General features: G+C 67.1%; 55 protein-coding genes (2 of these 55 only partly in view). 32 read left to right on the top strand and 23 right to left on the bottom strand.

The window, feature by feature from the left end; translation table 11 throughout:
• The 4 genes from yihA to AC1VV3_RS07705 all read left to right on the top strand — a co-directional run.
• Positions 1-144: the 3' portion of a ribosome biogenesis GTP-binding protein YihA/YsxC gene (yihA, locus tag AC1VV3_RS07720; protein WP_132264866.1), read on the top strand. The gene continues 498 nt to the left of window position 1, outside the view; 144 of the gene's 642 nt are visible here — the last part of the coding sequence; the start codon falls outside the window, past its left edge; it ends in the stop codon at positions 142-144.
• Between the two features lie 334 nt (positions 145-478).
• Complete coding sequence (locus AC1VV3_RS07715) at positions 479-1,630, top strand: DUF47 family protein (protein ID WP_132264867.1); 1,152 nt, start codon at positions 479-481, stop codon at positions 1,628-1,630.
• A 16-nt stretch (positions 1,631-1,646) separates the two neighbouring features.
• Entirely contained in the window at positions 1,647-2,648 is a 1,002-nt protein-coding gene (locus AC1VV3_RS07710; protein WP_132264869.1) for an inorganic phosphate transporter, read from the top strand.
• Positions 2,649-2,909: 261 nt separating this feature from the next.
• Positions 2,910-3,572 carry a glutathione S-transferase family protein gene (locus tag AC1VV3_RS07705; protein ID WP_132264871.1) on the top strand — a complete coding sequence of 221 codons (663 nt, stop codon included), beginning with the start codon at positions 2,910-2,912 and terminating at the stop codon, positions 3,570-3,572.
• A gap of 15 nt (positions 3,573-3,587) precedes the next feature.
• On the opposite strand, the gene AC1VV3_RS07700 is transcribed toward AC1VV3_RS07705, so the two are convergent.
• The gene (locus AC1VV3_RS07700; protein ID WP_482961473.1) at positions 3,588-4,052 is read right to left on the bottom strand and encodes a cupin domain-containing protein; all 465 of its coding nucleotides are present in this window, start codon (positions 4,050-4,052) and stop codon (positions 3,588-3,590) included.
• A gap of 68 nt (positions 4,053-4,120) precedes the next feature.
• On the opposite strand from AC1VV3_RS07700, the gene dapE reads away from it, so the two are divergent.
• Entirely contained in the window at positions 4,121-5,269 is a 1,149-nt protein-coding gene (dapE, locus tag AC1VV3_RS07695) for a succinyl-diaminopimelate desuccinylase (RefSeq protein WP_132264874.1), read from the top strand.
• A gap of 116 nt (positions 5,270-5,385) precedes the next feature.
• The gene (locus tag AC1VV3_RS07690; protein WP_482961472.1) at positions 5,386-6,705 is read left to right on the top strand and encodes a dicarboxylate/amino acid:cation symporter; all 1,320 of its coding nucleotides are present in this window, start codon (positions 5,386-5,388) and stop codon (positions 6,703-6,705) included.
• Between the two features lie 45 nt (positions 6,706-6,750).
• On the opposite strand, the gene AC1VV3_RS07685 is transcribed toward AC1VV3_RS07690, so the two are convergent.
• From AC1VV3_RS07685 to dapB, 3 genes are read right to left on the bottom strand one after another with little or no spacing between them, the layout of a single operon-like run.
• On the bottom strand, positions 6,751-7,161 hold the full coding sequence (locus tag AC1VV3_RS07685; protein ID WP_482961471.1) for a hypothetical protein: 411 nt from the start codon (positions 7,159-7,161) through the stop codon (positions 6,751-6,753).
• Between the two features lie 14 nt (positions 7,162-7,175).
• Positions 7,176-7,835, bottom strand: coding sequence for an endonuclease III (gene nth / locus AC1VV3_RS07680; RefSeq protein WP_132264879.1), 660 nt, complete (start codon positions 7,833-7,835; stop codon positions 7,176-7,178).
• Positions 7,832-8,560 (bottom strand): 4-hydroxy-tetrahydrodipicolinate reductase, encoded by a 729-nt coding sequence (gene dapB, locus AC1VV3_RS07675; RefSeq protein WP_482961470.1) that lies wholly within the window; start codon positions 8,558-8,560, stop codon positions 7,832-7,834. The genes nth and dapB overlap by 4 nt, the downstream gene beginning before the upstream one ends.
• Positions 8,561-8,596: 36 nt before the next feature.
• Between dapB and AC1VV3_RS07670 the strand changes: the two genes are divergently transcribed.
• Both AC1VV3_RS07670 and AC1VV3_RS07665 read left to right on the top strand, forming a co-directional pair.
• Entirely contained in the window at positions 8,597-9,298 is a 702-nt protein-coding gene (locus AC1VV3_RS07670) for an NAD-dependent deacylase (RefSeq protein WP_482961469.1), read from the top strand.
• Positions 9,295-9,633 carry a GFA family protein gene (locus tag AC1VV3_RS07665; protein WP_482961468.1) on the top strand — a complete coding sequence of 113 codons (339 nt, stop codon included), beginning with the start codon at positions 9,295-9,297 and terminating at the stop codon, positions 9,631-9,633. The genes AC1VV3_RS07670 and AC1VV3_RS07665 overlap by 4 nt, the downstream gene beginning before the upstream one ends.
• Here the strand turns inward: AC1VV3_RS07665 and AC1VV3_RS07660 are convergent.
• The 6 genes from AC1VV3_RS07660 to mutM all read right to left on the bottom strand — a co-directional run bounded on the left by AC1VV3_RS07660 (position 9,612) and on the right by mutM (position 15,790).
• Positions 9,612-10,409 (bottom strand): HesA/MoeB/ThiF family protein, encoded by a 798-nt coding sequence (locus tag AC1VV3_RS07660; protein ID WP_482961467.1) that lies wholly within the window; start codon positions 10,407-10,409, stop codon positions 9,612-9,614. The genes AC1VV3_RS07665 and AC1VV3_RS07660 overlap by 22 nt on opposite strands.
• Positions 10,406-10,858, bottom strand: a complete 453-nt coding sequence (locus AC1VV3_RS07655; RefSeq protein ID WP_132264885.1) for a DUF983 domain-containing protein — start codon at positions 10,856-10,858, stop codon at positions 10,406-10,408. The genes AC1VV3_RS07660 and AC1VV3_RS07655 overlap by 4 nt, the downstream gene beginning before the upstream one ends.
• A gap of 98 nt (positions 10,859-10,956) precedes the next feature.
• The gene (locus AC1VV3_RS07650; protein WP_431567324.1) at positions 10,957-11,811 is read right to left on the bottom strand and encodes a GGDEF domain-containing protein; all 855 of its coding nucleotides are present in this window, start codon (positions 11,809-11,811) and stop codon (positions 10,957-10,959) included.
• 347 nt (positions 11,812-12,158) lie between these two features.
• Entirely contained in the window at positions 12,159-13,592 is a 1,434-nt protein-coding gene (gene dnaA, locus AC1VV3_RS07645; RefSeq protein ID WP_132265344.1) for a chromosomal replication initiator protein DnaA, read from the bottom strand.
• 921 nt (positions 13,593-14,513) lie between these two features.
• On the bottom strand, positions 14,514-14,777 hold the full coding sequence (gene rpsT / locus AC1VV3_RS07640) for a 30S ribosomal protein S20 (protein WP_132264889.1): 264 nt from the start codon (positions 14,775-14,777) through the stop codon (positions 14,514-14,516).
• Positions 14,778-14,977: 200 nt separating this feature from the next.
• Positions 14,978-15,790 carry a bifunctional DNA-formamidopyrimidine glycosylase/DNA-(apurinic or apyrimidinic site) lyase gene (gene mutM / locus AC1VV3_RS07635; protein WP_431567323.1) on the bottom strand — a complete coding sequence of 271 codons (813 nt, stop codon included), beginning with the start codon at positions 15,788-15,790 and terminating at the stop codon, positions 14,978-14,980.
• Between the two features lie 112 nt (positions 15,791-15,902).
• Here mutM and AC1VV3_RS07630 point away from each other — a divergent pair, with 112 nt between their 5' ends.
• From AC1VV3_RS07630 to dut, 5 genes are all read left to right on the top strand, one after another.
• Entirely contained in the window at positions 15,903-16,847 is a 945-nt protein-coding gene (locus AC1VV3_RS07630; RefSeq protein WP_431567322.1) for a DMT family transporter, read from the top strand.
• Positions 16,848-16,957: 110 nt separating this feature from the next.
• A complete protein-coding gene (locus AC1VV3_RS07625) occupies positions 16,958-17,689 on the top strand; it encodes a class I SAM-dependent methyltransferase (RefSeq protein ID WP_134094607.1) in 732 nt (243 codons plus the stop codon).
• 8 nt (positions 17,690-17,697) lie between these two features.
• Positions 17,698-19,263: a 2-polyprenylphenol 6-hydroxylase gene (gene ubiB / locus AC1VV3_RS07620; protein WP_431567321.1), complete on the top strand. Its 1,566-nt coding sequence runs from the start codon at positions 17,698-17,700 to the stop codon at positions 19,261-19,263.
• A 71-nt stretch (positions 19,264-19,334) separates the two neighbouring features.
• The gene (locus AC1VV3_RS07615) at positions 19,335-20,849 is read left to right on the top strand and encodes a bifunctional phosphopantothenoylcysteine decarboxylase/phosphopantothenate synthase (RefSeq protein ID WP_431567320.1); all 1,515 of its coding nucleotides are present in this window, start codon (positions 19,335-19,337) and stop codon (positions 20,847-20,849) included.
• Positions 20,833-21,303, top strand: a complete 471-nt coding sequence (gene dut / locus AC1VV3_RS07610; protein WP_132264900.1) for a dUTP diphosphatase — start codon at positions 20,833-20,835, stop codon at positions 21,301-21,303. The genes AC1VV3_RS07615 and dut overlap by 17 nt, the downstream gene beginning before the upstream one ends.
• Positions 21,304-21,459: 156 nt before the next feature.
• Here dut and AC1VV3_RS07605 read toward each other — a convergent pair whose 3' ends face one another.
• Both AC1VV3_RS07605 and AC1VV3_RS07600 read right to left on the bottom strand, forming a co-directional pair.
• Positions 21,460-21,639, bottom strand: a complete 180-nt coding sequence (locus AC1VV3_RS07605; protein ID WP_132264902.1) for a hypothetical protein — start codon at positions 21,637-21,639, stop codon at positions 21,460-21,462.
• A 162-nt stretch (positions 21,640-21,801) separates the two neighbouring features.
• The gene (locus tag AC1VV3_RS07600) at positions 21,802-22,488 is read right to left on the bottom strand and encodes a DUF4136 domain-containing protein (protein ID WP_134094604.1); all 687 of its coding nucleotides are present in this window, start codon (positions 22,486-22,488) and stop codon (positions 21,802-21,804) included.
• A 203-nt stretch (positions 22,489-22,691) separates the two neighbouring features.
• Here AC1VV3_RS07600 and AC1VV3_RS07595 point away from each other — a divergent pair, with 203 nt between their 5' ends.
• Positions 22,692-23,372 carry an MOSC domain-containing protein gene (locus AC1VV3_RS07595; RefSeq protein ID WP_431567319.1) on the top strand — a complete coding sequence of 227 codons (681 nt, stop codon included), beginning with the start codon at positions 22,692-22,694 and terminating at the stop codon, positions 23,370-23,372.
• A gap of 46 nt (positions 23,373-23,418) precedes the next feature.
• Here AC1VV3_RS07595 and trpS read toward each other — a convergent pair whose 3' ends face one another.
• The 3 genes from trpS to secB all read right to left on the bottom strand — a co-directional run bounded on the left by trpS (position 23,419) and on the right by secB (position 26,981).
• The gene (gene trpS / locus AC1VV3_RS07590) at positions 23,419-24,450 is read right to left on the bottom strand and encodes a tryptophan--tRNA ligase (protein ID WP_132264907.1); all 1,032 of its coding nucleotides are present in this window, start codon (positions 24,448-24,450) and stop codon (positions 23,419-23,421) included.
• Positions 24,451-24,760: 310 nt separating this feature from the next.
• Positions 24,761-26,329 (bottom strand): murein biosynthesis integral membrane protein MurJ, encoded by a 1,569-nt coding sequence (murJ, locus tag AC1VV3_RS07585; protein ID WP_431567318.1) that lies wholly within the window; start codon positions 26,327-26,329, stop codon positions 24,761-24,763.
• A 139-nt stretch (positions 26,330-26,468) separates the two neighbouring features.
• A complete protein-coding gene (gene secB / locus AC1VV3_RS07580) occupies positions 26,469-26,981 on the bottom strand; it encodes a protein-export chaperone SecB (RefSeq protein WP_132264910.1) in 513 nt (170 codons plus the stop codon).
• 411 nt (positions 26,982-27,392) lie between these two features.
• Between secB and AC1VV3_RS07575 the strand changes: the two genes are divergently transcribed.
• The 3 genes from AC1VV3_RS07575 (at position 27,393) to AC1VV3_RS07565 (ending at position 30,063) form a co-directional block, all read left to right on the top strand.
• Complete coding sequence (locus AC1VV3_RS07575) at positions 27,393-28,103, top strand: Tim44/TimA family putative adaptor protein (protein ID WP_431567317.1); 711 nt, start codon at positions 27,393-27,395, stop codon at positions 28,101-28,103.
• Positions 28,104-28,256: 153 nt separating this feature from the next.
• Complete coding sequence (gene mltA, locus AC1VV3_RS07570) at positions 28,257-29,474, top strand: murein transglycosylase A (protein ID WP_431567358.1); 1,218 nt, start codon at positions 28,257-28,259, stop codon at positions 29,472-29,474.
• A 7-nt stretch (positions 29,475-29,481) separates the two neighbouring features.
• On the top strand, positions 29,482-30,063 hold the full coding sequence (locus tag AC1VV3_RS07565; RefSeq protein ID WP_431567316.1) for a Smr/MutS family protein: 582 nt from the start codon (positions 29,482-29,484) through the stop codon (positions 30,061-30,063).
• Between the two features lie 60 nt (positions 30,064-30,123).
• On the opposite strand, the gene aroC is transcribed toward AC1VV3_RS07565, so the two are convergent.
• The gene (gene aroC, locus AC1VV3_RS07560; protein WP_431567315.1) at positions 30,124-31,206 is read right to left on the bottom strand and encodes a chorismate synthase; all 1,083 of its coding nucleotides are present in this window, start codon (positions 31,204-31,206) and stop codon (positions 30,124-30,126) included.
• Between the two features lie 222 nt (positions 31,207-31,428).
• Here aroC and AC1VV3_RS07555 point away from each other — a divergent pair, with 222 nt between their 5' ends.
• The 4 genes from AC1VV3_RS07555 to AC1VV3_RS07540 are packed head-to-tail and all read left to right on the top strand — an operon-like array spanning position 31,429 to position 33,199.
• Complete coding sequence (locus AC1VV3_RS07555) at positions 31,429-31,734, top strand: antibiotic biosynthesis monooxygenase family protein (RefSeq protein WP_132264919.1); 306 nt, start codon at positions 31,429-31,431, stop codon at positions 31,732-31,734.
• Positions 31,735-31,738: 4 nt separating this feature from the next.
• Positions 31,739-32,086, top strand: coding sequence for an arsenate reductase (locus AC1VV3_RS07550; protein WP_134094597.1), 348 nt, complete (start codon positions 31,739-31,741; stop codon positions 32,084-32,086).
• Between the two features lie 46 nt (positions 32,087-32,132).
• Positions 32,133-32,699: a nicotinamide riboside transporter PnuC gene (gene pnuC, locus AC1VV3_RS07545; protein WP_132264923.1), complete on the top strand. Its 567-nt coding sequence runs from the start codon at positions 32,133-32,135 to the stop codon at positions 32,697-32,699.
• A complete protein-coding gene (locus AC1VV3_RS07540; RefSeq protein WP_132264925.1) occupies positions 32,696-33,199 on the top strand; it encodes an AAA family ATPase in 504 nt (167 codons plus the stop codon). Before pnuC ends, AC1VV3_RS07540 begins: the two co-directional genes overlap by 4 nt.
• Positions 33,200-33,229: 30 nt before the next feature.
• Here the strand turns inward: AC1VV3_RS07540 and ubiG are convergent, their stop codons facing one another.
• The gene (ubiG, locus tag AC1VV3_RS07535; RefSeq protein WP_134094595.1) at positions 33,230-33,979 is read right to left on the bottom strand and encodes a bifunctional 2-polyprenyl-6-hydroxyphenol methylase/3-demethylubiquinol 3-O-methyltransferase UbiG; all 750 of its coding nucleotides are present in this window, start codon (positions 33,977-33,979) and stop codon (positions 33,230-33,232) included.
• Positions 33,980-34,059: 80 nt separating this feature from the next.
• Here ubiG and AC1VV3_RS07530 point away from each other — a divergent pair, with 80 nt between their 5' ends.
• Positions 34,060-35,334, top strand: a complete 1,275-nt coding sequence (locus AC1VV3_RS07530; RefSeq protein ID WP_132264929.1) for an aspartate kinase — start codon at positions 34,060-34,062, stop codon at positions 35,332-35,334.
• Positions 35,335-35,416: 82 nt separating this feature from the next.
• On the opposite strand, the gene AC1VV3_RS07525 is transcribed toward AC1VV3_RS07530, so the two are convergent.
• The gene (locus tag AC1VV3_RS07525) at positions 35,417-35,941 is read right to left on the bottom strand and encodes a DUF2239 family protein (RefSeq protein ID WP_431567314.1); all 525 of its coding nucleotides are present in this window, start codon (positions 35,939-35,941) and stop codon (positions 35,417-35,419) included.
• 95 nt (positions 35,942-36,036) lie between these two features.
• Between AC1VV3_RS07525 and AC1VV3_RS07520 the strand changes: the two genes are divergently transcribed.
• Complete coding sequence (locus AC1VV3_RS07520) at positions 36,037-36,363, top strand: GIY-YIG nuclease family protein (protein WP_431567313.1); 327 nt, start codon at positions 36,037-36,039, stop codon at positions 36,361-36,363.
• Between the two features lie 113 nt (positions 36,364-36,476).
• Here AC1VV3_RS07520 and AC1VV3_RS07515 read toward each other — a convergent pair whose 3' ends face one another.
• Positions 36,477-37,772, bottom strand: a complete 1,296-nt coding sequence (locus AC1VV3_RS07515; RefSeq protein WP_431567312.1) for an acetyl-CoA hydrolase/transferase family protein — start codon at positions 37,770-37,772, stop codon at positions 36,477-36,479.
• A gap of 217 nt (positions 37,773-37,989) precedes the next feature.
• Positions 37,990-39,534: a catalase gene (locus AC1VV3_RS07510; protein WP_431567311.1), complete on the bottom strand. Its 1,545-nt coding sequence runs from the start codon at positions 39,532-39,534 to the stop codon at positions 37,990-37,992.
• A gap of 219 nt (positions 39,535-39,753) precedes the next feature.
• Here AC1VV3_RS07510 and AC1VV3_RS07505 point away from each other — a divergent pair, with 219 nt between their 5' ends.
• From AC1VV3_RS07505 to AC1VV3_RS07485, 5 genes are all read left to right on the top strand, one after another.
• Positions 39,754-40,767: an NAD(P)H-dependent flavin oxidoreductase gene (locus AC1VV3_RS07505; protein WP_132264938.1), complete on the top strand. Its 1,014-nt coding sequence runs from the start codon at positions 39,754-39,756 to the stop codon at positions 40,765-40,767.
• An 11-nt stretch (positions 40,768-40,778) separates the two neighbouring features.
• Positions 40,779-41,633 carry a formyltetrahydrofolate deformylase gene (purU, locus tag AC1VV3_RS07500; RefSeq protein WP_132264940.1) on the top strand — a complete coding sequence of 285 codons (855 nt, stop codon included), beginning with the start codon at positions 40,779-40,781 and terminating at the stop codon, positions 41,631-41,633.
• 135 nt (positions 41,634-41,768) lie between these two features.
• On the top strand, positions 41,769-42,170 hold the full coding sequence (locus AC1VV3_RS07495) for a VOC family protein (protein WP_132264942.1): 402 nt from the start codon (positions 41,769-41,771) through the stop codon (positions 42,168-42,170).
• Between the two features lie 97 nt (positions 42,171-42,267).
• On the top strand, positions 42,268-43,143 hold the full coding sequence (locus tag AC1VV3_RS07490; protein WP_314464832.1) for a dienelactone hydrolase family protein: 876 nt from the start codon (positions 42,268-42,270) through the stop codon (positions 43,141-43,143).
• Positions 43,144-43,270: 127 nt separating this feature from the next.
• Complete coding sequence (locus tag AC1VV3_RS07485) at positions 43,271-45,517, top strand: transglycosylase domain-containing protein (RefSeq protein ID WP_134094588.1); 2,247 nt, start codon at positions 43,271-43,273, stop codon at positions 45,515-45,517.
• Positions 45,518-45,788: 271 nt separating this feature from the next.
• Here the strand turns inward: AC1VV3_RS07485 and AC1VV3_RS07480 are convergent, their stop codons facing one another.
• From AC1VV3_RS07480 to hflK, 3 genes are all read right to left on the bottom strand, one after another.
• Positions 45,789-47,321 carry a Do family serine endopeptidase gene (locus tag AC1VV3_RS07480; RefSeq protein ID WP_207912900.1) on the bottom strand — a complete coding sequence of 511 codons (1,533 nt, stop codon included), beginning with the start codon at positions 47,319-47,321 and terminating at the stop codon, positions 45,789-45,791.
• 125 nt (positions 47,322-47,446) lie between these two features.
• Entirely contained in the window at positions 47,447-48,286 is an 840-nt protein-coding gene (hflC, locus tag AC1VV3_RS07475) for a protease modulator HflC (RefSeq protein WP_431567310.1), read from the bottom strand.
• The gene (hflK, locus tag AC1VV3_RS07470; protein ID WP_431567309.1) at positions 48,286-49,563 is read right to left on the bottom strand and encodes a protease modulator HflK; all 1,278 of its coding nucleotides are present in this window, start codon (positions 49,561-49,563) and stop codon (positions 48,286-48,288) included. Before hflK ends, hflC begins: the two co-directional genes overlap by 1 nt.
• Positions 49,564-49,715: 152 nt before the next feature.
• Between hflK and AC1VV3_RS07465 the strand changes: the two genes are divergently transcribed.
• The 4 genes from AC1VV3_RS07465 to AC1VV3_RS07450 form a co-directional block, all read left to right on the top strand.
• On the top strand, positions 49,716-50,684 hold the full coding sequence (locus tag AC1VV3_RS07465) for an Mrp/NBP35 family ATP-binding protein (RefSeq protein ID WP_132264952.1): 969 nt from the start codon (positions 49,716-49,718) through the stop codon (positions 50,682-50,684).
• Positions 50,684-52,999 carry a molybdopterin cofactor-binding domain-containing protein gene (locus tag AC1VV3_RS07460; RefSeq protein WP_431567308.1) on the top strand — a complete coding sequence of 772 codons (2,316 nt, stop codon included), beginning with the start codon at positions 50,684-50,686 and terminating at the stop codon, positions 52,997-52,999. Before AC1VV3_RS07465 ends, AC1VV3_RS07460 begins: the two co-directional genes overlap by 1 nt.
• Positions 52,999-54,027 (top strand): ferrochelatase, encoded by a 1,029-nt coding sequence (hemH, locus tag AC1VV3_RS07455; protein WP_431567307.1) that lies wholly within the window; start codon positions 52,999-53,001, stop codon positions 54,025-54,027. The genes AC1VV3_RS07460 and hemH overlap by 1 nt, the downstream gene beginning before the upstream one ends.
• A gap of 85 nt (positions 54,028-54,112) precedes the next feature.
• A protein-coding gene (locus tag AC1VV3_RS07450) for a MarR family transcriptional regulator (RefSeq protein ID WP_431567306.1) crosses the window boundary here: on the top strand, positions 54,113-55,042 show its 5' portion. The gene runs 87 nt beyond the window's last position; 930 of the gene's 1,017 nt are visible here — the first part of the coding sequence; its start codon is at positions 54,113-54,115; its stop codon lies off the right edge, out of view.

The raw sequence follows: 55,042 nt of genomic DNA, 5'->3' as shown, positions 1-55,042 counted from the left end.
GAACTGGAAAAGGTTCATGCCGAGACGATTGCCGAGGCGCGCAAGCACCCGGCGGCCTATCCTGAAGTGCATGTCACTTCTTCGGAGAAGGGGCTGGGCATCGCCGAGCTTCGGGCCGCAGTGCTCTCCGATTCGCAGACCTGAACCGAATGGGCGGGATCGGGGCCTTCACGGCGCCGATCCCGTCTGCTCGTATCGATACCCCTCTGCCGCCCGGTTTGTTTCGCGGCATAGACAGGCGTGATCCGCGGGGCGCTATAGGCGCCTGCCGATGCCCCGGTCCCGCTTCGGGACATGCGGCGATAGCTCCGCAATGACCCTTTTCTCCTTTGATATTCATGACTTGCCGGGCGGTGATCGCTGCGGACCGGACGGACTTGCACGAAGCATCCGGAAAAGTGCGAATGTGACGATTGCGTGACGGTGATGGTTCGCCTAGAGGCGCTCGGTCGCGTCAATGAGAAGAAGGAGTCTCGCCATGCGCCAGATTGCCGTTCTTCCCTATCGCGCCACCGGGCCTTCGGTTGATGCGCCGATTCAGATTCTTCTGATTACCTCGCGCCAGACGCGCCGCTGGGTCATTCCCAAGGGTGGGCTGATGAAAGGCCTTCCTCCGCACGCGGCGGCTGCCGTGGAAGCAGAGGAAGAAGCCGGCGTTCGCGGCGCGGCCTGCCCCATTCCGCTCGGCTCCTATCGCTATCGCAAACGGCGCGCCTCGGGCGCATCGGTGTGGGCGGATGTGGATGTATTTCCCTTTGCAGTCACCGAGGAACTTGACTCCTGGGACGAACAGCATCAGCGCGAACGCCGCTGGTTCTCGATGGCGGAGGCCGCTAAGGCGGTCGACGAAGAGGACCTGCGCGCGCTGATCCGTTCGTTCGGCGCGCGCGAGTTTCGCGCCGCGGCCAGTCCCGCCCGCCTCATCGGCGCGGTGGCTGACCGGATGGCGGACAAGACAGGGATCAATACCATGTTTGCCTGGTTCCAGAAGTTGCTGCCGCAGCAGGGCGACTTCTTTGAGTTGTTCGAGCGGCAGGCCGCCACGCTTGTGGCCGGTGCCGACGCTCTCGCCCGCCTGGCGCAGGGCGGGGCCGGCCGCGCCCAGCACATCCGCGAAGTGGGTGAGCGCGAGCACGATGCCGACGAAATCACCCGCGAGGTGCTCCAGACGGTGCGCCGCACGTTCCTCACCCCGTTCGACCGCTCGTCGATCACCAGCCTCATCACCACGATGGACGATGCCATCGACGAGATGCAGCAGGTGGCGAACGCCGTGAACCTCTATGAGGTCGCGGAGTTCGAACCGGAGATGATCGACATGGCGGCGATCATCGTCGACGCCGCGCGTCTGACGGCAGAGATCATGCCGCTCCTGCGCAAGATCGCGGACAACGGCAATCGCCTGCACGAGCTGACCGAGCGCCTGGTGCGCATGGAAGGCCATGCCGACGAAATCCACGCGGCCGGCCTGAAGCGCGTTTTCAAGGCCGATACCGGCCCCAATGGCGAAAAGGGCGATGCCCTGCACTTCATCGTGCGCCAGGAAATGTTCCGGCGCCTCGAACGCGTGGTCGACCGCTTCGAGGACATCGCGAACGAGATCGACGGTCTCGTGATCGACCACGCCTGACCGGCGGCCTTTCACCATGGATCATACGCTCGCACTGCCGCTGTTGATCGGCCTCGTCGCGCTCGCGCTGGCGTTCGACTTCCTCAACGGCCTTCACGATGCCGCCAACGCCATCGCCACCGTCGTGGCGACGCGCCTGCTTTCGCCGGTCGTCGCCGTGCTGTTCGCCGCATTCGGCAACTTCGCGGCTTACTGGATCATGGGCCTTCATGTCGCCGAGACGGTGGGCAAGGGCATCATCGACAAGGACGCCGTGACGCCCGCCGTGGTGTTCGGAGCGCTGGTAGGCGCGATGTTCTGGAACGTGCTGACCTGGATCAAGGGCATCCCTTCCTCGTCCAGCCACGCGCTGATCGGCGGCCTGCTGGGCGCCGGTGTGGCGGCGGCGGGGCCGGGGGTCATCGAATCCGAAGGTACGGTGAAGACGGTGATCGCCATCGTCGCCTCGCCCGTGCTTGGCTTCCTCATTGCCATGGCGATGATGCTGCTGACCTCCTGGCTGTTCAAGGGCACCACGCCGCGCGCGTCCAACGGGATCTTCAAGACCCTGCACTTGTTCTCCTCGGCCGCCTATTCGATCAGCCACGGCGGTAACGACGCCCAGAAGACGATGGGCATCATCGCCGTCCTGCTCTATTCGACGGGGCATCTGGAGGGCGGTTTCCACGTTCCCGATTGGGTTGTGATCAGCTGCTACGCGGCCATTTCCATCGGCACGCTCTCGGGCGGCTGGAAGATCATCAAGACGATGGGGTCCAAGCTGACCAAGCTCAACCACCACTCGGGCTTCTGCGCCTCGACCGCGGGCTCGATCGTGGTCTTCGGGGCGAGCGCGATGGGCATTCCGGTCTCGACCACCCATGCCATCACCGGCGCTGTCGTCGGCACCGGCGCCGCGCGCAGGGCCAGTGCCGTGCGGTGGTCGGTCGCGAGCCGCGTGATCGTGGCCTGGTTCGTGACGATCCCGGCCAGCGCGATCGTCGGCGCCCTGTTCTTCGAACTGACGCGGCTGTTCTGACCGGACAGGAGCGGTCCTGGGGGATGACCTCCAGGCGCGCGGAACGCCGATGCTGCTTGGCGCCCGGCGCCGTGGGCCTCTTACGGGGCTGCCGACATGTCCTGCGGTGCAAGGCGCGAGACTAAGGTATTGGCGGCGCAGGAGGTCGGCGATCTCCGGCCGTCATGCTCGCTCTTCTGCGACATCTTGCGACGCCGTTCATCCTCGACTTTGCCAGTCTGAACCGATAGGCCCGATGATCGACCTACGGGGAACTGCGCAGTGAAGCTTATTATCGGCAACAAGAACTACTCGAGCTGGTCGCTGCGCGGCTGGCTGGCCTGCAAGCAGTCGGGCCTGGCCTTCGAGGAGATCACGGTGCCGCTGTTCGGAGACGACTGGGAGGCCAAGCGCAGCTCCGACGATCTCGCGCCCAGTCACGGCAAAGTGCCGATCCTGTGGGACGGCGAAGCCGTGGTCTGGGACAGCCTGGCCATCATCGAATATCTTGCCGACAAGGTCGGCCGCGACCGGTTCTGGCCCAAGGACGATGCCGCGCGCGCCATGGCCCGTTCGATGGTGGCAGAAATGCACTCCAGCTACATGCCGCTGCGCCGGGCCTGCCCGATGAATATCCGCAGCCGGGTTCAGGGCGTCTCGCTGGGCGACGACGTGCGCGCCGACGTGGTGCGCATACTCACGCTCTGGGCCGAGGCGCGTGCGCGGTTCGGCAAGGGCGGTCCCTTCCTGTTCGGCACGTTCGGTGCGGCCGACATCATCTATGCGCCGGTCGTCAGCCGGTTCCTCACGTATGGCATCGGCGTTCCCGGCTTCGCGCAGGCCTATATGCAGGCGGTGTGGGAGCACGAATGGATGCAGCAGTGGATCAACGCTGCCGAGGCCGAGGACTGGGTGATCGAACAGTACGAGAACCCGGTCGAATAGCCGATCAGCGGCCGATCAGCGGGGGCGAGCCGTGCGATACGGCCTGCCGTCCCGGTGATGATAGCCCTCGGCGTCGAACGTCATGTCGATGTCCGGATAAGCGCCGGAGCCGTCCGGGTTGCCGGCGCTGATGGCCACGAACACGCAGTCCGCGTCGCTCTCGTTGATGAGGTGATGGCCGTTGCGGACGCCTTTGGGCCAGGCGCAGATTTCGCCCGCGCGGACCGGGGTGCGGCCGCCGTCCTCCACCAGCACGGCTTCGCCGGCGATCATGACCAGAAGCTCGTCCTCGTCTTCGTGCCAATGGCGCTGGCTTGACCAGGCGCCGGGCTTGAGCACGACATGGCTGGCGCCCATCTCGCTGAGTCCGCCGGCCGGAGCGAGCCGCCGCCACCATCGTCCTGCGACCGCCGCATCGAACGGTTCCGGATATCCGGTGCGATTGGACGCGGCGATGGTCTCGACATCGATCTTGGGCATGGCGATCACTCCCCGAAACGGCCGTTCCGCTATGGTCTTGGGCGCGGTCCTGTGCAATGGCCCGCGGCATGACCGAAGCCGTTGAGACCCCCGCGAGTGTCCTGGCACTCACCGAAGCCCTGCTTGCCTGCCCCAGTGTGACGCCCGCCACCGGCGCGGTGTTCGATTGCCTGGAGGGCCAGCTGGCGCCGCTCGGCTTCCACGTCCACCGTTTCCTGGCGGGAGAAGCGCCGGACGGTCCGGTCGAAAATCTCTTCGCGATCCGCAAGGGCCCTGAGGGCTCGCGCCACTTCGCTTATGCCGGGCACCTCGATGTGGTGCCCCCGGGCGAGGGCTGGAGCAGCGCGCCTTTCGCGCCCGAAGTGCGCGGCGAACTGCTCTACGGCCGCGGCGCGGTGGACATGAAGGGGTCGATCGCCGCGATGGTCGCAGCGGCCGCGCAGATCCCGGCGGATGCGGGCACGATCAGCTTCATCATCACCGGTGACGAGGAAGGCCCCGCGCGCTTCGGCACCCTGGCGCTGATCGATCATATGCGCGCGGTGGGCGAAATCCCCGACCTCTGCCTCGTCGGCGAGCCGACTTCGGTCCACCGCCTCGGCGACATGATGAAGATCGGCCGCCGCGGTTCGGTGAACATCTGGCTGGAGGTCGAAGGCGTGCAGGGCCACGTCGCCTATCCGCACCTGGCCGACAATCCGATTCCCAGGCTGGTGGCCATGCTGGCCGAACTCGATGCGCTTGTGCTCGACGAAGGCACCGACTGGTTCCAGGCCAGCAACCTGGAAGTGACCGACCTCACCGTGGGCAACGTCGCCACCAACGTGATCCCGGCCCGGGCCTCGGCGCGTATCTCGATCCGGTTCAACGATCTCCACACTGGCGAGAGCCTCTCCGCCCGCGTGGCCGAGATTGCGGAGCGCCACGGCGGCACCGCGCGCCCGGTGATCTCCGGCGAGGCTTTCCTCACCGAGCCCGGCGCCTTTTCCGCCATGCTCGCCGAAGCGATCCGCGCCGAGACCGGGGTGGAGCCCGAGCTTTCGACCAGCGGCGGCACCTCCGACGCGCGGTTCCTCAAGGACCTATCCCCGGTGATCGAGTTCGGCCTCTCGAACGCGACGATGCACAAGCGCGACGAGGCCGTGGCGATCCCCGATCTTGAAGTGCTCGTCCGCATCTTCCGCCGCGTGACCGAAGCGGCGCTCGCGAAGGGCTGAACGCCGGCTCCTGCGGGAGCAGCCCGGTGGCTGGAACTGACGGTAAGTCCGGCCGGCGACGTTGACCGCACGGGTCACGCTGTTAGTCTTGCCAGCAATTTTGTTGCGAGGTGGGAATGGGCAGGCGCCTGACGCTTTATATCTGGGTCGGCATGGTGCTCGGCATCCTCGTGGGCTGGGCGCTTCATGCCACCCTGGCTGCCGACGATCCACGCCTGGTGCAGTGGTCGGACTACTTCCGGCTGCTGCCGGACGTCTTCCTCAAGCTCATCAAGATGATCATCGCGCCGCTGGTCTTCGCCACGATCGTCACCGGCATCTCGGGCATGGGCGACAGTGCGGCACTGGGCCGCATCGGCGGCAAGGCGCTGGGCTGGTTCATCTCGGCCAGCCTGATCTCGCTGGGTCTCGGCCTGGTGCTGGTCAACCTGTTCAAGCCGGGCGTTGGCGCCGGGCTGGATACCGGGGCCGACCTCGGCAAGCTGGACGTGGGCGAACTGACGCTGCGCCACTTCATCCTGGAGATATTCCCGAGCAGCGCCGTCGACGCGATGGCCGAAAACAACATCCTGCAGATCCTGGTCTTCTCGCTCTTCGTCGGCGTGGGCCTCACGGCCATCGGCGAGCGCGGCGCCATCATCGTGAAGGTGAGCGAAGCGCTGTCCGAGCTGATGCTGCAAGTGACGGACTACGTGATGCGCTTCGCGCCTTTCGCGGTGTTCGGCGCGCTGGCCAGCGTGATCGCCACGCGCGGCCTTGGCATCATCGTCACCTACGGCGTGCTGGTCAGCGAATTCTACTTCGCGATGCTGCTGCTGTGGCTGCTGCTGTTCCTGATCGGCGGGATCTTCCTGCGCGGGCGGATCGTCACGCTGTTCCGCTATATCCGCGAGCCGCTGCTGCTTTCGTTCTCCACCGCCTCTTCCGAAGCCAGCCTGCCCAAGCTGTTCGAGCAGCTCGACCGCTTCGGCGTGCCGCGCCGTATCTCGGGCTTCATCCTGCCGCTGGGCTACAGCTTCAATCTCGACGGCTCGATGATCTACATGAGCTTCGCCTCGATCTTCATCGCGCAGGCTTACGGCATCCATGTGCCGATCGGTACGCAGATCCTGATGCTGCTGACGCTGATGGTCAGCTCCAAGGGCATTGCCGGCGTCCCGCGCGCCAGCCTGGTGGTGATCGCGGCCACGCTCACGCAGTTCGGCCTGCCGGTGGAAGGCATCGCGCTGCTGCTGGGGATCGACACTTTCCTCGACATGGGCCGCTCGGCCACCAACGTGGTGGGCAATGCCGTGGCGACGGCGGTGATTACCCGCAGCGAAGGCATGCTGCAGCCCCTGGTCGATCCTGAAGAGGAAATGCCCAGGGCGCCGACGCATTCGTCGTCCGAAGGGCGCCGGGGCCTGAATATCGACCCCGAGCAGTACGAAGGCTGACGGGGCGCGGAGGGACGCGGTTTGCGTCCCCCGCACGTCGCCGCTCTACTGCGCCAGCTTCACCGGGGTGAAAGGTGCCAGTCCGCACCCGGCTCCGCGCTGGAATCCGCCCCCCACGCGGTTGAGCGGATAGACGATGTCATTCCGGCAGAGCTGCGAGAGCGAGGTCGCATACGTAAAGCTGTCGGCGGATTTCAGGCCCGAACAGCGGTTCGGCAGCGTCACCCGCCAGACGCGATTGCCGGCGCCGCCGATGAAATCGATGGTCCAGTCGTCGCGGATGCGGGTGTTGGAGAACTGCACGAGCGACAGGCAGTCCTGCACAGGGCCGATCGCCTCGGCCGCGGGGCTGACCGGCGGCGGCGGTTTGGCCGGTTGCTGCGAGCAGGCGGCAAGGGCGAGCGGCGCGGCGGCGAAAGCGAGGGCAGGGGCAAAGCCAATGCGACGGCGGAGCATGTACGTCCTCCCGATCAGGCAGCCTTGCGAGCGGCTCCCTTTTGCAGAACCTTGTCCTTGTAGTCGCACAAGTCAACGACCGGGCAGCGCCAGCACTCCGGCGTGCGCGCCTTGCAGATGTAGCGGCCGTGCAGGATCATCCAGTGGTGCGATCCCACGCGGAACGGTTGCGGCACGCGCTTCTCCAGCTGCTTCTCCACTGCCAGCGGCGTCTTGCCCTTGGCAATGCCGGTGCGGTTGCCGACGCGGAAGATATGCGTGTCCACCGCGAAGGTTTCCGCCCCGAATGCGCAGTTCATCACGACATTGGCGGTCTTGCGGCCGACACCGGGCAGTTCGACCAGCGCATCGCGGTCTTCCGGCACCTCGCCGTCATAGCGCGCGACCAGAATCTCGGAGAGGGCGATGACGTTTTTGGCCTTGGAATTGAACAGGCCGATCGTCTTGATGTGCTGTTTGAGGCCTTCCTCGCCCAGCTCGACCATCTGCGCGGGCGTCTTCACCTCGCGGAACAGCGCGCGGGTGGCCTTGTTGACGCCCACGTCGGTGGACTGCGCCGAAAGCACCACGGCGACCAGCAGCTGGTAATTGTTGCCGAATTCCAGCTCCGTCTCGGGCGAGGGATTCAGCTCGGCGAGACGGCGGAAGAACTCGAAGATCTCGGCCTTGTTCAAAGGTCCAGAACCTCGGGCATGGTGTAGCGGCCGGCGGGCTTGTCCTTCAGCCACTGTGCGGCCTTGACCGCGCCCTTGGCGAAGATCGTGCGGTTTTCGGCCATGTGCGAGAACGAGAGCCGCTCGCTGTCGCCCAGGAAGTGCACGGTGTGATCGCCTGCCACGGTGCCGCCGCGCAGCGCCGCGAAACCGATGGTGCCGGCTTCGCGCTTGCCGGTGATGCCGTCTCTTGCGCGCACGGCGGTTTCGGCCAGGCCGACCTCGCGGCCCTTGGCGGCGGCTTCGCCCAGCAGCAGGGCGGTGCCGGAGGGGGCGTCCACTTTCATGCGGTGGTGAGTATCGACGATCTCGATATCCCAGTCTTCACCCAGCTTGCTGGCGGCTTCGCGCACGAGGTGGGCAAGCAGGGTGACGCCGAGCGAGGTGTTGCCGGTCTGAAGCACGGGAATGTGCTGCGCGGCCGAATCGATCAGCCAGTGATGGCGTTCCTCTAGCCCGGTGGTGCCCACGACGATGGGAATGCCCGCATCCACCGCCGCATCGAGGTTGGCTTCGAGCGCGACGGGGGTGGAGAAGTCGATCAGCACGTCCGAATGGGCCGACAGTGCGCCGAGGTCTCCGTCGCGGCCGATACCGCCGGAAAGGTCCTCGCCGGCAGCCTCGATGGCCTGTGCGATCGCCTGTCCCATGCGCCCTGCGCTGCCGATAATTCCGATTCGTGCCACTTGCCGTCTCCGTTGAAGGCTGGTCTCATGGCGGGGATGAAGGACATCCGCAACATCGTCATCCTCACCGGCGCGGGCGTGAGCGCCGAAAGCGGCATCGATACCTTTCGAGACGGCGGAGGGCTGTGGGAGCAGCACCGCGTCGAGGACGTGGCCACGCCGGAGGCTTTCGCGCGCGATCCCGATCTGGTGCTGCGCTTCTACGACATGCGGCGAGAGGCGATCCAGACCAAGGAACCCAACGCCGCCCATCTCGCGCTGGCGCGCCTCGATCGCGAATGGGAGGGCGAATTGCTGATCGTCACGCAGAATGTGGACGACCTGCACGAACGGGCCGGCGCAAAACGGGTGCTCCACATGCATGGCGAGCATCTCAACGCCTGGTGCACGGCCTGCGACGTGCGCTCACCTTGGACCGGCCCGCTGCGCGATCGCCCCGCCTGTCCCGAATGCGGCGCCGCGGAACTGCGGCCCGACATCGTCTGGTTCGGAGAAATGCCCTACCGCATGGACGAGATCTTCGAGGCTCTGGAGCAGGCGGACCTGTTCGTCTCCATCGGCACGTCCGGCGCGGTCTATCCCGCAGCCGGTTTCGTGCGCAACGCGCGCGAATTCGGGGCGGAGACGCTGGAGCTGAACCTCGAACCTTCGCAGGGGACCGCTTGGTTCGATGAGGCGCGCCATGGGCCGGCCACCGCACTGGTCAGCGCCTGGGTAGATGAAGTGCTCGGCCTATGACGATGCACAAGGGGAGCTGTCACTGCGGCGCGGTCACGCTGGAACTGGCGGATCAGCCGCACGAGGTTTGCGATTGCAACTGTTCGGTCTGCCATCGGCTGGGGGCGCTATGGTCCTATCACAGCCCCGCGAAAGTGCGGATCGAGGGTCCGCTGGCGGGCTACCAGACCGGCGATAAAGTGCTCACCTTCTGGCACTGCCCGCACTGCGGCTGCACCACGCACTGGAGCCCGGTCGATCCCGCGCAGGACCGGATGGGCGTGAACATGCGCCTGTTCGATCCCGCACTGCTCGCGCGGCTATCGGTCTACGCTTACGACGGCAGATCGGCCTGAACGGGCGCTGCGGTCCCGCAGGCGCGGCAGCCGGGATCCTTGGCGATCCTGAGCGGCCGTAGCGAGGGCGCCATGCCGTCGATCAGGTGAAGCGTGCCATATTGCGGAACGCCCAGCGCGGCCTTGCCTTCCAGCAGGACGCGCATGGCATGCATGGCCGCAAACGTGCCGACCATGCCGACCATGGCTCCCAGCACACCGTCCGCCGCACAAGTATCGCAGTACTGCGCATCGAAGGCATCGCCCACGAAACAGCGGTAGCAAGGCTGCTCCGGCAGGTGCCCGGCGAAATTGGCGACCTGGCCCTGGAATCGGCCAACCGCCCCGCTGGTGAGGGGAATGCCGAGTTTCACACAGGAATCTGACACCAGCAGCCGAGTCGCGAAGTTGTCACACCCGTCCAGTACCACGCTCGCGCCGGAGAGAATCTCTGCCGCGTTGTCACCCCCGAGACGCGTTACGATCGGCAGGACCTCAAGGCCAAGATCAAAGCGCCGCACCCATTCGGCCGCCGCTTCCGCCTTGGGCTTGCCGATATCAGATGGCGTATAAATCGTCTGACGTTGCAGATTGCTGACGTCCACCGTGTCGTCATCGATCAGTGTCAGCCGTCCTATGCCGGCTGCGGCGAGATATTGAAGGGCAGGACTGCCTATCCCGCCGCAGCCGACAAGCACCACATGCGCCTCCGCCAGGCCGACCTGGCCGGCGCCGCCCACTTCGGGCAGCACGATGTGGCGCGCAAAGCGCTGGAGGCGTTCCGGGGAAAGGCTCATTCGCGGCCTGCTTCGCCGCCGGTCGCGCCGCCCGACACCCCATCGGGCTCGGCCGGGATCGGCAGGGGTTCCGGCCGTTCCTTGCGGAAACCGTGCATGCCGAACCACCACTGGGTAGCGATCACCGCGCCTTTGGCGGGCTGGAGCATGCCGATCATCATCGCCACCGCCAGGGGAATCAGGATCGCGAACATGGCCGCGGGGCCAAGGTGGAAGTCCTTGGACAGGGTGATGATCAGCGGCGCCATCAGGTGGCCGGTGACGATCATAGCAATATAGGCCGGAAAATCGTCCGCCCGCTGCGGCGTCAGATCCAGCATGCAGACCGGGCAGCGTTCCAGCGGCTTCAGCCATTTGCGGAACAGGCGGCCTTCGCCGCAGCGCGGGCAGCGGCAACGCACGCCGCGCAGGGCGGCTTGCGAATAGGCTGCGGGAAGGGCGGGGCTCATGGCCGGGGCCTACAGCATCGGGGCCGGGTGGGGCAAGGCGGGCCAGCCTGTCTGAAATGCCTTGCCGGGCCGGCCGCGACCCGGCTTGCGCGCAGCGGCTATTCGTCCTTGGAGATCTGAACCCGGTTGCGCCCGCCGTTCTTGGCGGCATAGAGCGCGCCGTCGGCATTGCGCGTCGCCTGGTCGAGATGGGCGAAATTGCGGATCGGGGCGAGCCCGCAGGAGAAAGTCACCGGCCATTCGTCCCCGCGCAAGGTGGGGTCGAGCGCGATGCTGGCGCGCAGGCGCTCCATCACCACGCGCGCTTCTTCCAGCAGGGTATCCGGGAAGAGAATCGCGAATTCCTCGCCGCCCCAACGGGCCACCACGTCCGACCGGCGCACGCCGTGTTCCAGCCGCAGCGCCACTTCGCGCAGCAGTGCGTCGCCGGTGGCATGGCCGAAGCGGTCGTTGATCGCCTTGAAGCGGTCGATATCGACCATCGCGAAGACCGAATTGCAATCGGCCGCGAGGATCCGCCGCGCCGAATCGAGGAAGCCGCGGCGATTGCGCAGGCCGGTCAGTTCGTCGCGTTCGGAAGCCTCGATCAGGCGCTCGATCCGTGCCGCCGATTCGTTGGCGGCCACGGCCACCCCGTGGAGCAGGCGGCCGACGAGGTCTTGGTTGCCCACGGGAACCATGCCCACGCGCTCCCCGGCCTGGATCGACCGGAGCATCTCCGTGGCGGTGGTGATCGGGCTGAGCAGCGCATGGATCGCCGCGAGGCCGAACAGGGTACCCAGCAGGGTGGCGGCCAGCAAAATCAGCAGGATCGCCGGCTGCCACTGCCCGGTAGCGGCCTGATAGGCGACGCAGGCGAGCAGCGGAACGTGCACCGCCCCGAAGCAGACGAGGAGGATGCGCCATTCGTAGCGCCGGGGGAACAGGAAAGTCGTGGCCTGATAGAAGCGCATGGGGAGCCTCTTCCGTCGGGCGAAGGCCGCCCGGGTCGCATGGAGACTACATCACTACGCTTATTCAGTGGTTAAATTTTTGCATCCCAGCCGGATAGAGCAGGTTGCGGGCCGAGGACGACAAGTCGGCAGTGCCGCAAGCCAAGACCGGCAGGCCCTTGTCTTCGTGGTTTTACTGTCTTCGTGGTTTTACTTGTCGCTCGTCATCGCCGGGGAAGTCCGGGTGAGGCAGCGCCTGTGCGTCTTTGCCGCGGCGGCCTGTGGGCAAGTTTGCGGACAAGCCCGCGGACAAGTTGGTGACGCGCCGGGGGATAAGCCCCCGGCCACCTCTCATGCTTCGGACCGGATCAGGATTCGAGCTGGCGCAGCAGCGAGCGGACGTCGCCGTCCATGTCCGCATCGCGCGTGCGCAGCTCTTCGATCAGGCGCACGGCGTGAATCACGGTGGAGTGATCCCGCCCGCCGAACTTGCGGCCGATCTCCGGGTAGGAGCGCGGCGTCAGCACCTTGGCGAGATACATGGCCACCTGGCGCGGACGCACGACGGCGCGGGCGCGGCGCTTGGAACTCATCTCGGTCCGGTCGATCCGGTAGAACTGGCAGACCGTGCGCTGGATCTCGTCGATCGTGATGCGGCGGCGGTTGGCCGAGAGGATATCGGTGAGCTGTTCCTCGGCAAGCTGGAGCGAGACGGCCTGCCCGGTGAGCTGGGCATAGGCGATCAGCTTGTTCAGGCCGCCGACCAGTTCGCGCACGTTGCGATTGATGGTGCGGGCCAGGAACTCGATCACATCGGCCGGCACGTCGACCGAGGCGAAGCGGCCAAGGCGGTTTTCGAGAATCGAGCGGCGCAGTTCGATGTCGGCCGGCTGGATGTCGGCGACGAGGCCCATCGACAGGCGCGACAGCAGGCGCGGTTCGACACCGTCGAGCGCCTGGGGCGCGCGGTCGGCGGCGAAGACCAGCCGCTTGCCTTCCTGGAGCAGGGCATCGATCGTGTAGAGCAGTTCTTCCTGCGCCGAAGCCTTGCCGATGATGAACTGGATGTCATCCACCAGCAGCAGGTCGAAACCGCGCAGGCGCGACTTGAACTCGATCATCTGGTTCTGGCGCAGGGCCTGGACGAATTCGACCATGAAGCGCTCGGCCGAGCAGTAGAAGATCCGCGCGTGCGGGTGGTTCGCCAGATAGGCGTGGCCGATCGCGTGCAGCAGGTGGGTCTTGCCCTGTCCCGTCGCGCCCTTGAGGTAGAGCGGCGAGAACTGCGGCGTCTCGGTGGCGGACATGCGCTGGGCGGCATTGCAGGCCAGCACGTTGCTCTGGCCGGTCACGAACGAGGTGAACGTCTGCGAGGCGTCGATGCCGACCGGACCCTGGCCGAGCGCGGCGAAAGCCTCGCCCTGGAGGACGGCCGCGATCGAATCCGCCGAACCCTGGGCCGAATCGTTGGCCGGCGCGCTGTTCGGGCGGCCGCCGCTGCCGAGGCGCAGTTCGGGCAGCTGCCGGCGACCGGGGTGCACCAGGATGCGGACGTGGCGGACGTCTGGACGGGCGATCTTCCAGGCCAGCGACAGGCGATCGGCAAAGCGATCCGCCACCCAATTGGCCGAGAACTCGGTGGGCAGATACAGATCGAGCGTACCGGTTTCCTTGCAGTAGTTGCCCGGCTGGATCGGCTTGATCCACTGGCTGTGCGCCTGATGGCCGAGATCCTTGCGCAGGCCCTGGCTGATGTCAGCCCAGTCTGCCGCCAGATTCACGGCTTCCTGATCCTCTTCCATCGCCACTCGTACCGCCTTCGATTTCTTAATCACGCCGTTTGCGCCCTGACTTGCCGGAGACCGACCCGCTGTTGAACCTGACACTGGACCAACTCCCCTCTGTTGGCAGCTACCCCGAATGTGGCCCAGCGGGCCGCGAAAATTGAATGCCATGCGTGGAACCGGTGCCCACGGGAGGTGAATCCCGATGTGAGCCCCCGTACGGAGCCGGAAAACGCGGACAAAACGACCCTCGACTGCAGGAGTGCCTGCAGCAGGAGTCTCGTCGCTGTCGATGTTCCCCAGCCGGTTTCCGCTCCGGCCTGTGGACTTCTTTTAGGAACGGGTTTGGCCGCCGTGCAAGACAGCACTCCCCAAATAAAAAAAAATATGGCGGTTGACTCGCCTTCAGTGCCCAATTTCCGTCATGATCTAAATTATCACATAAAAACAGATAGTTAGTGACGCGTTGCGATTCTCTTGCATGCGAATCGCAACGTTTCCGCGCCTTTCGCCCGCAAGGCGCACAGCACCCTGTCAGGGTCCCGAAATGGGGCGCCCAGGCCCTCGCTCCAGGCGTTCCTGTTACGTACTCACCGAAGCGGCAAGTCTTGCCGGGCAGGGGGCGAATCGCTCCCGCGAATCCCTTCTGTGACATCCGCACGACTCACGCGGGCGATTCTGGATCAGCAGATCGGGCCGGCAGATCGGGGGCAGCAGATGGAGGTCAGCAGAGTGGGTCGGCACGCCGGCCATGAACTAGCCGGAGGGCGTCTGGGAGGCCTGTGCCGCTTGCTCTAAGCGAGGGCCGTGCTGGGCCCCCAAACGGGCGCGGCCCGCGCGGCTGCCTGAAATCTCGTCCGGCGGGACGGGAGTTCAGATAGCTGCGCGGGCCGGTGCCGCACGGTGGGCGCGCCTCAGGGGCGCGCCTGCCGGGTATGATCAGCCGAGCGAGGCGACGCGCTTGGTGAGACGCGACATCTTGCGCGAAGCCGTGTTCTTGTGAAGCACGCCGCGAGCCACGCCGCGAGCCAGTTCAGGCTGGGCTTCCTTGAGAGCAGCCGTCGCGGCGCCCTTGTCACCACCGGCGATCGCCGTCTCGACCTTCTTCAGGAAGGTGCGGATGCGGCTGATGCGGTTCGTATTGATCTCCGCGCGGCGCTCGTTACGGCGGATGCGCTTGCGGGCTTGCGGCGTATTGGCCATCGAATTTCCTCTGTCTGGCCCCCCCACAGCGGTGATGGCGGCCCAATTGCCTGATCGAATCTCTAGGCGAGCGGACTCGCCGGAAAGCGCGCCCCTTAACGGTGAAGCGCCGTTCCGTCAACCCGTGAGAGGCGCTGAAAACGGCCCGTTTCCGGGTTTCCGGGCGCGGAGAGGCGCTGTTTGAGCCATGCGGGCCCCGTCTATCTCTGGCAGCGGGCGCACCAGAACGTGCTGCGCCCGCCCTGGGCGAATCGCTGGACCGGGGCGCCGCAGGTACAGTCCTGCCCTTCGCGCCCGTATACCTGCCATGCGGCGGCGAAATATCCCAGTTCGCCGTTGGGCTGCGCGTAGTCGCGGATCGTCGAGCCTCCCGCCGCGATCGATTCTGCCAGGACCTCCCGGATCGCCGGCACCAGCTTGCGTAAGGCAGGCAGGGTGACGAGCCCGGCCTGCTTGTCGGGCCGGATGCCGGCCCGGAACAGCGCCTCGCATACGTAGATATTGCCTAGGCCCGCCACGATCGACTGGTCGAGCAGCATCTGCTTGATCGGCGCAATGCGCCCGGCAAAGGCCGCCTTGAGGTGCGCGGCGGTCAGGTCTTCGCCCAGCGGCTCGGGGCCGAGCGCCGCGAAAGGACCCCAGGAATCGAGCGCCGGGGTGGCCACGAGGTCGACCGAGCCGAACCGCCGCGCATCGTTGAGCGCCAGGACATGGCCGGACCCGGTTTCCATGACGAGGTGGTCGTGTTTCTCGGCCGTTTCGGGTTCGATGCGCCAGCGGCCGGACATGCCGAGGTGGAAGACCATCGTCTGTTCGCGATCGGTATGGATGAGGCCGTACTTCGCGCGGCGGCCGAGACCGGTGACCGTGGCGCCGGTGAGCACTTGCACCAGATCGGGCGGAAAAGGACGGCGCAAATCTGCCCGGTTGAGCGTGATGCGGGCGATCCGCTCGCCCTCCAGGTAGCGGGCGAGGCCGCGAACGGTGGTTTCTACTTCGGGAAGTTCTGGCATCGTGGAAGGGAGATAGGGGATGGGGGGAGGAAGAAAAGGGGAAGACCTGCAGGTAAGCACGGCGCCTGCATTTTCCCTTTTCTTCCGTTCGCTTCCGAAGCAAGCCAAGCGCATGGAAAACAACAGGTCTCACACGCGCGCGTTCCTTATGCTGGGGCTGGTCATGCTGTTCTGGGCAGGCAACTCGATCGTGGGACGGGCGGTGCGGGCGGATGTCCCGCCTTTCACCCTGGCCTTCGGGCGCTGGATGATCGCGGTGCTGATCCTGCTCCCCTTCGCGGCGCGCCAGCTCTGGAAAGAGCGGGCCGAGGCGCTGGCCGCCTGGCGATGGGTGCTGGCGCTCGGCTTCTTCGGGGTCGTGTGCTTCAACGGCTTTATCTACAAGGGGCTGCATTTCACCACGGCCGCCAATGCCCTGCTGCTGCAGGCGGCGATCCCGGCGACGGTCATGCTGCTGGACTTCGCGATCTTCAGGGGGCGTCCGGGGCGGATGCATGTGCTGGGAGTGGTCGTCTCCACGATCGGGGTCGCGGCCATCGTGTTCCGGGGCGATCCGGCGGCACTGGTGCAGCTGCGTTTCGGACCCGGGGACGGGCTGATCTTCTGCGCGGTAGCGGCCTGGTCGCTCTACACCGTGTTCCTGCGCAAGCGCCCGGCGATATCGGCCCCGAGCTTCCTGCTGCTGACGTTCACGATCGGCGCCTGCGCAATGGCGCCGCTGGCGGCGATGGAAACCATGCAGGGGCAGGTCGTGGCCTGGAGCCCGAAAGTCCTGGCCGCCTATGCCTATATCGGCGTGTTCCCATCGGTGATCGCGTACTTCATCTACAACCGCGCCACGCATGAGCTGGGCGCGGCGCGGGCGGGGCAGGCGATCACGCTGATGCCGCTGTTCGGCGCATTGCTCTCGGCTCTGCTCCTTGGCGAGGCGCTGCATCGCTATCATGTGGCGGGCATGGCCCTGATCCTGGGCGGCATCGTTCTTTCGGCTGCCGCCGCGCGTAACGCGGACATCGAGACCGACCCCGCGCGCAAGAGGGCGATGGCCACCGATTAGGGGTGCCGGGCGGCGCAGCCGGCAGACACCCCGCGCAACCCGGCCCCCTCGGCAAAATAACCAAATCACCGGGTGGCGCAGGCGCGGCCGGACGGCTAGAGGACTGCGCCATGAGCGAAACGGTTTCCTTCGGCTACGAAGAGGTCAGCCCCGACGAGAAGGAAGGGCGCGTCGGCGCCGTCTTCTCCAGCGTCGCACGCAAGTACGACGTGATGAACGATGCCATGTCCGTGGGCATGCACCGGCTCTGGAAGGACAAGTTCGTGCGCCGCGTGAAGCCGCGCGAAGGCGAACAGATTCTCGACATGGCCGGCGGCACGGGCGACATCGCCTTCCGCATGGCGGCGCAGGGCGCCTCGATCACCGTGTCCGACATCAACCAGGACATGCTGGACGTCGGCATCGAGCGCGCGATGGAGCAGGGCATAGATGGCCTGGTCTGGTCGCGCCAGAACGCCGAGGTGCTGTCTTTCGGGGACCGGTTCTTCGATGCCTATACGATCGCTTTCGGCATTCGCAACGTCACCCATATCGACAAGGCGCTGGCCGAGGCGCACCGCGTGCTCAAGTTCGGCGGACGTTTCTTCTGCCTCGAATTCTCGACCACCGAATGGCCCGGCTTCAAGGAAGTCTACGATGCCTATTCGCACCACCTGGTGCCGAAGATTGGGCAGGCCATCGCCGGTGACGCCGAATCGTACCGCTACCTGATCGAATCGATCCGCCGCTTCCCGCCGATGCCGGAATTCGAACGGATGATCCGCGCGGCTGGGTTCAAGCACACCAAGGTCGAGCCGATCATGGGCGGCCTCGTCGCGATCCACTCGGGCTGGAAAGTGTAACCGGACAAGTGACGGGTTCCACGACGCATGTCCTGCGCCTCCTCAAGTGGGGGCGCGTCCTCGCACGCCATGGCGCGCTGCGCGGGATCGAGAACGACCGCAATGCCCCGGCCCAGGTCAAGCGCCTCTCCCGGATCGCCCGCTTCGGCACCCGCCAGCCCGCCGAGCCGGACTATGCCGGCGCCTTCCAGGAAATCGGCCCGGCCGCGATCAAGCTCGGCCAGGCGCTGGCGACGCGGCCCGATCTCGTGGGCGAGGGGCCTGCGCGCAATCTGCTGACCCTGCAGGACAGCCTGCCGCCGGTGGCTTTCTCCGAGATCCGCCAGGTGATCGAGAGCAGCTTCGGCCGCCCGCTGGAGCAGGTTTTCGCCTCGATTGAGGAAGACCCGGTCGGCGCCGCTTCGATCGCCCAGGTGCACCGGGCGATCACGCCTGACGGCCGCACCGTGGCGGTGAAAGTGCTGCGCCCCGGCATTCGCGAGCAGTTCGCCCGCGATGTGGAGACGTATGAATGGGCCGCCGCCCATCTTGAGGCGCTGGGCGGGGAAGCCTCGCGCCTGCGTCCGCGCGCGGTCGTCGCCAACCTCAAGCGCTGGACCCTGCGCGAGCTGGACCTGCGGCGGGAAGCCGCCTCGGCGTCGGAACTCTCCGATGCGATGAAGGGCATCCACGGCTACCGCGTGCCGCACATCGACTGGGACCGCACCAATGGGCAGGTCCTGACGATCGAGTGGATCGGTGCCACCAAGATGAGCGACCTCGCCGGTCTGCGCGCGGCCGGCCACGATCTGCCCCGGCTGGCGCACAAGCTGGTGATCACGTTCCTCACCCAGGCGATCTCCAGCGGCTTTTTCCATGCCGACATGCACCAGGGCAACCTGTTCGTGGAGGACGACGGCACCATCGTTGCCATCGACTTCGGCATCATGGGCCGCATCAACCGGCAGGCCCGGCTCTGGCTGGCGGAGATCCTCTACGGCCTCACCACCGGCAACTATCGCCGCGTGGCCGAAATCCATTTCGAGGCGCAATACGTCCCGAGCTACCACACCGTCGAAGAGTTCGCGACGGCGCTGCGCGCGGTGGGCGAGCCCATGCGCGGCAAGCCGGTCTCCGAACTGTCGGTCGGCCAGATGCTCGACGGGCTGTTCGCGATCACGCGCGATTTCGACATGGCGGTGCAGCCGCACCTGCTGCTGCTCCAGAAGACCATGGTCATGGTCGAAGGCCTGGCCACCGCGCTCGATCCCGACATCAACATGTGGGACGTTTCGGCGCCGTTCGTGAAAAGCTGGCTGCGCGACGAACTCGGCCCCGAGGCGGTCATTGCCGACCGCCTGCGCGAGGATCTCGGCACGCTGCTGCGCCTGCCGGCGCTGGTGCGGCGGATCGAGGAGAAGTTCCCGCCCAAGGGCGGCGCGCCCGAACAGGCGCCGCTGCCCGATGTCGACCTCATCTGGGAGCGCCGCAGCAAGCACAAGCCCGAGGGCAACCCCTGGCTGGGCCGCGGCCTTGCAGCGGTGCTGGGCGGTGCGGCGGCCTGGGGGCTGACGTATTGGGCGCTGATGGGATGATGCGCCGTTTTTGAGGCCGGCATTCCCAAACTGATTGCGCCCTCCGGCGCGGTGTTGCACAAGCCCCGAGCATGAGTGGACCACGCATTCTCCTGGTCGTGGGCGGCGGTATCGCCGCTTACAAGTCCTGCGAACTCGTCCGGCAGATCCGCAAGGAAGGCGGCGAAGTCACTTGCGTCCTGACCGAGGGCGGAGCGCACTTCGTCACGCCCATGGCGCTTGCGGCCTTGTCCGAAAAGCCGGTCTACACCACGCTCTGGGACCTCAAAAACGAGGCCGAGATGGGGCATATCCAGCTCAGCCGGGAGGCGGACCTCGTCGTGGTCTGCCCGGCGACGGCGGATCTGCTGGCCAAGATGGCGTCGGGCATTGCCGACGATCTCGCCACGACCATGCTGCTGGCGACGGACAAGCCGGTCATGGCGGTCCCGGCGATGAACGTGCGCATGTGGCAGCACGCCGCCACCACGCGCAACGTCCAGGTGCTGCGCGATGCCGGGGTGGACGTGATGGAGCCTGACGAAGGCACCATGGCCTGCGGCGAATACGGTCCCGGCCGGCTGCCCGATCCGCTGGCGATCTGGCAGCGCATCGCCTGGGCGCTCGGCCTCGGCCCGGTGGAAGTCGCGCCGTTGCCGGGGGGCGATCCTTTCAGCTGGCAGCCGCAGTTCGCGACGCCTGAGCCCGAGCATTCGGAACCCGACGATATCGGCCTGGGCGGCCTTTCCGGCGGCCTGATCGCGCGCGGGCGGCAGAAGGGCAAGCAGGCCATCACCTTTGGCGACGGCGGAAGCGACGGCCGGGACGCAGGCCTTGCCGCGAGCCATGAAGATCTCGGTTTCACGCCGGAAGAAGCCGCGCTGGCGGCCCGCAAGGGCGAGGCGCGCGCCGCGCCCGCCACCGATCCCGAAGCGCTGCATCTGGCGCAGGCGCCTTTCGAGGGGCCGCTTTCCGGGCGCCACGTCCTGGTCACTGCCGGGCCGACCTGGGAGCCGATCGACCCCGTGCGCTACATCGCCAACCGTTCCTCGGGCAAGCAGGGCTTCGCGATCGCCGCCGCCGCTGCCGAGGCCGGCGCGCGGGTCACCCTGGTGGCGGGGCCGGTCCACTTGCCCACGCCGCCCGGTGTCGACCGCGTGGATGTGGAAAGCGCCTTGCAGATGGCCGAGGCGGTGAAGCGCTCCATGCCCGCCGACATCGCCGTCATGGTTGCGGCCGTGGCCGATTGGCGCGTCGCCCATACGGCCGACCAGAAGCTCAAGAAGCGCGGCTCCGCGCCGCCGGCCCTCTTGCTCACCGAAAATCCCGACATCCTGGCCACGCTCGCGACCAGCCCCGAACGGCCACCGCTGGTGATCGGCTTCGCGGCGGAGACGCAGGACGTCATTCGCTACGCCACCGAAAAACGCAAACGCAAGGGTGCCGACTGGATCATCGCCAACGACGTGTCGGGCGATGTCATGGGCGGCGATGTGAATGCGGTCCACATCGTGCGCGCGGACGATGTGATCAGTCTTCCGGAAATGCCCAAGGAGGACGTCGCGCGCGCCCTCGTCGAAAGGTTCGCAGATGCACTCCCCCGCTGACGTCCCCGTCCCCGTCAAGATCCTGCCTCACGGCGAAGGGCTGGACTTGCCCGCTTACGCCACGAACGGCGCGGCGGGCATGGACGTGGTCTCGGCGGAAGACGTGACGCTGGCACCGGGCGGCCGTCATGCCGTTGCCACCGGCCTGGCCATGGCGATTCCGCCGGGCTTCGAGATCCAGGTCCGTCCGCGTTCGGGTCTGGCGCTCAAGCACGGGATCTCGGTACCGAATTCGCCGGGCACGATCGATTCGGACTATCGCGGCGAACTCAAGGTCATCCTGATCAACCACGGCGCGCAGGCTTTCGAGATCCGCCGCGGCGACCGTGTGGCGCAGCTCGTGCTGGCGCCGGTGACGCGCGCCGCCTGGCTGACGGTGGATGAGCTGGAATCCACCGAGCGCGGTGAAGGCGGGTTCGGTTCGACCGGCGGGGTCGTCGCCCTGGGAAGCTGAGGGACGTCCCGGGGGTTATCCCCCGGACCCTCGATATTTCAGCTTTCTTGCGCGTTTGCTGCGGCGTGCCGGTCGGTCCCTGGAGGACGCGATGGGCGCGCCGGCACCTGACTTTGGCCGTTTTGAAGGGGCGGGGGCAATGCTCCCTGTTTTCCGTCAATCCTTGCGATCGAGTCGCGCGCGCTTGTCGCGGCGGCGCTTCAGCGAATACCAGCCCACCCCGCCGATCCCGGCGATCGCCGCGAGCCCTTTGGCAAGCGTTGAAAAGGCTGCGGAAAGGGCGCCCACGGTCACGCCCCAGAAGAGCTGCGACATGATGGCCATGAAGGTGTTCATTAGGCGGCGAGCATTCCCGTGCGGTTGGCGGCGGTCAACCGGAGCGGCTGCGATACGGGCCGGACCGGCAAAAAGAAAGGACGGGCCCGCATATTTCAGCGGACCCGCCCCTCGGTGCCTCCCTCTTCGCAGGGGGAGCCAATCAGCTCATTTTTCTAAAGATCACTTCTTTTCCGGCGCGACGGTAATGCGCACGGTCTCGCCCGAGTTCCCGGGGAAATTCGTGAACATCGATTCGACGAGGTTCGGAATGAGGTACTGCAGGTGGTTCGAAGCCGAAACGGCCTCGGCCTTGCCCTCGAACAGGCGCTGGTTGTCGGCCGCCCGGTCGATCTTCAGCGTGATGCCGCTGGTGTAGACGGTGTAGGAATCCACGCCGCCATCGAAGAACGGATCGTACCAGCCATAGCGCCACGGGCCGCCCCAGCCCCAGCCGCCGCCCCAGCCGCGACCGTAGTAGCCACGGCCTCCCCAGCCGCCGCCATACCACGGGCCCCAGTAGCCGCCGCCCATTGCGGGCGTCGAACGGACGCGCTCACGGCCGGTGTCGACGCCGTAGTCGAAGCGGGCGATCAGGGTTGCCTTCGAAGGATCGTCCACGGTGGCATAGCCCACCTTCTGCAGGCGATCGCTGACCAGGCGGGCGTAAGTTGCGAATTCGAGGCCGCCCGCAAGCTTGGGATCGTCCGCCACGACGGCGACGGTCTGGCCGGACGGTGCCGGAAGCTGCGACTGGAAACGCGAAACGTCGGCCTTGAAGGGCGTTGCGCAGGCGGCGAGGGCCATCAGCATGAAAGCCGCGGCTGCTAGCCTCAGCTTTCCGAGATGGGTTCCGGGATGTTCTGTCATCGGTTTCACTCCACGAACCTGCCAGGTCCGAAACGCCCTTCCCAAGCGCGGCCTGTGATTCCTTGCGACTCTGCCTTAATATCAATGCCCTGAATAGCGGTTGAATGGAGGCTAACCGGCGATAAGCCGTTTGATGTGGCCTTTGTCCATTCAGCCGTGAGTCACGGCCTGAGATCAGGGTAATCATGTAGGAAGCGCCGGCGATGTTGAACAGTTCCCCCGAGACGAATTCCATCGCGATTCTCTCCGTGCAATGCGGGAAAGTCAGGCCTTTTCGCGGCGCGGACGAACCCAGCGCCATCGGCAAGCTGGCGGTGGAGGGAGCGGTTCGCGTCCGACGGCTGGGACTGGAGGGCGACGAGCAGGCGGATCTTGCGGTCCACGGCGGGCCGGACAAGGCGATCCATCACTATCCGCACGATCACTATGCCTTCTGGCGCGACTCGATCGGCGGCCATCCGCTTCTCTCGGACTATGGCGCTTTCGGCGAGAACATCGCCACCGAGGGCCTGACCGAGGACATGATCTGCGTGGGCGATCGCTGGCGGCTGGGCACGGCCCTGGTCGAGGTGTCGCAGGGGCGGCAGCCCTGCTGGAAGCTCGATCACCGCTTCGACGGCTCGGCCGTCAACGCCGGCGTGGTGAAGTCGCGCCGGTCGGGCTGGTACTACCGGGTTCTGGAGGAAGGCGAAGTCGCCGCCGGGGACCGCATGGTGCTGGCCGAGCGGCCTTGGCCCGCATGGAGCGTCCGCCGGGTCTTCGGCCTGCTGATCGCTGGCGAGCACAAGAAGGACCGCGAGGGGCTGGACGCATTGGGCGAGGTAGGCGCACTCGCGGCGACGTGGATGCGGCGCCGGGCGAAGCTCCTGGGACTGGATTCCTGAGCGAAGCGTCGTCCCGGACCGGATCCGGGACGACGCCATGCTGTCCTCAGCGCACCAGGCCGAGCGCCTCGTAGGCCTTGTCCAGCGTCGGCACGGCGAGCGCGCGGGCCTTTTCCGAACCCTTGCGCAAGATGGCGTCGAGCGCGCCGCGGTCGCTGCGCAGTTCGACGAAGCGGGCGTTGATCGGTGCCAGCTTTTCCACCAGCAGCTCGCCCAGCGCCGGCTTGAATTTGCCGAAGCCCTCGCCGCCGAAGTCGGACAGGACCGCCTCCATCGTGGTGCCGGCCATCACCGCATAGATGCCCACGAGGTTGCGCGCCTCGGCGCGGCCTTCGAGGCCTTCCTTTTCGGAAGGCAGCGGCTCGGGGTCGGTCTTGGCCTTCTTCACCTTCTGCATGATCGTGTCGGCATCGTCGGTCAGGTTGATGCGCGCCATGTCCGAGGGGTCGGACTTGCTCATCTTCGACGAACCATCGCGCAGCGACATGATGCGGGCGGCCTCGGGCGGAATGATCGGCGCGGGCAGGGTGAAGACGGGAACGTCTTCCCCGTTCTCGTCCTTGGGCGCGAAGTCGTTGTTGAACTTCTGCGCGATGTCGCGGGCGAGTTCGAGGTGCTGCTTCTGGTCCTCGCCCACGGGGACGTGAGTGGCCTGGTAGAGCAGCACGTCGGCGGCCTGGAGCACCGGATAAGTGAACAGCGCCACCGAGGCGCCTTCGCGGTTCTTGCCCGCCTTGTCCTTCCACTGGGTCATGCGGTTCAGCCAGCCCATGCGCGCGGTGCCGTTGAGCAGCCATTGCAGTTCGGCATGCTGGGGAACCTGGGTCTGGTTGAACAGGATCGAGCGGTCGGGATCGACGCCGCAGGCGACCAGGGCCGCGACCATCTCGCGCGTGTTGGCGGAGAGGGTGGCCGGGTCGTGCGGCATGGAAATCGCGTGGAGATCGGCCAGGAAGTAGAGGCTGTCACCGCCCTGCGCGGCGACTTCGTCCTGCATCGAGACCCAATTGCGGATCGCACCGAGATAGTTGCCGAGATGCAGGTTGCCGGTGGGCTGGATGCCGGAGACGATACGCATGGACGCGTCCTTCGCGAGTTGTGAGTGGTCGGGGATCTAAAGGTGCGCCCGGGCGGGCGCCGATGCAGGCGGTGTCGGCGCGGCAGGCGCGCCCCGGTTCAGCGCGTCTTGCGCGCAGCGCCCCGCCATCGCCACGAGAGGCGACGGGATTCGGCAGACTTCGTGTGCGAAAGGCCGTGCATGGGCAGGGCTCATAGCACAGCTTTGCCGGGATGGAAGAGGGGGGGCTCGGTCCCGGCGCGCCGCTGCTTGCCCGCGGGCGGCGGCGCTGGATTCGCGGATGCTGCGGCCCAGGGCGCCCATCGCCGGCTCAGCCAGCCTTGCGGCGGCGTAGCAGGGCGAGATCGTCGCGCGTGAAGGCGCCGGTCGCCAGGGTCGCCAGCGCATAGACCACGCCGCCCGCCGAAACGAGCGCGGCCAGCGCGAGACCGCGCACCAGCCAGGTGCCGTGGAGATAAGGTGTCAGCAGGTCCTGCCCGAACCAGAGCACCACGCCCATCGCCCCGGCCGCAAGTGCAAGGCGCGGGGCGCGGCGCTTCAGGCGGGCATCGGACTGGAAATGCCCGCGCTTGACGAGCGTCCAGTAGAGCATGGCGACATTGGCGGTGGAGGCGATCGCGGTCGCCAGCGGCGGACCCATGTGCTGGAGCGGCACGATCAGCGCGAGGTTGAGCACGAGGTTCACCCCCATCGACATCATCGCGTAGCGCACCGGCGTTTTCGTGTCCTGCCGGGCGTAGAAGCCGGGGGTGAGCACTTTCACGAGGATATAGCTGGGCAGGCCGATCGAGAAGGCGGCGAGTGCCTCCGCCGTGCGCGCCACGTCCACGGCGTCGAACTTGCCGTAGCCGAACAGCGCGGCGGCGATCGGCTGGCCGCAGACGATCAGGGCGACGGCTGCGGGCAGGGTGAGCAGCAGGGCCAGTTCCATGCCGCGGTTCTGGGTGTCCATCGCCGCGGCCTCGTCACCGCCGCCAAGCTGGCGCGAGATCGTCGGCAGCAGCACGGTGCCCAGGCCGATGCCGATCAGGCCGAGGGGAAGCTGGTTCAGGCGGTCGGCCATGTAGATGTAAGTGACCGAGCCGTGCGCCAGCAGCGAGGCGGCGAGCGCGGTGGAAATCACGAGGTTGATCTGGACGGCACCGGCGCCGGCCGCCGCGGGCAGGATCAGCTTCATCAGCTGCTTCACGTCGGCATTCCACACCGGCATGCGCAGGCGCATCGACACGCCGTTCGCGCGGCAGGCCCACATCAGCCAGAGCAACTGGAGCGCGCCGGACACCGAGACGCCGATGGCCTGGTTGCGCGCGGTCACCAGCGCATCGGCGGAATGGAAGCCCAGCAGCGCCACGATCAGCGTCAGGTTCAGCAGGATCGGTGCGGCCGCATTGACCCAGAACTTGTTCAGCGAATTGAGGATGCCGCCCAGAAGCGAGACCAGGCTGATGAGCGCCAGATAGGGAATCGTCAGCCGGCTGAGCTGCACCGCGAAAGCGAACTGCTCCTGCGAAACGCCGTTGAAATTGCCCGAAAGCAGGAACGTCACCGGCCAGGCGAAGACTTCCAGCACCAGCGTCATCGCCAGCAGGATGGGCAGGAGCACGGCGAGCGCCTGTTCGGCGAAGGCGATCCCGGCGGGCAGGCCCTGACCGTCCCGGTTGGCGACCTTCTGGTTGAACATCGGGATGAAGGCCGAAGCGAAGGCCCCTTCCGCGAAGAGGGCGCGGAACATGTTGGGCAGGCGGAAGGCGATCAGGAAGGCGTCCGAGGCGAAGCCTGCCCCCACGAAGCGGGCGAACAGGCTGTCGCGGACCAGACCGAGCACGCGGCTGGCCAGAGTGAGGCCGCCGACACTGGCGAGCGCCTTGGTAAGGTTCATGCCCGGAACTTCCCGATGATCGCCTTGGTCCCGGTTCCAGAAATGCCGGTCCCGGAAAAACCAACGGCCCACGTCTCCAGGTCGGAGGCGCGGGCCGATAGTGCAGAAACGCGCGTCATGCGCCTTTCAAGCTGTGGCCTCAGGCGTGGCCGACCGGCTCGCCCTGCGCGGCGTCGGCCTGCTGCTGCGCCTGGATCTGCTGGATGTAGAGACCGTTGAAGTCGATCGGCTCCAGCATCAGCGGCGCGAAACCGGCATCGCGCACGGCGTCGGCAACGACGCGGCGGGCGAAGGGGAACAGGATGCGCGGGGCTTCGGCGTAGAGGAACGCGTGGGCCTGGCTCTCTTCCAGGTTACGCATGCCGACGAGGGCGGCATAAGCGAGATCGACCACGAAAGCCGTGCCCTGCGGGCCCTTCGAGGCGCAAGTGATCTTCAGTTCGACTTCATGCACTTCGCCGTCGATCTGGCGGGCGCCGATGTTGAACTGCACTTCGATCTGCGGCTCGTCCTGCCAGGAGAAGCTCTGCGGTGCGTTCGGATTCTCGACCGAGAGGTCCTTCACGTACTGCGAGATGACGCCGGCGGCCGGCGCGGAATCCTCGCCGTTGCCGAGGTTGAGATCGGAGATGACGTTGCCTTCGTCGGCCATTTGGTGATTCCCGATAAATTGGCCCGTTACGGGCGCACGGATTGAAGTCTGGCCGCGCGCCTAAAGCATTTTGCGGGCCGGTGGAACACCCGAGAAGGGGTAAATTGTTGCAAACCGCCCTTCAGCGGGGGTGCAAAGGCACGCCGCCGGCCGATTCGCAGGCATAGCGGCATAACCGGGCATAGGGCGCGCGCGGGGGCGGCGCAGGGAGGACAGGGAACGCTTGCGGGCCGGGGGCGTTGGTCCGGTTGTAGCACTCGTAACGGCGGAAAAATCCCAGATACCGTTGCTCACGCGTTGTTCATTTGAAAACCGTACCTATCTGGGTCTATGATGGCGCCTTCGGGCGGATGGCGTGAAACGCTCCACCCGTATCCCAGAAGCGTCCAACACAAGGATGGACAAAGGAACGTGACACCGGAAATCGTGATCCTGGCCATGATCGCAGCCTTCCTTGGCCTGCGGCTCTATTCGGTACTCGGCCGCCGCGCCGAGCATGAGGAAGAGCCGATCCAGGGGCGCTTCGAAGGCCGCCAGGGCCAGCCCGGTGCGCCGCGCGTCCCTGCCCCCAAGGCGGACGGCAAGCCCGATGCGAAGGGCGATGCCAAGGGAGACGAACGCGGCCGGGTCGGCCAGCCCCAGCGCCTGCGCGAAATGCCGCTTGCGCCGCCCTCCGTGGAGCGCGGCCTGGCGGAGATTTCCAGCGCGGATCGTCGTTTCGACGCTTATGCCTTCCTCGAAGGCGCGCGCAGTGCCTATCGCCTGATCCTGGAATCGTTCTGGAAGGGCGACAAGGCCGAGCTTCGCGCCCTCTGCGAAGGCGATGTGTATGACAGCTTTGCCGCCGCGATCGACGCGCGTCTTGCTGCCGGCGAGACCATGGACAACCGCCTCATCCGTATCGAGGATGTCGCGATCGTCTCGGCCGGGGTGGAAAGCGGCCTTGCCCGCATCACCTTGCGCTTCCGCTCCGATATCGCTGCCGTCACGCGCGACGCCGAAGGCCATGTGATCGCCGGTTCGCTCGACGATGCGATCGAGGCGGTGGACGTCTGGACCTTCAGCCGTCAGCTCAATTCGTCCGGTCCCGACTGGCTGCTCGACGAAACCGACGCCGGTTGATCGCCCCGCGCGGTTGATTTCACGCCGATGATCCCACAAGGATCGACAGGCCGGGCCGAAAGGTCCGGCCTTGTTGTTATCAGGTTTCGGAGATCGATTTTGCGGGGAGGGAGCGTGTCGCGCCATCGGGAGTCGCGTTTTCCATGGCGCCGTATATCTGCCTTCGTCTTGCCGGCGCTGCTGGCCGCCTGCGTGCAGGTCGTGCCCGGACCCAAGGGGCCTTCGCGTCCGCCCGCCCGGCCGCCGGCACAGCAGCCCCGACCGACCGCCCCGGCCCAACCGGCTGTGCCGCAGCCCGCCAGCGCCGTCGCCGCGGGGGTCAAGCAAGGGCCTTCGGTTTCTTCGCTGCCGATGAACGCGACCGATGCCGCCGCGGCGCTGGCCTCGTTCCGCGAAAGCTGCCCGCGCGTCACCGTGCGCACCGATGCGAGCGGGCTGACTCGTCCGGCCGACTGGCGCCAGGCCTGCGCCGCCGCTGCGGCGTGGAGCGGCAAACCGGCCGCGCAGTTCTTCGCCGCCTATTTCGAAACCGCGCGCGTGGGTGACGGCAAGGGCTTTGCCACCGGCTATTTCGAGCCGGAGATCGCCGGCTCCCGCTTGCCCGTTCCAGGCTATGCCGTCCCGGTCTATTCGATGCCGGGCGACCTGGTGCGCGCGAAGGCGGGCGATGCCGCGCCGACCTCCAGCGGGCGGATGCCGCTGGGTCGCTACGATGTCAGCGGCGTCTTCGTGCCCTATTACGACCGCGCCGCCATCGAACAAGGCGTGCTCGCGGGCAAGGGGCTGGAGATCGCCTGGGTCGCCGATCCGATCGAGTTCTTCTTTCTCCAGGTCCAGGGATCGGGCCGTCTGCGCGCGCCGGACGGCAGCGTGATGCGGATCGGTTATGCCGGGCAGAATGGCCTGCCCTATACCGGGATCGGCGGCGTCATGCGCGATCGCGGCCTCGTTGGTTCGGCGCCGGGGCAATATTCGGGATCGATGCAGGGCATCATCCAATATATCCACGACCGGCCCGCCGATGGCGCGGCGCTGATGCGCGAGAACAAGTCGTGGGTGTTCTTCAAGGAGCTCAAGGGCGATGGTCCGCTCGGCGCGCTGAACGTGCCGGTGCGTGCCCATGCCTCGGTGGCGGCCGACCCGCGATTCGTGCCGCTGGGCGCTCCGGTGTGGCTGCGGCTGGACCGACGCGAGGCGACCGGCCTGTGGGTGGCGCAGGACACCGGCGGAGCGATCAAGGGCGCCAACCGCTTCGACACGTTCTGGGGCTCGGGCGAGCAGGCGCGGCTTACCGCCGGCGGCATGAGCGGCCGGGGCGAGGCGCTGATCCTGGTGCCGAAGGGCACCCTGTCCCGCCTCGGCGTGCGGTAGAACGGCGATGCGGCGACCGGGGCGGCGACTGACAGCGGATGAAGCGGAAATCTGGGCGCAAGTCGCCCGGACCGTGACGCCGCTTGAAAAGCGCAGGCCCGTCGCCATTCCCACGGCTCTCATGGCGGCACCGGTGCGGACGGTGGTGCTTCCGCCCGCCTCGCCGCCCAAGAAAGTGAAAGGCCGGATACCGGCGCCCCTGCCGCCGAAGCCGGTTGCGGCCAAGCCGAAGGCGGACGCGCCGCAGCACCTCGATGGCTCTTGGGAGAAGCGCATTTCCAAGGGGACGCTGGTTCCTGACTTCAGCCTGGACCTTCACGGTTCCAATCTCGATCAGGCTTATGTGCGGCTGATGCACGGGCTCACGCAGGCGAAGGCCATGGGCGCGCGGGTCGTGCTGATCGTCACGGGCAAGCCCCGGCCGGTCGATGCGATGGACCGCGGCACCGCGCGGGGTGCGATCCGCGCCAAGATCACGGACTGGCTCGCAGCCAGCGACCACGCGCTCGACATCGTCGCCATCCGCGGCGCGCATCGCCGCCACGGCGGACAAGGCGCGATCTACGTCGTTCTCAAGAAACGCAGGTAGCGTTCGCAGGCGGCGTCCCGGGGTTCAGGCCGCCTTCTCAGTGCCGGCAGATCGGCCCGATCAGCCGCATTGGCCCCGGTGCAGCAGCTTGTGATCCGCCAGGACCAGCGCCATCATCGCCTCGACCACCGGCACGCCGCGAATGCCCACGCAGGGATCGTGGCGACCCTTGGTGAGCAGTTCGGTGGCCTCGCCTTCGCGGTTGATCGTCGGCTGCGGGGTGAGGATCGAACTGGTGGGCTTGAAGGCCACGCGCACTACCACCGGCTGGCCGGTCGAGATGCCGCCAGCGATGCCGCCCGCGTGGTTGGCGCTGAATTCGGGGCCGCCAACGCCCGGATGCATGGGATCGGCATTCTGCTCACCGGTCAGGCGCGCGGCGGCGAAACCGTCGCCGATCTCCACGCCCTTTACCGCGTTGATGCCCATCATGGCAGCGGCAAGGTCGGCGTCCAGCTTGCCGTAGAGCGGCGCGCCCCAGCCGGCGGGAACGCCGGTGGCGATGCATTCGACCACCGCGCCGACCGAGGAGCCGGACAGGCGTGCATCGTCGACGATCTTTTCCCAGCGCTTCGCGGCTTCCGCGTCGGGGCAGAAGAACGGGTTGTTGCCGATTTCCGCCGCATCGAACTGCGCCATGTCGATCGCATCGCCGCCGATCTCGGAGACATAGGCCAGGATCTGCACTTCAGGGATCACCAGCCGCGCCACGCCGCCGGCCGCCACGCGGCTGGCGGTTTCGCGCGCGGAACTGCGCCCGCCGCCGCGATAGTCGCGGAAGCCGTACTTGGCGTCATAGGCATAGTCGGCATGACCGGGGCGATAGGCCTTGGCGACATCCGAATAGTCCTTGGAGCGCTGGTCGACGTTCTCGATCATCAGGCTGATCGGCGTGCCCGTCGTGCGCCGCACGCCATCCTGGCCCTCGAACACGCCTGAAAGGATGCGGACCTGGTCCGGTTCCTGGCGCTGAGTCGTGAACTTCGACTGGCCGGGGCGGCGCGCGTCGAGGAAGGGCTGGAGCGTGCTTTCGTCTATCGCCAGGCCCGGCGGGCACCCGTCGACGACGGCGCCGATGGCCGGTCCGTGGCTTTCGCCCCAGGTGGTGAAACGGAAAAGGCGTCCGAATGTGTTCACGCTCATGGGGGCGCTTTGTCGCGCAAGGATCGGTTTGTCCAGCCTCGCGCACGCGACAGATGACATCTCGCGCACGCGACAGATGACGTCCCGCGCACGGGGCAGATCGCTCTTTTCGGATCGTGCCGATCCCTCCGCGGGGGCGAAATTCAGCAGAAGTGGTTGTTCCTGCGCTTGAATGGCGCGGGCGGACGGCTAGGAGCGGGGAAAATCGATAAGGGGTGCGCCATGTTTCTCGTCGTCTTCCGCAACCGAAAACGCGTCGACATCGATGCCGAGGCCTATGTCCACGATGCCGACCATATGGAGGAACTCGCCCGAAACCAGCCGGGCTTTCTCTCCTTCAAAAGCTACCTCAGCGACGACGGGGAAGTGATCGCCATGTCCGAATGGGAAGATGAGCCGTCCGCACGGGGCTGGGCGCGCCATGCCGAACATATCGTCGTGCAAAAGCGCGGCCGGGAAGGCTACTACGAGAGCTATACCCTCTTCACCTGCGATTCGCCGCGGGTGCACCGCTTCCAAAGGACGTGAAGACGTGAGCCTCGAATTCTACGGCATTCCGAATTGCGACACCGTCAAGAAGGCAAGGAACTGGCTGGACGCCCGAGGCAGCGAATACACTTTCCACGACTACAAGAAGGAAGGCGCCGAAGCGGCCCGACTCGAGCGGTGGGTGGCGCAGGCCGGCTGGGAAAAGCTCCTCAATCGCGCCGGGACCACATTCAGGAAGCTGCCCGAGGCCGACAAGGCCGACATCGATGGCGCCAAGGCGGTTGCAATCATGGCGGCCAACCCAAGCTGCATCAAGCGGCCGGTCGTGGAATATCCCGGCGGACTGCTGGTGGGCTTCAAGGCGCCCGAATGGGAGGCGGCGCTGGGCTGACGGGCCGGCGGTGATGACCATGATGCAGGCCGGCTGAAGCGTCGCGATGGATCCGATCGAATGGGCAGCGGCGGCCCTCGGGCTCGCCAATATCGCGCTCCTCGTGCAGCGCAGCGTGTGGAACTATCCGTTCGGCATGGCCATGGTCATGCTCTACTTCGTCGTGTTCTGGGACGCGAAGCTCTACGGAGAAGCGGGGCTGCAACTGTTCTTCTTCGCCGCCCAGATCTGGGGCTGGGTGCTCTGGGTGCGCGCGGGGGGCGGCGAAAGCCGGGTTCCGGTCCGCCGCCTGGGCAATTTCGCGCGGCTGCTCTGGCTGATGGGCACGGCGGCGCTGGCGCTGAACCTGGGCTGGGTCATGCACAAGTTCACCGATGCGTCGCTGCCCTATGCGGATTCCGCCATAGCCGGGGCCAGTATCGCCGCGCAGATCCTGCTGGGCTTCCGCCGCATCGAGAACTGGGTGCTGTGGATCATGATCGATGTGGCCTCGATCGGGGTCTATATCTACAAGGGGCTTTGGCCGACGACGGCGCTCTACGTGGTGCTGCTGGCGATGTCGGTACTGGGCCTGCGCGAGTGGATCGCGGCCGAGAAAGCCGAAGCGGCGTGATCACCTTGTGCCTCCACGGCGCGGAAAGCACCGGGAAGTCGGTGCTGGCGGAGCGGCTGGGCTATCCCTGGGTGCCGGAATACGGCCGCACGTATTGCGAGGAGCACGGCACCGACCTGACGATGGCGGACCTTCTTGCCATTGCCGAGGGCCAGGCCGAGGAAAATCGCAAGGCCATGGCCGCGCGCCCGCCGGTCCTGCTCCTCGATACCGACCAGCTCATGACCGCCGCCTGGGCGCAGATGCTGTTCGGCGACGTGCCGCCGGCGCTGCTGGCCTATCCCAAGGCGGACCACTACCTGCTCTTCGCGCCCGATGTGCCATGGCGTGATGACGGCACCCGTTTCTTCGGCACGGACGACAGGCGCGCGCGCTTTGCTGCCCTCGCGGAAGAGATGCTGGTGCGCGCAGAGGTGCCCTTCACGCGGATCGGCGGGTCCTGGCAGGAGCGCGAGGCGCAGGCCCGGCTCGCCATATCGGCCTTGGCGAGGACGCTCTAGCCGACATGGCGTCCTCGCCGGAGCGGCGGCCTATTTCTTCCGTGCGGTCGCGATGAAGTTCAGCGAGAGATCGTCCGAAAGGTGCAGTCCTGCCGTCGGCGACCAGGCGATGCCCTTGGGCTCGCCCAGCACCAGACCGGCGCCTGCCGCCAGATCGCGCAATTCGTCGGGGGTGGCGAATTCCTTCCAGTCGTGCGTGCCGCGCGGCACTTTGCCCAGCCGCTCGGCCGCCTCGACCAGCAGCAGGCGCGAGGCCGGGGTGCGGTTGGGGCAGGAAAGGAACATCAGCCCGTCGTCCGCCATCGCCTCGGCAAGCTGGCCGATGAACAGCGCCTTGTCAGTGACGTGCTCGATCACTTCCAGCGAGCAGACGAGATCGAAGCCCGAGAGGCCGAGCTGGCCGAGTTCGCCGTGCCGGTACGCGATGGGTAGCCCCATGGCTTCGGCATGGCTGCGTGCCGAAGCCACGTTCTCGGCCGCTGCATCCACGCCCGTCACGGCCGCGCCCAGGCGGGCGAGCGGTTCGCAAAGCAGGCCGGCGCCGCAGCCCGCGTCCAGCGCGCGCTTGCCTGCAAGAGGCCGCAGCATGCGCGAGTCGGTGGAGAAGTGGCGGTCGATCTCGGCGCGGATGAAGGCCAGGCGTACCGGGTTCAGCTTGTGCAGCATGGCCGAGGAACCCTTGGGATCCCACCATTCCGCCGCCATCGCGCCGAAGTGAGCGGCTTCCTTCGGATCGATTGTTGCGCGAGAAGGCGTGTTCGAAGCAGTTGCATTATCCATGACTCCCCCCTAACAGCCCGGCCGACTCTTATCCACACGCGCATCTCTCCTGCGCACAACCCGAAGGGGGCAACGGCACCTTGGCACGTATCGTGATGAAATTCGGCGGCACCTCAATGGCCGGCACCGAGCGAATCCGGCGCGTGGCGGGTATCGTCAAACGCCAGCAGGAAGCGGGCCACGAAGTCGCGGTCGTCGTTTCGGCAATGGCGGGCGAGACCGATCGCCTCGTCAACTTCTGCCGCGAGGCGAATGCGCTCTACGATCCCGCCGAATACGACGTTGTCGTGGCTTCGGGCGAGCAGGTCACTTCGGGCCTGCTGGCGCTGACGCTGCAGGCGATGGGCTGCAAGGCACGCTCTTGGCTGGGTTGGCAGCTGCCGATCAAGACCGACGACGCCCATGCCAAGGCCCGTATCGAGGAATTCGATTCGGAAGCGCTGCTGGCCTCGATGGCGGCGGGCGAGATCGCGGTGATCCCCGGTTTCCAGGGCGTTTCGCCGGACAATCGCATCACCACGCTGGGCCGCGGCGGTTCGGACACATCGGCCGTGGCCGTGGCGGCGGCGGTCAAGGCCGACCGCTGCGACATCTACACCGATGTCGACGGCGTCTACACCACCGACCCGCGCATCGTCGCCAAGGCGCGCAAGCTGCCGCTGGTGACCTATGAGGAAATGCTCGAACTGGCCTCGGTCGGTTCGAAGGTCCTGCAGACCCGTTCCGTCTCGCTGGCCATGAAGGAAAACGTGCGGGTTCAGGTGCTGTCCTCGTTCATCGACGAGAATGCCCCGGCCGCCGATACCTTGCCCGGCACGATGATCGTGAGCGACGAGGAACTGGCCAATGCCGAACAAGAAGGAAGCGACATGGAACGCCAGCTGATCACCGGCATCGCCGCCGACAAGAACGAAGCCAAGGTTACCCTTACCCGCGTGCCGGACCGTCCGGGTGCCGTGGCTGCGATCTTCGCGCCGCTCGCGGAATCGAACATCAACGTCGACATGATCATCCAGAACGTCGCCAAGGACAAAGGCGAGACCGACGTCACCTTCACGGTGCCGCAGGCCGACCTCGTCCGCGCGCAGGCGCTTCTGGAAGAACGCAAGGAAGCCATCGGCTACTACCGCATGATCGCCGACAGCAATGTCGCGAAGATCAGCGTCGTCGGTGTCGGCATGCGCAGCCACGCCGGTGTGGCCTCGACCATGTTCAAGACCCTGGCCGACCGCGGCATCAACATCATCGCCATCTCGACCAGCGAGATCAAGGTTTCGGTCCTGATCGACACGGACGAGACCGAACTGGCCGTGCGTGTGCTGCACACCGCTTACGGGCTCGACGCCGCCGCCTGACGGCGCAGCGCGACGGCGCACCCGATTGGGTGCGAGACATCGAACAGGAAAAGGCGGCGCGGCGAGCGCCGCCTTTTTCGTTTCAGTCTTCGGCGCGCGGCTGGACGAGTTCGAGCACATGGTCCCTGAGGTCGGCAGGCCACGGCGCGAGCGCTGCGGCCAGTTCCTCCAGCTTGTCCGCGAAAAGCAGGCGTGAGGCTTCCTCGAAGCCGGGCAGGTCGCCGCCGAGCGCGGACATGACGCGGTAGGCCCGCTCCTGCGCTGTGCGGCGCGCGGTACGTCCGCCGTCGGCCTTGCGCGCTTCGTCGACGAGACGGCGCAGGGCCTGCGAGGCACCGCCCGGCTGGCGGGACAGCCAGTCCCACTGCCGCGGCAGCAGGGTCACTTCGCGGGCGGTGACGCCCAGCCTGGGCCGGCCACGGCGCCGGGGCGCCTCTTCCTGCGCAAGCGCGGGAACGCCGCGCCAGTCGAGATCGACGGCCCTGCCATCCGCATCGTCGAACACGAGCAGTCCGTCCTGGCGCCCGCGCAGCGCCGCGACAAGTTGGTCCGGGCTGCCGCGCGCTATGCGGGTCATGCCAAGAAAGGCGGTGCAGTTCCGTGTCATCGAGCCATCCTGAATGATTTTTGCCCGGGTAATTTGATTTTGCGGCCGAGTCAATTTATCCGGGTGAAAATATCAGGACTCGAGAAAGGGAAATCATGGATCGCAAGGCGGCAGTCGCGGCATATCGCCAGCGCAAACCGGAGCGGGGCATCTACGCGGTGCGCTGCGAGGCGGCGGCGCTGGTGTGGGTGGGCCGCGCGCCTGACCTTGCGACGATCGGCAACCGGATTTTCTTCAGCCTGCGCCACGGCGGTTCCCCGCATCCCGGCCTGCAGGCGGCGTGGAATGAACACGGCGCGGAATCCTTGGCCTTCGAAGTGCTGGAAGTGCTTGATGGCGAGGAAATCGGGCTCGGTTGGCAGCGGGAACTCAAGAGGCGTCATGCGGACTGGATCGTGCGACTGGGCGCGGCGGCGATCTAGGCTCTGGCGCTCCGACATGGCGCTGGATCGAATTCCGCAGACAAGGTCGCGGCGCGGCCGCAGGCGCGTCCTGTGGTGTAGGGGTTGCCCGCGGCCTCTCTTGACGGCTCCCGTCAAAGCGCCTTGGCGAGTTCGTCCCGGAATCGAGGGTCCGCCAGGCCGATCAGCAGCGCGGCCCGTTCGCGCAGGCTCTTGCCGCGCAAGTTGGCGGCGCCGTGCTCGGTGACGATCCAGTGGACGTCGTTGCGGGGCGTCGTCACCGGGCCGTCGAGCCGCGGGACTATGCGGCTGACGGTGCCGCCTTTCGCCGTCGAGCGGCAGGCGATGATCGAGAGGCCGCCTTTCGATCCATAGGCGCCGCGCACGAAATCGAGCTGGCCGCCCGCTGCCGAGAACTGCCGCCCGCCCATGAATTCCGAATTGCAGGCGCCTTGAAGGTCGACCTGGATCGTCGCGTTGACGGAGACCACTTTGTCGTTCCGGGCGATCTCGGCGGCGTCGTTCACCACGTCGACCGGCAGCGAGTAGAGTTGGGGATTACCGTCCATCCAGCGGTAGAACGGGGCGTCGCCCATGGCGAAAGTATAGACGCTGCGGCCGGGATGAGTGGCCTTCAGCCGGTTGGAGACGGCGCCGGCATGGACCAGCCCCGCCATCGCCGGGGTGAGCAATTCGGTATGGATGCCAAGGTCGCGGCGGCTTTCGATGCGGCGGCAGACCGCCGCGGGAAGGTTGCCGATGCCCATCTGGAGGCAGGCGCCGTCGTCGATCATGTCGGCGATGCGCGCGGCAATGGCCTCGTCCTCGGGTGTGGCCGGCGCTTCGCCAAACGATAGCAGCGGGACGGCGTTCTCGACGATGGCGGCAACCTGCGAGACGTGGAGCGGCGTCGAGCAGGCCACGCGGGGCATGGCCGGGTTCACTTCGACGATCACCGTCCGGGCGCAATGCGCGGCAACGGAGGTATAGTCATTGGCCGCGCCGAAGCTGAAATAGCCGCTTTCGTCCATCGGCGAGACAGTGAGTACGCAGGCGTCCAGCGCGCATTCGTCGCGCAGCAGCCGGGGGGACCCGCTGAAGGCGCAGGGCACGAAATCGATGAGTGCTTCCGCCGCGGGATCGGCCTTGACGAGGGCGCGCTCGACCCCGCCCATGAACAGGCAGCGCGGCAGGATCCGGTCGAGCAAGTCGCGGCGCAGGATCGTCGTTCCGGCATGGGTCTGCGAGAGGAGATACCAGACCCGCAAGTCGCGCAGCGTTCCGGCTTCGGCGCGCCGGGCAAGCGCGGCGAGGATCGCGGGCGGCTCGGCGACAGCCATACCCATGGCAAGGTCGCTGTCGCTGGCGATGGCCAGGACCGCCTCGTCGGCAGAAGTCAGTTTGGCGGCGTAGATCTGCTTGGCGTCCATGATCCCACTCTTTTTTCTATGGGTCCGGGTGTGCCATCGGCAGGAAGCAAGGGGAAGACCGGAAGCGGGGCCTGCGCGCGACATGGCCGCGTCCCGCCGGGATTGCGTCTCGTTCTGCAGAAGAAAGATCCCGCCCCCTCGGGGGAAAGGGGGCGGGATCGGGGCCGTCGCAGGGCCAGGGAGGGCCGGGCGGGGGGAACGTGCGACGGCCGGGAGGTCAGTCGGCGGTTTCGGGTACCGGCGAAAGCGCGGGGTTCACGCTCATGCCCAGTGCCTTGGCGACGCCCAGGCCATAAGCCGGATGGCAGCGGGTGCAGTTGTCGATGTGGCGCTGCTTGATGAAGTCCGGCGCATCGCCCATGGCGCGGGCGGTGTTGTCGAACAGGCGCTGCTTCTGGTCGGCGTCGATGAGTTCGAACAGGGCGCGCGGCTGGCTGTAGTAGTCGTGATCGTCCTCGCGGAAGTCCCAGAAGTCGGCCCAAGCACCGTCAGCGCCGTTGATCTTCATGGGCGGCTCGCGGTATTCGGGCTGGCCCTGCCACTGGCCGAACGAGTTCGGGTGGTAATGCGGCAGGCCGCCATAGTTGCCGTCGACCCGGCCCTGGCCGTCGCGGTGGTTGGTGAAGACCGGGCAGCGCGCGGCGTTCACCGGAATCTGGTGGTGATTGACGCCAAGGCGGTACCGCTGCGCATCCGAATAGGCAAAGAGCCGCGCCTGGAGCATCTTGTCGGGCGAGACGCCGATGCCGGGGACGAGGTTCGAGGGCGAGAAGGCGCTCTGTTCCACATCGGCGAAGAAGTTGTCCGGGTTGCGGTTCAGCTCCATCATGCCGACTTCGATCAGCGGATAGGTCTTTTGCGACCAGACTTTGGTCAGGTCGAAGGGATGGAAGCCGCAAGTTGCCGCTTCTTCCTCGGCCATGATCTGGACCATGACCTTCCACTTCGGGAAATCCCCGCGCTCGATGGCGTCGTAGAGGTCGCGCTGGTTCGATTCGCGGTCTCCCGCCACCACTTCGGCCGCCTCGGCGTCTGTCAGGTGGGCGTGGCCCTGCTGGGTCTTGAAGTGGAACTTCACCCAGAACCGCTCGCCCTCGTTATAGAACGAGTACGTATGGCTCGAAAAACCGTCCATGTGGCGGTAGCTCTTGGGAATGCCGCGGTCGCCCATGACGTAGGTGACCTGGTGGAACGCCTCGGGCAGCAGGGTCCAGAAGTCCCAGTTGTTGGTGGCGCTGCGCATGTTGGTGCGGGGGTCGCGCTTCACGGCCTTGTTGAGGTCGGGGAACTTGCGCGGATCGCGCACGAAGAACACCGGCGTGTTGTTGCCGACCATGTCCCAGTTGCCTTCCTCGGTGTAGAACTTCACCGCGAAACCGCGAATGTCGCGCTCGGCATCGGCCGCGCCGCGTTCGCCCGCCACGGTGGTGAAGCGCGCGAAGATCTCGGTCTGCTTGCCGGCTTCACCCAGGAACTTCGCGCGCGTGTACCTGGAAACGTCGCCGGTGACGGTGAACGTGCCGAAAGCGCCCGAGCCTTTGGCGTGCATGCGCCGTTCGGGGATCACTTCGCGGTTGAGGTTGGCCAGCTTCTCCAGCAGCCACACGTCCTGCATCAGCAACGGACCGCGCGGACCGGCGGTCAGCGAGTTGGAATTGTCCACCACGGGCGCGCCGAAGGCGGTGGTGAGGGGGGTAGGAGTGAGCGAGGTCTCGCCGTGGGCAAAGGGGCACTTGCCGCCATTGGGTGGGGTCTCGGTCATGGTCTCACTCCTTGTCTCATCGAAATCGGGTCGATTTTCTCGGCTATGCGAAGGGCTTAACGCCTGCATGGAGATCGGTGAAACTATACGAAGATGTAAGTGTGATCGGTCCAGGCGATTAGTTAGAGGGAAGCGTGCATCGGCGGCGGCGCTTGTGCACGGCCTTCCGCCCATCTATGGCGCACGCTCATTATGGAATTGCCGGCTATGGGAGCATCGATGGCCACCTCAAAGACCTCCGCACTGATGACGCGCGGACGCGAATTCTTCGGCACCGAATATGCCATCCTGTGCGGCGCCATGTCCTGGGTGTCGGAGCGTAATCTCGTGTCGGCGATCAGCAATGCGGGCGGCTTCGGCGTGATCGCCTGCGGTGCGATGAACCCCGAACTCCTCGACAAGGAGATCGCGGCCACCCGCGCGCTGACCGACAAGCCCTTCGGCGTGAACCTCATCACCATGCACCCCCAGCTGTTCGACCTGATCGCGGTCTGCGCGAAGCACAAGGTCGGCCATGTCGTGCTGGCCGGCGGCATTCCGCCCAAGGGCAGCCTGGAAGCGATCAAGGAATCGGGCGCCAAGGTCATCTGCTTCGCGCCGACGCTGGCGCTGGGCAAGAAGCTGCTGCGCTCGGGCGCGGACGCCCTGGTGATCGAGGGCATGGAAGCCGGCGGCCACATCGGCCCGGTCTCCACTTCGGTGCTGGCGCAGGAAATCCTGCCGGCGCTGGCCGAGGAGCACCTGGTCTTCGTGGCGGGCGGCATCGGCCGCGGCGAGGCCATGGCCGGTTACCTGGAGATGGGCGCTTCGGGCGTCCAGCTTGGCACGCGCTTCGCCTGCGCGAGCGAATCCATCGCCCATCCGGCGTTCAAGAAGGCCTTCTTCCGCGCCTCTGCCCGCGACGCCGTGACCTCCGTCCAGGTCGATCCGCGCCTGCCGGTGATCCCGGTGCGCGCGCTCAAGAACAAGGGCACCGAGGAGTTCACCGCCAAGCAGATCGAAGTCGCCAAGCGCCTTGACGCCGGCGAGGTCGACATGGGCGAAGCCCAGCTGGCGATCGAGCACTTCTGGGCGGGCGCCCTGCGCCGCGCGGTGATCGACGGCGACGTCGAGAGCGGCTCGGTGATGGCCGGCCAGTCGGTGGGCATGGTCAGCAAGGAAGAGCCGGTGACGGAGATCATTGCCGCGCTCATGGCCGAGTCCGAGGCCGCGCTTTCCAACCGTTCCGCCTGAGGACCGGGTCGATGGCCGAACCGCTGATTTTGGCGTTGTCCTGCGCCGACCGTCCGGGGATCGTCGCCCGCGTCACGGGCTACCTTGCCCAGACGGGCGGCAATATCATCGAGGCGCAGCAGTTCAACGACCTCGAAGAAGACAAGTTCTTCATGCGCGTGGCCTTCGATCCCGGCTCAGCCGACCGCGAGGCGTTCGGCGAGGGTTTCGGGGCCATCGCTCACGAATATGGCATGGCCTGGTCGATGACGCGCCGCGACCGGCCGCGCCGCGTGCTGCTGCTGGTCAGCAAGTTCGACCATTGCCTGGCCGACCTGCTCTATCGCCAGCGCATCGGCGAAATGCCGATGGAAGTGGTGGGGATCGTCTCCAACCACCCGCGCGAGGCGATCAATTCGCTGATGATCGGGGACTTCCCCTTCCATCACCTGCCGATCACGCGCGAAACCAAGGCCGAGCAGGAAGCGCAGATCCGCGCGCTGGTGGAGGAAACCCGGGCCGAGCTGGTGGTGCTGGCGCGTTACATGCAGATCCTCTCGGACGAGATGGCCGCGTTCCTCTCTGGCCGGTGCATCAACATCCACCACTCGTTCCTGCCGGGCTTCAAGGGCGCCAAGCCCTATCACCAGGCCCATGCGCGCGGCGTGAAGATGATCGGCGCCACCGCGCACTACGTGACCGGCGATCTCGACGAAGGCCCGATCATCCACCAGGATGTCGAAGCCGTGACTCACGCGGACACGCCCGAGGACATGGTGCGCAAGGGCCGCGACATCGAGCGCCGCGTCCTGGCTGAGGCCGTGCGCCTGCACCTGGAGGACCGCGTGCTGCTGAACGGTTCCCGCACGGTGGTCTTCCGCAGCTGACCCTTGCGGCGGGGCGCGCATCGGTCGATGGTGTGTGCGTTTACGAGTCTTTGTCCGAAAACGCCCGAGAGGGCTTTTTCGTGGGCGGGTGCCGCCAAATTCGCTTTCGGCGAACTGAAACCAGGGAGAGCGGCCATGCCTGTCAGCGGCGTCGATCACGTCAATATCCTCACTGACGATCTCGAGAAGACGGCCTCGTTCTACGAACAGGTCCTCGGGCTCACGCGGAGCGACAACCCCACGATCGCCATGGGCATCGCCGGTTACTGGATGCGCGACGGGCAGGGCAGCGCGATCGTTCACCTGGTCGACCGCACGACGGCCGGCGACCGCTACGAGGCCTATCGTCCCGGGCAGCCGACCAATGCGCTCCACCACTTTGCCCTGCGCTGCACCGGCTTTGCCGAGACTGCGGCGAAGATCGAGGAACTGGGCCTTGCCCACCGCGTGAGCGACCATCCGAAGCTGGGGCTGCGGCAGATATTCCTGGTCGATCCCAATGCGGTGAACCTGGAACTCAATTTCCCGGGCGATTGAATCTGTCCCGCCCGGCGTAGCAAATGCTCGCCTTCCCGGTCCCGGTTGGGTAGCCTTGCCGCAACAACCTGATTTCCAAGGACCGGAGCGCCTTTCGATGTGCGATGACTTCACGGCCGAAGCTGAAGATGGCAACCTCGCGCGCCGGGGATTGAACCGGCGCGAGTTCGCGGCGCTTGGCGCCAGCGCCGCGCTGGCAGGCTGCAGCACCAGCATCATGAAGACTCATCCCGCCAATTCCGTGCAGGAGCGGATGGTCTCGATCACGACGGCGGACGGCGTGGCCGATGCCTTCTTCGTCCATCCCGCCAAGGGTAGCCACCCCGGCGTGATCATGTGGCCGGATATCGCCGGCCTGCGCGAAGCGAAGAAGATCATGGCCCGCACTCTGGCCGCGGAAGGCTATGCGGTCCTTGTCGTGAACCCCTATTACCGCGGAGAGCCCGCCCCGGTGTTCGAGAGCTTCGCCGCATTCCGCACCCCGGAAGGGCAGGCCAAAGTCGAGCCGCTGCGCGCCGCGCTGACGCCCGAGGCGATCTCCCGCGATGCCGCCGCCTATGTCGCCTTTCTCGACGAGCAGAAAGCCGTGGACCGCAAGCGCGGCATCGGCTCGAACGGTTACTGCATGGGCGGCCCGTTCACCGTGCGCGCGGCCGCGGCCGTGCCGACGCGCGTGCGGGCGGCCGCCTCTTTCCACGGGGCGGGGCTGGTGACCGACAAGGCGGACAGTCCGCACCGCCTTCTGGCGCGGACCCAAGCGTCGTTCCTCTTCGCCATCGCCCGCAACGACGATGCCAAGCAGCCGGCGCAGAAGTCCGAGCTGAAGCAGGCAGCCGCGGCCGCAGGCCGCCCGGCGGAAGTCGAAGTCTATCCGGCCGATCACGGCTGGTGCGTGCCCGATTCCCCGGCGTGGGACCCCGATGCCGCGGACAAGGCCTGGCAGCGGATGCTGGCGCTCTACGCCACGCTGTGAAGAGGCGGCTCCATGGGCGGATGTCCAGATCGTCATTTGCCCGTTAACGCCGGGTTACAATAGGCGCGTCCACGGTGTAGGAAGCGCTCGGGCCGCTTGGCCCGCTTAAGGGATTTGTACCTAGAAAATGGCCAATGATTCCGGCCGGCGCCGCTCCACCAGCGGGCCTTCCTCTTCTGCCAAGAAAAAACCCCTCTGGCGCCGAATCGTTCGCGGCGTGTTGATATGGGGCTGCGCGCTTGTCGTCCTGGGCGTGATATTCCTGGGCACCGCCGTCGTCTTCACGATGAGCGAGCTGCCGGAATACAACGCGCTCAAGAGCAGCCAGAACGGGCAGATGATCGTGGTCCGCGCGCGTGACGGCACCGAACTCGTCTCGCTCGGGCCGAGCTATGGCAAGTGGCTGAGCTACGACCAGATTCCCGAAGTGATGAAAGGCGCCATGGTTTCCGTGGAAGACCGCCGCTTCCACGAACATATCGGCGTGGACGCGCTGGGCCTGCTGCGCGCCGTCTACGTTTCGACCACGACCGGCGGCCGGGCCAAGGCCACCTCGACGATCACCCAGCAGCTGGCGCGCAACGTCTTCCTGAACAACAGCCGCTCCTTCACGCGCAAGGCGCGCGAAGCGGTGCTGGCGCTGGCGCTGGAGCGCAAGTTCAACAAGGACCAGATCCTCGAACTCTACCTCAACAAGGTCTATTTCGGCGGCGGGGCCTATGGCATCGACGCGGCCAGCCGCAAGTTCTTCGGCCACCCGGCCACCGAGCTTTCCACCGGCGAGGCGGCGATCATCGCGGGCCTGGTGAAGGCGCCTTCCAACTATTCGCCGACCGCGGATGTGGAAGCGGCGAAGGATCGCGGCGAAGTGGTGCTGGGCCTCATGGTCAAGAACGGCGCCATCAGCCAGAGCGAGGCAGACCAGGCCGACATCGCCGATGTGAAGGTGGTGAAGGAAAAGGGCCAGAACGCGGTCCGCTACTTCACGGACTGGGCGCTGCCCCAGCTCGACATGCTGCTGCCCGACACCAACGAGCCGATCGAGGTCTGGACCACGCTCGACCCGAAGATGCAGCAGGCCGCGACGAGCGCGATCACCGCCAATGCCCCCAAGGGCGCTCAGGGCGCGCTGGTCAGCCTGGACCGCGACGGCGCTGTGCTGGCGATGGTCGGCGGCACGGACTACGTGAATTCGAACTATAACCGCGCCACCACCGCGCTGCGCCAGCCCGGCTCGGCGTGGAAGCTGTTCGTCTACCTTTCGGCGCTGGAAGCGGGCTACACCCCCGACGACCGCGTGGTGGACGAACCGGTGACGATCGACGGCTGGAGCCCGCAGAACGATGGCCGCAACTTCGCCGGCCAGATCGATATCCGCACCGCCTTCGCCTATTCGAAGAACACCGTGGCCGCGCAGCTCGGCAACGAAGTGGGCTTCGGCACCGTCGCCTCCATGGCGCGCCGCTTCGGCGTGACCACCCCGATCAACACCAAGCCGGCGATGGTCCTGGGTACGTCCGAGGTCCACGTCATCGACATGACCCGCGCCTTCGCGGCGATCTCGGCAGGCGGCACTTCGGTGGAGCCTTATGGCATCGTCAAGGTGACGGCAGCCTCGGGCGACGTGCTCTACGAGCACAAGTCCGCGCGCGGACAGGTCCTGGTGCCGCCCAATGTCGCGGCGGGCATTACCGACCTGCTGCAGACCACGGTCGCCACCGGTACCGGCCGCGCCGCGCAGATCGGCCGTCCCGTGGCCGGCAAGACCGGCACCACCAGCTCGAACAAGGACGGCTGGTTCCTCGGCTTCTCCAGCGGGATCACCACCGGCGTATGGATGGGCCGCGACGATGCCCGTCCGGTGCCCGGCCTTTCGGGCGGCCATGCCCCGGCGCGCGCCTTCTCGGACTACATGAAGGTGGCGGTGGCCAAGCGTCCGGTCGAGCAGTTCCAGACGGAAGTGAAGCTTCCCGAATGGCAGCTCGAACCTGACGACGAGGCCATGCAGGGCAATCCCAACGACTATTACTACGTCGATGAGAACGGCAACATCGTGCGCCCGGAAGACGGCGCAGGCGGCCAGGTTCCGGGCGCGCCGGGACCGGATGGCCAGCCGCGCTACGAGGATGGCTCGGTAGGACCCGGCGCCGGCCCCGGCCAGCCGCAGATGCCGGACTACGGCCCCGGCCAGACCCCGCCGGCAGCGAACGAGGACTTCCTCGACCGCGCCACCGGCCGTTCGCGCAGCGACGATCCGGGGCTTCGTGCCGGGCAGGGCCTGGGCAATGCTCCGGGGCAGCGGCAGACGGCGCCCGGCGCGCGGCCCGTACCCGCCGGCCCGCGGCCCACGGCGACCCGCACGCCGGGCGACTGACCCCTCTTCCCGTAAGAACGAAAGAGCCCGCCGCGCGTTTCGGCGGGCTTTTTTGTGGCTGCGATGTCTGCCCACCGGCTCAGGACATGTCGCTGGAAGGAAGATGGAGCGCGGGCCTCATAGAGCCTGCCATCCGCTGCAGCGTGCTCACCGGATCTGACGCTGCCCTTCCTTCCCCCGAACGAAGCGCCGGAAGGCTAACGCGTCCTGCCCAAGAAAAAGCCCGCCGGATCGCTCCGGCGGGCTTTTCTGTTTCCGGCGGGGCCGGGTCTCAGCGCAGGCGCACCGGGACGTAGGCGGCGGGCTGGCCGCGCGGCTGGACCCGCAGCAGGATCGCGCTGCGACCGTCGGCCTTGGCCGCCTTGATCGCGTTCTCCAGGTCCGCCTGGGTGGTCACCGGGGCATTGTTGGCCGAGAGGATGATGAAGCCGCGGGCAAAGCCCTTCTGGCCGGCATCCGAGCTGGGATCGACGCCGACGATCACCAGGCCGCGGGTGCCTTCCGCCGCGCCGATCTGGCGGGCGATCTGCGGCGTCAGCGGGGTGACCGAGAGACCCAGCGACTTCTGCACCGCGCTGTCGGCCTGCTTGGGCGAATTGCCCAGCGGATCGCTGTCCTGGTCGGTGCCCGGATCGAAGGTCTGCTGAAGCTCGTCGTCGGTCGGGCGCTTGGCGACGGTGGCGGTCACCGTCATGCGGCGGCCGTTGCGGATCAGCTCGACCGGGATGCGCGTGCCGGGCGCCGTGTTGGCGACCAGGAACGACAGCGTCTGGTCGCGGGTCACTTCCTTGCCGTTCACCTTCACCACGACGTCACCCGCCTGGATGCCGGCCTTGGCGCCGGCACCATCGGGAACGACGCTCTGGATGAACTCGCCCTTGTTGTGTTCCAGGCCCATCGAATCCGCGAGGTCTTCGTTGAGCTGCTGGATCGTCACGCCGAGATAGCCACGCTCGATCGCCTGGCCCTTCATCAGCTTCTCGACGATGGGCGAGGCGATCTCGGCCGGGATCGCGAAGCCGATGCCGACGCTGCCGCCGGTGGGCGAGAAGATCGCGTTGTTGATGCCGATCACCTGGCCCTTCATGTCGAACATGGGGCCGCCCGAGTTGCCGCGGTTGATCGAGGCATCGGTCTGCAGGTAGCGGTCGTAGGCGCCGCCGGCGCCGGTGTTGCGATAGACGGCCGAGACGATGCCCGCCGTGACCGTGCCGCCCAGGCCGAAGGGATTGCCGATGGCGATCACCCAGTCACCCACGCGCGCCTTGGAGCTGTCTCCGAACTTGACGTAGGGCAGGGCCTTGGGGGCGGTGATCTTGAGCACGGCCAGGTCCGATGCGGCGTCCTTGCCGATCAGCTTGGCGGGATATTCCGTACCGTCCGGCATGATGACGGTGATGGATTCCACCTCGCCCTTGCCCTCGGCCGTGATCACGTGGTTGTTCGTGACGATGAAGCCGTCCGCCGACACGATGAAGCCCGAGCCGAGCGACTGCGCTTCACGCGTCTGCGGGGTGGATCCGCCGCCGCCGCCGAACAGCCCCTCGAAAGGCGTGCCTGCGAAGGGGTTGGCGCCGCCGCCCGCCACCTGCACGCGCTGGCGCGTGGAGATGTTGACCACGGCAGGCTGAAGCTGCTCGGTCAGGTCGGCAAAGCTGTCCGGCGCGCCGGCGCGGGGCACCACGCGGGCCATCTGGCTGGCTTCGTTCTGGGCAACCTGGGCTCCGGCGGGGAAGCCTGTCACCAAAGTGGCGGTCGCGCCCCCCAGCAGGAGCGCTGTGGTCAGTCCATAAGCGTATCGCACGGGCTTCACGTCCTTTAATTCCTCCGTCTTGGCGGTGCAGCGTCACCATCCGCCGACTTGTTCCGATTGAACCTGTGAGAGCTTAACCGGGTTTGAATAGGCGGCCATTCAGCGCTTCGCGCCGGTCAGGGTTCCCTGAAGTGGTTCAGATAGGCGTTGTCGGGCGAAAGCAGGATGGTCTTCCCGTTGTCGCCCTTGGCGAATGTCACCGAATAGCTCTGCATGGAGCGGTAGAAGTCGTAGAACTGCGGATCCTTGCCGAAGCTGTCGGCATAGATCTTGGAAGCCTGCGCTTCGGCTTCGGCCTGGATGATCTGGGCATCCTTCTGGCCCTGCGCGGCGATCGTACGCGATTCCTCGGTACGGGCCGCCTGCATGCGGGTGAAGGCGCTTTCCAGCGCGCCCTCGGGAAGGTCCGCGCGCTTGATCCGCACATCGACGACCTGGGCGCCATATTCGCGGGCCTCGCGGTCGAGCCCGTCGCGGATGTTCTCCATGGCCTTGCCGCGCTCGGCCGTGAGCAGCGATTCGAACGTGCGCTTGCCCAGTTCCTGGCGCAGGACCGAGGAAAGGATCGGCTCCAGCTGCTGCGTGACGTTTTCGGTCGTGCCGGCGGTTTCGACCATCTTCACCGGATCGATGATGCGGTAGCGGGCATAAGCATCGACGTTCAGGCGGAGCTGGTCGGTGGAGAGCACCTGCTGCTGCTGCATGTCCACCGAGAGCAGGCGCTTGTCGATGCGGATCACGCGGTCGACGAGGGGGATGCGGAAATGCACGCCCGCCCCGGTCTGCCCGTAGTCGGCCTTGGGCTTGAACGGGTTGTAGACGGTGATCGGCCGGCCGGTGCGAACCACCACGGCCTGCTCGGTTTCGGGCACCACGATCATGCTCATCATGAGCGCGACCACGGCCACGCCGCCCAGCACGAGGGGAAGCTTGAAGTCCTGCCAGAAGCTGTTCATCACTGGCCTCCCTTGGTGGCGGGGGTCGCGGAACCGGCGGCAGGGCCGGCGGGCACGGTCACGACGGTTTCGTCGCTGGCGGGCGGGCGGCGCCGGACTTCGGGCAGGGGAAGGTAGGACGTCATGTTCTTGGAATCGCTGACGACCACGTCGTTGTCGCGCAGCACGCCCTCCATCGTTTCGTAATACATGCGGCGGCGCGTCACTTCGGGGGCGAGCTTGTACTGTTCGTAGACCTTGTCGAACGAAGCCGCGGCGCCTTGTGCGCGAGCCAGGGTCTGCTGCGCCCAGGCGCGGGCCTTGGAGCGGTCGCGGTCGGCTTCCTGCTGGGCGACGTTGACCTGGTCGAAGGCCTCGCGGGTCTTGGCCGGCGGATCGGCCTTCTTCACTTCCACACCCTGGATCGAGACGCCGGAGCGGTAATAGTCGAGGATGCGCTGGGTGCGTTCGCGCACGTCCTGCTCCACGGTGGCACGGCCGGCGCCCGAGAGCGCCTGGTTCAGCGTGACTTGCGCGATCGAGGCGCGCATCGCCGCTTCGGCCACTTCGCGCACCGTCTCTTCCGGGTCGGCGAGACGATAGCTGTAGTCCTTCAGGTTCTTGATGTTCCAGCGGACCAGATAGCTGAGGTCGACCAGGTTCTTGTCGCTGGTCAGCATCAGCTTCTCGCCGTCGCCGTCGGGGATCGAATAGACCTTGAAGCTGCGCACGTCACTGACGTCCACGGCCTCGATCGGCCAGGGCAGGCTCAGCGAGAGGCCGGAATCGATGGTCCGCGAATAGCCGCCCAGCCGGGTGACGATGCCCTGGTCCTTGGGGCCGAGCATGTGGACGCTGCTCATGGCCAGCAGCGCGACCACGGCCACGCCGATGCCGAGCGGCAGCCACGATTTGCCGTCGGCGCGGCGCGGAATGTTGGGAAAGCCGCCGCCGGGACCGAACCCGCCGCCGCCACCGCCGCTGGTGCGGCGCGGTTCACGCGGGCGGAAAATGTCGTCAAGACCGGCGGAGCGACGCGGCGGGGTATCGCCGCTGGGAAGCCAGGGATTGCGCGGGCCCTTCTTGTCGGCCGGACGGTCGGATGGGCGGGGCGGGATTTCGCCGCGCGGACCTTTCGCCGCTTCGCCGTCGCCAGAGGCGCCCTCATCGGAGCCGCCGTCGTGGCCTTCGCCGGAACTGCCGGCCGGACCGTCGCCGGATCCGCCTTCGGACCCCTCCCGCGGGCCGTCGCCCGAGTTCCCGCCGTCACCGCCCCAGGGGCTTTGGCGCCCGCTCATGGCAAGACCTTCGGGCGAGATTGCATCACCAATAGCTTTCATGCCCTTATCTATAGGTGCGCTATTCGCACAAAAACAGTGCCTCTCTTGCCCTTTTTCGCCCAGTGCTCCACCTGAACCGCAAATTCCCCCAAGCTTTGGAAAAGGATGAGATGACAAGTCCGGACGCCGATCGACTGAAAGCGCTCCTGCCGGCCGAGGTCGCCCAACGCGTCCAGTCGCTGCGGCTGGCCGAGGGCACGGCCAGCGTCGTGATCGATGCCACCGGCCTTTCGGTGCAGGACCGTGCCGGGCTGGAAGCCCGTGTCGCAGAGGCGCTGCAGGGCGCTCCCGGCGTTGCCGACGTGCGCGTGGCGGTGATGGCGGACAAACCCTCGCGGCGCATCCTGGCAGTGGGATCGGGCAAGGGCGGGGTCGGCAAGTCCACCCTGGCCGCCAACCTCGCGGTGGCGCTGTCCCGCATGGGCCGCAAGGTCGGCCTGGTGGACGCGGATATCTACGGTCCTTCGCAGGCCCGGTTGCTCGGCACCGAGGGACAGCGGCCCGTGGCCCATGAAAGCCGGCTGGTGCCGGTGGCCAGCGCGTTCGGCGTGCCGGTGCTGTCGATGGCCAATCTGCTGGAGCCCGGCCAGGCGATCGCCTGGCGCGGGCCGATGGTGGCCGGGGCGCTGACTCAATTGCTGGAAGGCCACTGGGACAATGCCGAGATCGTCGTCGTCGACCTGCCGCCCGGCACCGGCGACGTCCAGCTGACGATGCTGCAGAAGTTCAAGCCCGCCGGCGCGGTGATCGTCTCTACGCCGCAGGACTTGGCCCTGATGGACGCGACCCGCGCGATCGAGCTGTTCGAAAAGAGCGGCGTGCCCATCGTCGGGGTGGTGGAGAACATGGCGGGCTATGCCTGCCCCCATTGCGGCGAAGTGAGCGATCCCTTCGGTGCGGGCGGGGCCGAGGCGGCCGCGCGGGACATGGGCCAGGCTTTCCTGGGCCGCATCCCGCTCGACATCGTCATCCGCCGCGACAGCGATGCAGGCACGCCCCCGGCGGCCGGAAACGGACCGCAGGCGGAGGCGTTCGCCGCGCTTGCCGCGCGCGTTTCGGATTGGCTGGACAGCCACTGATGGCCGGGCCGCGCCTCTCTGTTTCCGGGGGGCATGCTTCCGAGCGCTCAGTGTCCGGCGCGCGGATCTCGCGCCGGGGGATCCTGGTCGGCGCGCTCGCGGGCGGCGGGCTGGCGGTGGGCTACCTGCTGCGCCCCCGCCGCTTTCCGCTGCCGCTCGAACCCGGCCGCGACGAATATGCCTTTGGCGCCTGGATCAAGATCGCGGCGGACGGCGTGGTCAGCGTGGCGGTGCCGCAAGTGGAGATGGGGCAGGGTGTCACGACGCTGCTGCCGCAGATCGTCGCGTACGAACTCGGCGCGGACTGGCGGCAGGTGGCGGTCGAACCCGCGCCGGTCAGCGCGCTTTATGCCAATGCCGTGCTGGCCGCGAAGTGGGCGCCCTTGTGGATGCCCGCCATGCCAGCGCTGGCCGAAGCGCCGGACAGCTTCGCCGCGCGCCGCTGGGCCGAGGATCACCGCTTCAACGCCACGGCAGACGGTACCGCAGTTGCCGCCTATGAAGGCCCCGCCCGCGCGGCTGCCGCTTCGGCCCGCGCCTTGCTGGTCCAGGCCGCTGCCGCGCGCTGGAACGTCGCGCCCGAGGCGTGCGAAGTGTCCGGCGGCCTCGTCCTGCACGAGGGCAAGCGCCTGAATTTCGGACCATTGGCTGCGGAAGCGGCGACTTTCTCGCCGCCCGACCCGCCCCCGCTGCGGGCCGAGGCCATGGCCGAGAAGCCCGGCGAATTCCTGCCCGGCGCTCCCTTGCGCTACCCGCGGCTCGACCTTCCCTCGAAAGTGGACGGATCGTGGACTTTCGCCGGCGACGTCCGCCTGCCGGACATGGTCCGCGCCGCGATCCGTCAGGCGCCGATCGGCAAGGCGAGCCTCTCGGGCCTGGACGATGGCGCGGGCAAGGACCTGCGCGGCTTCCTCCGTTTCGTCAAAGGGCCGGACTGGGTGGCGGCGCTGGCCGAGGACTGGTGGACGGCCGAGACGGCGCTGACCCGCGCCAGCCCCCGTTTTCGCGTTGCCCGGGGCAGCGACAGCGGCGATGTCGACAGTGCGTTGGACGAGGCGATGGCGATGGGCTCGCCCAGCCGCCTCCATATGGCGGGCGATGCGGAGGCCATCGCGGGCGCGCTGCCGGTCCAGATCCGCTACGAGGTCGCTCCCGCCGTCCATGCCACGATCGAGACGGCTAGCGCGACCGCGCGCTACGAGAATGGGCGCCTCGAACTCTGGATCGGCACTCAGGCGCCTGAGGCCGCCCGCGTGGCTGCGGCCAGTGCGCTGGGTCTGCAGGCGGTCGATGTCGTGCTCTATCCGATGCCGATCGGCGGCAGCTTCGACCGGCGCCTGGAATGCGCCCATGCCGCGCAAGTCGCGGTTCTGGCCCGCGAGGCCGGGCGGCCGGTTCAGCTTACTTTCTCGCGGCGGCAGGAGCATTTCACCACTTTGCCGCGGGTGCCGGCCGTTGCGGTCATGGCTGCCCGCCCCGATGCGGAAGGGCGGCCGACCGGCTGGCGCGCAAGGATCGCCGCGCCGGCCACGGCGCGCGCGTTCGGTCGGCGCTTCTTCTCGGGAGAGTCCGCGTTCGATGCGCTGGACGCCGTGGCCGAGGCTGCCGATCCGATGGCGGTGGAAGGGGCGGTTCCGGCCTATGCGGTACCGAACCTGGCCGTCGACCACATTCCGGCCGCGATCGGCCTGCCGACCGGCCGGATGCGCGGCAATGCCCATGGCTACACCGCGTTCTTCAACGAGAGCTTCGTGGACGAACTGGCGCACCGGGCCGGGCGCGAGCCGCTGTCGTTCCGCATGGCGATGCTGGGGCATGACCCGCGCCTGGCCGAATGCCTCCAGCGCGCGGCGGGCCTGGCGCAGTGGGGCGGCGGCGGCGACAACAGCGGGCAGGGCATCGCCTGCCACGTCATCGGCGATGGCCGGATCGCCGTGGTCGCCAGCGCCCGGCGCGACGAGAACGGCGTGCGCGTGGACCGGCTGAGCGCCGTGGCGGACATCGGCCGCATCGTGAACTACGATGTGGCCCGCCAACAGGTCGAGGGCGGGCTTGTCTTCGGCCTGGGCCTCGCGCTGGGATGCAGCCCGAACTATGCGGGCGGCCGGCCCGATGGGGAGCGCCTGTCCGACCTTGCCTTGCCGACCCTTGCCGATTGCCCGGCGATCGAGGTCGACTTCATCGAGAGCACGGAAGACCCCGCCGATCCGGGCGAACTGGGGGTTGCTGTGGTTGCCCCTGCGGTGGCCAATGCTCTCTTTTCGGCGACGGGACTCCGCTTCCGCCGCCTTCCGCTCTTTGCCGAGGATATGTAATGGCCACCAGAGACCGGCAATCGGCCGAACCGCGCCGCGCCGAACAGGCCGATGGCGGGATCGGCGTGCTCCTCGTGAACCTCGGCACGCCGGATGCGCCCACTGCCCCGGCGGTGCGGCGCTACCTGGCCGAATTCCTGTCCGATCCGCGCGTCGTGGAGATCCCGGCCATCGCCTGGAAGCCGATCCTCCACGGCATCGTCCTGCGCACCCGTCCGGCCAAGTCCGCCCATGCCTATCAGCAGGTCTGGACTCCCGACGGCTCCCCGCTGGCCGCGATCACCCGGGCCCAGGCCGGGCGGTTGCAGGAGCGGCTGGGCGCGCGCGCGCGCGTGGACTGGGCCATGCGCTACGGCAATCCGTCCTTGCCCTCGCGGCTTGAGGCGATGACGCAGGCCGGCTGCGAGCGCATCCTGATCGCGCCGCTCTATCCGCAATATTCCGGTGCGACCACGGCTTCGGTCATGGACAAGCTGGGCGAGGCGCTGGGCACGATGCGGGCGCAGCCCGCGATCCGCACCCTGCCGCCCTATTTCGACGACCCCGCCTATATCGATGCCCTGGAGGCCGACCTGCTGGGCCAGGTGGAGGCGTTGGACTTCCGGCCCGAAGTGCTGTTGCTCTCTTTCCATGGCATGCCGCAGCGCACGGCCGACCTGGGCGATCCCTACTATCCCCATTGCCTCGAAACCGCCCGCCTGCTGACCGAGCGCCTGGCCCGGCGCCGTCCGGACTTGCGGATCGAGACGAGCTTCCAGTCCCGCTTCGGCCGGGCACGTTGGTTGGAACCCTCGACCGAAGACGTGCTGGCGGCCGAGGCGAAGGCCGGAACACGGCGCCTTGCGATAGCAGCGCCCGGCTTTTCGGCAGACTGCGTGGAAACGCTGGAGGAACTGGCGATTCGCGGGCGCGAAGTCTTCGAGGAAGCGGGTGGGGAGACGATGGCCGTGCTCGGCTGCCTGAACGACGGGGCCGCGGGCATGGACATGCTCGAAGCCCTCGTCAGGCGCGAGCTATCCGGCTGGTAACAAGGATTTAACCTTAGTTCGCGTTGACTCCCCCGGGCTTCGTCCTACCCGTTGTCGGCAGGTTTCGGAGCGGGGGCGAACGAAGATGCGGGATAGGGACTTCGCCGATTTCACCTATGGCGGGCAGCAGGACGCATCCGGCGGCCGGGCGGTCTCGCTGGCGATCTTCGCGGACCGACCGCATCTGCGCGCGACCATGCGTGAGGATGCCGTGGGCGCCGGGCTCGATGTTGCCGTGGCCGCCCCTCTCGATGCGCTTCTCGGCAATGCAGGAAAGCCGCAGGCCGACGTGGTCCTGCTCGATTGTCCCCTGGTCGATGCCGCTACGATGGCGGCGCTCGCCCGGCTGGACATGCAGGCGGCCGGCGGGGGTACGCGGCTGATCGTCTCGACTTCGGTGGACGCGCTCGACGACGTCTTTGCCTGCATGGACATGTCGGCACCGCTGCTGCTGGTCGATCCCAACCGCGCCGAGCGGGTGATCGCGCTGGGGCAGGTCCTGGCCGGTTTTCCCGCCGCGCGCCTGAGGGAACTGTCCGAAGACGACCGGCTGATGCTGCTGCGCCTTACCGAACAAGTGGGCCAGATCGCCGGTCATATCGACCGCCTGGCCCCGCGCGAGGCCGAATCGCCTTTCGCGAGATCGTCCGGTTCCGCGGGCGCCGTCACCGCGCCGCGCGGCGCGGCGCCGTCGGGCCAATCACCGCGCGACATGGCGGCAGGACGCGCGATCCCCCTTGCCAGTACGGCGGCGCTGCCCGAGGCCCGGTTGATCCGCCGCGTGATCCGCCAGCGCCAGCTGCGTTCGCGCTTCATCGAAGGCGAGTTCTTCGCGGACCCCGCCTGGGACATGCTGCTCGATCTCGCGGCGGCGCGGGTGGAGGGCAAGCAAGTCTCCGTCACCTCGCTCTGCATCGCCTCGGGCGTTCCGCCCACTACGGCGCTGCGCTGGATCGGGGCGCTCGTCCAGGCCAACCTGTTCCAGCGCGTCTGCGACGAAAACGATCGTCGCCGC

The organism is Novosphingobium sp. BL-S-34 (assembly GCF_056857015.1).
This window is presented reverse-complemented; position numbering and strand designations above follow the sequence as displayed.

What these genes read in the sequence shown, in the direction of transcription:
- murJ (WP_431567318.1), bottom strand. Translation starts at nt 26,329, where the DNA reads ATGAACCTTACCAAGGCGCTCGCCAGTGTCGGCGGCCTCACTCTGGCC.
- purU (WP_132264940.1), top strand. Translation starts at nt 40,779, where the DNA reads ATGGCCGAACCGCTGATTTTGGCGTTGTCCTGCGCCGACCGTCCGGGG.
- AC1VV3_RS07510 (WP_431567311.1), bottom strand. Translation starts at nt 39,534, where the DNA reads ATGACCGAGACCCCACCCAATGGCGGCAAGTGCCCCTTTGCCCACGGC.
- hflC (WP_431567310.1), bottom strand. Translation starts at nt 48,286, where the DNA reads ATGAACAGCTTCTGGCAGGACTTCAAGCTTCCCCTCGTGCTGGGCGGC.
- dapE (WP_132264874.1), top strand. Translation starts at nt 4,121, where the DNA reads ATGACCGAAGCCGTTGAGACCCCCGCGAGTGTCCTGGCACTCACCGAA.
- AC1VV3_RS07605 (WP_132264902.1), bottom strand. Translation starts at nt 21,639, where the DNA reads ATGAACACCTTCATGGCCATCATGTCGCAGCTCTTCTGGGGCGTGACC.
- AC1VV3_RS07655 (WP_132264885.1), bottom strand. Translation starts at nt 10,858, where the DNA reads ATGAGCCCCGCCCTTCCCGCAGCCTATTCGCAAGCCGCCCTGCGCGGC.
- AC1VV3_RS07700 (WP_482961473.1), bottom strand. Translation starts at nt 4,052, where the DNA reads ATGCCCAAGATCGATGTCGAGACCATCGCCGCGTCCAATCGCACCGGA.
- trpS (WP_132264907.1), bottom strand. Translation starts at nt 24,450, where the DNA reads ATGCGTATCGTCTCCGGCATCCAGCCCACCGGCAACCTGCATCTCGGC.
- AC1VV3_RS07665 (WP_482961468.1), top strand. Translation starts at nt 9,295, where the DNA reads ATGACGATGCACAAGGGGAGCTGTCACTGCGGCGCGGTCACGCTGGAA.
- AC1VV3_RS07615 (WP_431567320.1), top strand. Translation starts at nt 19,335, where the DNA reads ATGAGTGGACCACGCATTCTCCTGGTCGTGGGCGGCGGTATCGCCGCT.
- AC1VV3_RS07595 (WP_431567319.1), top strand. Translation starts at nt 22,692, where the DNA reads ATGTTGAACAGTTCCCCCGAGACGAATTCCATCGCGATTCTCTCCGTG.
- AC1VV3_RS07625 (WP_134094607.1), top strand. Translation starts at nt 16,958, where the DNA reads ATGAGCGAAACGGTTTCCTTCGGCTACGAAGAGGTCAGCCCCGACGAG.
- AC1VV3_RS07670 (WP_482961469.1), top strand. Translation starts at nt 8,597, where the DNA reads ATGAAGGACATCCGCAACATCGTCATCCTCACCGGCGCGGGCGTGAGC.
- AC1VV3_RS07715 (WP_132264867.1), top strand. Translation starts at nt 479, where the DNA reads ATGCGCCAGATTGCCGTTCTTCCCTATCGCGCCACCGGGCCTTCGGTT.
- AC1VV3_RS07525 (WP_431567314.1), bottom strand. Translation starts at nt 35,941, where the DNA reads ATGACACGGAACTGCACCGCCTTTCTTGGCATGACCCGCATAGCGCGC.
- AC1VV3_RS07465 (WP_132264952.1), top strand. Translation starts at nt 49,716, where the DNA reads ATGACAAGTCCGGACGCCGATCGACTGAAAGCGCTCCTGCCGGCCGAG.
- AC1VV3_RS07650 (WP_431567324.1), bottom strand. Translation starts at nt 11,811, where the DNA reads ATGCGCTTCTATCAGGCCACGACTTTCCTGTTCCCCCGGCGCTACGAA.
- AC1VV3_RS07555 (WP_132264919.1), top strand. Translation starts at nt 31,429, where the DNA reads ATGTTTCTCGTCGTCTTCCGCAACCGAAAACGCGTCGACATCGATGCC.
- AC1VV3_RS07485 (WP_134094588.1), top strand. Translation starts at nt 43,271, where the DNA reads ATGGCCAATGATTCCGGCCGGCGCCGCTCCACCAGCGGGCCTTCCTCT.
- AC1VV3_RS07515 (WP_431567312.1), bottom strand. Translation starts at nt 37,772, where the DNA reads ATGGACGCCAAGCAGATCTACGCCGCCAAACTGACTTCTGCCGACGAG.
- AC1VV3_RS07495 (WP_132264942.1), top strand. Translation starts at nt 41,769, where the DNA reads ATGCCTGTCAGCGGCGTCGATCACGTCAATATCCTCACTGACGATCTC.
- dnaA (WP_132265344.1), bottom strand. Translation starts at nt 13,592, where the DNA reads ATGGAAGAGGATCAGGAAGCCGTGAATCTGGCGGCAGACTGGGCTGAC.
- dut (WP_132264900.1), top strand. Translation starts at nt 20,833, where the DNA reads ATGCACTCCCCCGCTGACGTCCCCGTCCCCGTCAAGATCCTGCCTCAC.
- ubiG (WP_134094595.1), bottom strand. Translation starts at nt 33,979, where the DNA reads ATGGATAATGCAACTGCTTCGAACACGCCTTCTCGCGCAACAATCGAT.
- AC1VV3_RS07710 (WP_132264869.1), top strand. Translation starts at nt 1,647, where the DNA reads ATGGATCATACGCTCGCACTGCCGCTGTTGATCGGCCTCGTCGCGCTC.
- AC1VV3_RS07660 (WP_482961467.1), bottom strand. Translation starts at nt 10,409, where the DNA reads ATGAGCCTTTCCCCGGAACGCCTCCAGCGCTTTGCGCGCCACATCGTG.
- AC1VV3_RS07690 (WP_482961472.1), top strand. Translation starts at nt 5,386, where the DNA reads ATGGGCAGGCGCCTGACGCTTTATATCTGGGTCGGCATGGTGCTCGGC.
- AC1VV3_RS07520 (WP_431567313.1), top strand. Translation starts at nt 36,037, where the DNA reads ATGGATCGCAAGGCGGCAGTCGCGGCATATCGCCAGCGCAAACCGGAG.
- hemH (WP_431567307.1), top strand. Translation starts at nt 52,999, where the DNA reads ATGGCCACCAGAGACCGGCAATCGGCCGAACCGCGCCGCGCCGAACAG.
- AC1VV3_RS07685 (WP_482961471.1), bottom strand. Translation starts at nt 7,161, where the DNA reads ATGCTCCGCCGTCGCATTGGCTTTGCCCCTGCCCTCGCTTTCGCCGCC.
- AC1VV3_RS07565 (WP_431567316.1), top strand. Translation starts at nt 29,482, where the DNA reads ATGCGGCGACCGGGGCGGCGACTGACAGCGGATGAAGCGGAAATCTGG.
- hflK (WP_431567309.1), bottom strand. Translation starts at nt 49,563, where the DNA reads ATGAGCGGGCGCCAAAGCCCCTGGGGCGGTGACGGCGGGAACTCGGGC.
- aroC (WP_431567315.1), bottom strand. Translation starts at nt 31,206, where the DNA reads ATGAGCGTGAACACATTCGGACGCCTTTTCCGTTTCACCACCTGGGGC.
- pnuC (WP_132264923.1), top strand. Translation starts at nt 32,133, where the DNA reads ATGGATCCGATCGAATGGGCAGCGGCGGCCCTCGGGCTCGCCAATATC.
- AC1VV3_RS07490 (WP_314464832.1), top strand. Translation starts at nt 42,268, where the DNA reads ATGTGCGATGACTTCACGGCCGAAGCTGAAGATGGCAACCTCGCGCGC.
- AC1VV3_RS07460 (WP_431567308.1), top strand. Translation starts at nt 50,684, where the DNA reads ATGGCCGGGCCGCGCCTCTCTGTTTCCGGGGGGCATGCTTCCGAGCGC.
- AC1VV3_RS07505 (WP_132264938.1), top strand. Translation starts at nt 39,754, where the DNA reads ATGGCCACCTCAAAGACCTCCGCACTGATGACGCGCGGACGCGAATTC.
- mutM (WP_431567323.1), bottom strand. Translation starts at nt 15,790, where the DNA reads ATGCCAGAACTTCCCGAAGTAGAAACCACCGTTCGCGGCCTCGCCCGC.
- rpsT (WP_132264889.1), bottom strand. Translation starts at nt 14,777, where the DNA reads ATGGCCAATACGCCGCAAGCCCGCAAGCGCATCCGCCGTAACGAGCGC.
- AC1VV3_RS07600 (WP_134094604.1), bottom strand. Translation starts at nt 22,488, where the DNA reads ATGACAGAACATCCCGGAACCCATCTCGGAAAGCTGAGGCTAGCAGCC.
- secB (WP_132264910.1), bottom strand. Translation starts at nt 26,981, where the DNA reads ATGGCCGACGAAGGCAACGTCATCTCCGATCTCAACCTCGGCAACGGC.
- AC1VV3_RS07630 (WP_431567322.1), top strand. Translation starts at nt 15,903, where the DNA reads ATGGAAAACAACAGGTCTCACACGCGCGCGTTCCTTATGCTGGGGCTG.